This is a genomic window from Devosia sp. XGJD_8 (genome assembly GCF_046614475.1).
GTDB lineage: Bacteria > Pseudomonadota > Alphaproteobacteria > Rhizobiales > Devosiaceae > Devosia.
This window is the reverse complement of record NZ_JBKJHF010000001.1, coordinates 3200568-3242780: the sequence shown is the minus strand read 5'-3', so window position 1 is coordinate 3242780 and position 42213 is coordinate 3200568. Positions and strand designations below refer to the sequence as shown.

At 61.3% G+C, this 42213-nt stretch carries 43 protein-coding genes (1 of these 43 cut by a window edge); 14 read left to right on the top strand and 29 right to left on the bottom strand.

Going from position 1 to position 42213, the window contains the following annotated elements; translation table 11 throughout:
- Window positions 1-87: 87 nt before the first annotated feature.
- The 9 genes from ACLI1C_RS15475 to ACLI1C_RS15435 form a co-directional block, all read right to left on the bottom strand.
- Window positions 88-1176 carry a Gfo/Idh/MocA family protein gene (locus ACLI1C_RS15475; protein ID WP_411398164.1) on the bottom strand — a complete coding sequence of 363 codons (1089 nt, stop codon included), beginning with the start codon at window positions 1174-1176 and terminating at the stop codon, window positions 88-90.
- The gene (locus tag ACLI1C_RS15470; protein ID WP_411398162.1) at window positions 1173-2006 is read right to left on the bottom strand and encodes a carbohydrate ABC transporter permease; all 834 of its coding nucleotides are present in this window, start codon (window positions 2004-2006) and stop codon (window positions 1173-1175) included. Before ACLI1C_RS15470 ends, ACLI1C_RS15475 begins: the two co-directional genes overlap by 4 nt.
- A gap of 10 nt (window positions 2007-2016) precedes the next feature.
- On the bottom strand, window positions 2017-2973 hold the full coding sequence (locus ACLI1C_RS15465) for a carbohydrate ABC transporter permease (RefSeq protein WP_411398160.1): 957 nt from the start codon (window positions 2971-2973) through the stop codon (window positions 2017-2019).
- 57 nt (window positions 2974-3030) lie between these two features.
- The gene (locus ACLI1C_RS15460; protein WP_411398158.1) at window positions 3031-4320 is read right to left on the bottom strand and encodes an ABC transporter substrate-binding protein; all 1290 of its coding nucleotides are present in this window, start codon (window positions 4318-4320) and stop codon (window positions 3031-3033) included.
- 554 nt (window positions 4321-4874) lie between these two features.
- Complete coding sequence (locus ACLI1C_RS15455) at window positions 4875-5540, bottom strand: thermonuclease family protein (protein ID WP_411398157.1); 666 nt, start codon at window positions 5538-5540, stop codon at window positions 4875-4877.
- Window positions 5537-6409: a hypothetical protein gene (locus ACLI1C_RS15450; protein ID WP_411398156.1), complete on the bottom strand. Its 873-nt coding sequence runs from the start codon at window positions 6407-6409 to the stop codon at window positions 5537-5539. The genes ACLI1C_RS15455 and ACLI1C_RS15450 overlap by 4 nt, the downstream gene beginning before the upstream one ends.
- 71 nt (window positions 6410-6480) lie before the next feature.
- Window positions 6481-7584: a hypothetical protein gene (locus ACLI1C_RS15445; RefSeq protein ID WP_411398154.1), complete on the bottom strand. Its 1104-nt coding sequence runs from the start codon at window positions 7582-7584 to the stop codon at window positions 6481-6483.
- On the bottom strand, window positions 7581-8411 hold the full coding sequence (locus tag ACLI1C_RS15440) for a hypothetical protein (protein WP_411398152.1): 831 nt from the start codon (window positions 8409-8411) through the stop codon (window positions 7581-7583). Before ACLI1C_RS15440 ends, ACLI1C_RS15445 begins: the two co-directional genes overlap by 4 nt.
- Window positions 8408-9832: a hypothetical protein gene (locus tag ACLI1C_RS15435; protein WP_411398150.1), complete on the bottom strand. Its 1425-nt coding sequence runs from the start codon at window positions 9830-9832 to the stop codon at window positions 8408-8410. The genes ACLI1C_RS15440 and ACLI1C_RS15435 overlap by 4 nt, the downstream gene beginning before the upstream one ends.
- Here ACLI1C_RS15435 and ACLI1C_RS15430 point away from each other — a divergent pair.
- The 3 genes from ACLI1C_RS15430 to ACLI1C_RS15420 all read left to right on the top strand — a co-directional run bounded on the left by ACLI1C_RS15430 (window position 9820) and on the right by ACLI1C_RS15420 (window position 11347).
- Entirely contained in the window at window positions 9820-10524 is a 705-nt protein-coding gene (locus ACLI1C_RS15430; protein ID WP_411398148.1) for an SH3 domain-containing protein, read from the top strand. The two genes, ACLI1C_RS15435 and ACLI1C_RS15430, sit on opposite strands and share 13 nt — an antisense overlap.
- A 206-nt stretch (window positions 10525-10730) precedes the next feature.
- Window positions 10731-10928, top strand: coding sequence for a hypothetical protein (locus ACLI1C_RS15425; RefSeq protein ID WP_411398146.1), 198 nt, complete (start codon window positions 10731-10733; stop codon window positions 10926-10928).
- A complete protein-coding gene (locus tag ACLI1C_RS15420; RefSeq protein WP_411398145.1) occupies window positions 10925-11347 on the top strand; it encodes a hypothetical protein in 423 nt (140 codons plus the stop codon). Before ACLI1C_RS15425 ends, ACLI1C_RS15420 begins: the two co-directional genes overlap by 4 nt.
- A 331-nt stretch (window positions 11348-11678) precedes the next feature.
- Here ACLI1C_RS15420 and ACLI1C_RS15415 read toward each other — a convergent pair whose 3' ends face one another.
- Window positions 11679-11855 carry a hypothetical protein gene (locus tag ACLI1C_RS15415; protein ID WP_411398143.1) on the bottom strand — a complete coding sequence of 59 codons (177 nt, stop codon included), beginning with the start codon at window positions 11853-11855 and terminating at the stop codon, window positions 11679-11681.
- 65 nt (window positions 11856-11920) lie between these two features.
- Between ACLI1C_RS15415 and ACLI1C_RS15410 the strand changes: the two genes are divergently transcribed.
- Together ACLI1C_RS15410 and ACLI1C_RS15405 are read left to right on the top strand one after the other, a co-directional pair.
- Entirely contained in the window at window positions 11921-12598 is a 678-nt protein-coding gene (locus ACLI1C_RS15410; RefSeq protein ID WP_411398141.1) for a hypothetical protein, read from the top strand.
- A complete protein-coding gene (locus ACLI1C_RS15405; RefSeq protein WP_411398140.1) occupies window positions 12595-13482 on the top strand; it encodes a hypothetical protein in 888 nt (295 codons plus the stop codon). Before ACLI1C_RS15410 ends, ACLI1C_RS15405 begins: the two co-directional genes overlap by 4 nt.
- A gap of 3 nt (window positions 13483-13485) precedes the next feature.
- Here ACLI1C_RS15405 and ACLI1C_RS15400 read toward each other — a convergent pair whose 3' ends face one another.
- Entirely contained in the window at window positions 13486-13683 is a 198-nt protein-coding gene (locus tag ACLI1C_RS15400) for a hypothetical protein (RefSeq protein ID WP_411398138.1), read from the bottom strand.
- Between the two features lie 348 nt (window positions 13684-14031).
- On the opposite strand from ACLI1C_RS15400, the gene ACLI1C_RS15395 reads away from it, so the two are divergent.
- Window positions 14032-14418 carry a hypothetical protein gene (locus tag ACLI1C_RS15395; protein ID WP_411398136.1) on the top strand — a complete coding sequence of 129 codons (387 nt, stop codon included), beginning with the start codon at window positions 14032-14034 and terminating at the stop codon, window positions 14416-14418.
- 58 nt (window positions 14419-14476) lie between these two features.
- On the opposite strand, the gene ACLI1C_RS15390 is transcribed toward ACLI1C_RS15395, so the two are convergent.
- Window positions 14477-15037, bottom strand: coding sequence for a recombinase family protein (locus tag ACLI1C_RS15390; RefSeq protein WP_411398134.1), 561 nt, complete (start codon window positions 15035-15037; stop codon window positions 14477-14479).
- Window positions 15038-15399: 362 nt separating this feature from the next.
- Here ACLI1C_RS15390 and ACLI1C_RS15385 point away from each other — a divergent pair, with 362 nt between their 5' ends.
- Window positions 15400-16113, top strand: coding sequence for a DNA helicase (locus ACLI1C_RS15385; protein WP_411398132.1), 714 nt, complete (start codon window positions 15400-15402; stop codon window positions 16111-16113).
- A 276-nt stretch (window positions 16114-16389) separates the two neighbouring features.
- Here ACLI1C_RS15385 and ACLI1C_RS15380 read toward each other — a convergent pair whose 3' ends face one another.
- The gene (locus ACLI1C_RS15380) at window positions 16390-16701 is read right to left on the bottom strand and encodes a DUF1330 domain-containing protein (protein WP_411398130.1); all 312 of its coding nucleotides are present in this window, start codon (window positions 16699-16701) and stop codon (window positions 16390-16392) included.
- 349 nt (window positions 16702-17050) lie between these two features.
- Between ACLI1C_RS15380 and ACLI1C_RS15375 the strand changes: the two genes are divergently transcribed.
- The gene (locus ACLI1C_RS15375; protein ID WP_411398128.1) at window positions 17051-19105 is read left to right on the top strand and encodes a peptidoglycan-binding domain-containing protein; all 2055 of its coding nucleotides are present in this window, start codon (window positions 17051-17053) and stop codon (window positions 19103-19105) included.
- A gap of 1197 nt (window positions 19106-20302) precedes the next feature.
- On the opposite strand, the gene ACLI1C_RS15370 is transcribed toward ACLI1C_RS15375, so the two are convergent.
- The 8 genes from ACLI1C_RS15370 to ACLI1C_RS15335 all read right to left on the bottom strand — a co-directional run bounded on the left by ACLI1C_RS15370 (window position 20303) and on the right by ACLI1C_RS15335 (window position 25116).
- Window positions 20303-20710 carry a superinfection immunity protein gene (locus tag ACLI1C_RS15370; protein ID WP_411398126.1) on the bottom strand — a complete coding sequence of 136 codons (408 nt, stop codon included), beginning with the start codon at window positions 20708-20710 and terminating at the stop codon, window positions 20303-20305.
- Window positions 20711-20831: 121 nt separating this feature from the next.
- Window positions 20832-21440 (bottom strand): DUF805 domain-containing protein, encoded by a 609-nt coding sequence (locus tag ACLI1C_RS15365; RefSeq protein WP_411398124.1) that lies wholly within the window; start codon window positions 21438-21440, stop codon window positions 20832-20834.
- A 78-nt stretch (window positions 21441-21518) separates the two neighbouring features.
- On the bottom strand, window positions 21519-21860 hold the full coding sequence (locus ACLI1C_RS15360) for a DUF3768 domain-containing protein (protein WP_411398123.1): 342 nt from the start codon (window positions 21858-21860) through the stop codon (window positions 21519-21521).
- A gap of 52 nt (window positions 21861-21912) precedes the next feature.
- Window positions 21913-22542: a hypothetical protein gene (locus tag ACLI1C_RS15355; protein ID WP_411398121.1), complete on the bottom strand. Its 630-nt coding sequence runs from the start codon at window positions 22540-22542 to the stop codon at window positions 21913-21915.
- A 165-nt stretch (window positions 22543-22707) separates the two neighbouring features.
- Complete coding sequence (locus tag ACLI1C_RS15350) at window positions 22708-23178, bottom strand: hypothetical protein (RefSeq protein WP_411398120.1); 471 nt, start codon at window positions 23176-23178, stop codon at window positions 22708-22710.
- A 41-nt stretch (window positions 23179-23219) separates the two neighbouring features.
- Window positions 23220-23780, bottom strand: a complete 561-nt coding sequence (locus tag ACLI1C_RS15345; protein WP_411398119.1) for a hypothetical protein — start codon at window positions 23778-23780, stop codon at window positions 23220-23222.
- 386 nt (window positions 23781-24166) lie between these two features.
- Window positions 24167-24871, bottom strand: coding sequence for a hypothetical protein (locus tag ACLI1C_RS15340; protein ID WP_411398117.1), 705 nt, complete (start codon window positions 24869-24871; stop codon window positions 24167-24169).
- A gap of 44 nt (window positions 24872-24915) precedes the next feature.
- On the bottom strand, window positions 24916-25116 hold the full coding sequence (locus ACLI1C_RS15335; RefSeq protein ID WP_411398115.1) for a helix-turn-helix transcriptional regulator: 201 nt from the start codon (window positions 25114-25116) through the stop codon (window positions 24916-24918).
- A gap of 263 nt (window positions 25117-25379) precedes the next feature.
- On the opposite strand from ACLI1C_RS15335, the gene ACLI1C_RS15330 reads away from it, so the two are divergent.
- On the top strand, window positions 25380-26027 hold the full coding sequence (locus ACLI1C_RS15330; protein WP_411398114.1) for a hypothetical protein: 648 nt from the start codon (window positions 25380-25382) through the stop codon (window positions 26025-26027).
- On the opposite strand, the gene ACLI1C_RS15325 is transcribed toward ACLI1C_RS15330, so the two are convergent.
- On the bottom strand, window positions 26024-27292 hold the full coding sequence (locus ACLI1C_RS15325; RefSeq protein ID WP_411398112.1) for a tyrosine-type recombinase/integrase: 1269 nt from the start codon (window positions 27290-27292) through the stop codon (window positions 26024-26026). The two genes, ACLI1C_RS15330 and ACLI1C_RS15325, sit on opposite strands and share 4 nt — an antisense overlap.
- A 399-nt stretch (window positions 27293-27691) precedes the next feature.
- On the opposite strand from ACLI1C_RS15325, the gene ACLI1C_RS15320 reads away from it, so the two are divergent.
- Entirely contained in the window at window positions 27692-28888 is a 1197-nt protein-coding gene (locus ACLI1C_RS15320; RefSeq protein ID WP_411398110.1) for an acetate/propionate family kinase, read from the top strand.
- Window positions 28885-31242 (top strand): phosphoketolase, encoded by a 2358-nt coding sequence (locus ACLI1C_RS15315; RefSeq protein ID WP_411398109.1) that lies wholly within the window; start codon window positions 28885-28887, stop codon window positions 31240-31242. Before ACLI1C_RS15320 ends, ACLI1C_RS15315 begins: the two co-directional genes overlap by 4 nt.
- Window positions 31243-31245: 3 nt before the next feature.
- On the opposite strand, the gene ACLI1C_RS15310 is transcribed toward ACLI1C_RS15315, so the two are convergent.
- The 3 genes from ACLI1C_RS15310 to araD are packed head-to-tail and all read right to left on the bottom strand — an operon-like array spanning window position 31246 to window position 34628.
- A complete protein-coding gene (locus ACLI1C_RS15310) occupies window positions 31246-31956 on the bottom strand; it encodes a ribonuclease activity regulator RraA (RefSeq protein WP_411398108.1) in 711 nt (236 codons plus the stop codon).
- 19 nt (window positions 31957-31975) lie between these two features.
- Entirely contained in the window at window positions 31976-32875 is a 900-nt protein-coding gene (locus ACLI1C_RS15305) for a dihydrodipicolinate synthase family protein (RefSeq protein ID WP_411398106.1), read from the bottom strand.
- A gap of 10 nt (window positions 32876-32885) precedes the next feature.
- Window positions 32886-34628: an L-arabinonate dehydratase gene (gene araD, locus ACLI1C_RS15300; RefSeq protein ID WP_411398105.1), complete on the bottom strand. Its 1743-nt coding sequence runs from the start codon at window positions 34626-34628 to the stop codon at window positions 32886-32888.
- A gap of 165 nt (window positions 34629-34793) precedes the next feature.
- Between araD and ACLI1C_RS15295 the strand changes: the two genes are divergently transcribed.
- From ACLI1C_RS15295 to ACLI1C_RS15285, 3 genes are all read left to right on the top strand, one after another.
- A complete protein-coding gene (locus ACLI1C_RS15295) occupies window positions 34794-35831 on the top strand; it encodes a LacI family DNA-binding transcriptional regulator (RefSeq protein WP_411398103.1) in 1038 nt (345 codons plus the stop codon).
- Between the two features lie 97 nt (window positions 35832-35928).
- A complete protein-coding gene (locus ACLI1C_RS15290) occupies window positions 35929-36942 on the top strand; it encodes a LacI family DNA-binding transcriptional regulator (RefSeq protein ID WP_411398102.1) in 1014 nt (337 codons plus the stop codon).
- Between the two features lie 84 nt (window positions 36943-37026).
- Window positions 37027-38949 carry a glycoside hydrolase family 127 protein gene (locus ACLI1C_RS15285; protein ID WP_411398100.1) on the top strand — a complete coding sequence of 641 codons (1923 nt, stop codon included), beginning with the start codon at window positions 37027-37029 and terminating at the stop codon, window positions 38947-38949.
- A 51-nt stretch (window positions 38950-39000) separates the two neighbouring features.
- Here the strand turns inward: ACLI1C_RS15285 and ACLI1C_RS15280 are convergent, their stop codons facing one another.
- The 4 genes from ACLI1C_RS15280 to ACLI1C_RS15265 all read right to left on the bottom strand — a co-directional run.
- On the bottom strand, window positions 39001-40062 hold the full coding sequence (locus ACLI1C_RS15280) for an ABC transporter ATP-binding protein (protein ID WP_411398098.1): 1062 nt from the start codon (window positions 40060-40062) through the stop codon (window positions 39001-39003).
- Window positions 40059-40886: a carbohydrate ABC transporter permease gene (locus ACLI1C_RS15275; protein ID WP_411398096.1), complete on the bottom strand. Its 828-nt coding sequence runs from the start codon at window positions 40884-40886 to the stop codon at window positions 40059-40061. Before ACLI1C_RS15275 ends, ACLI1C_RS15280 begins: the two co-directional genes overlap by 4 nt.
- A complete protein-coding gene (locus ACLI1C_RS15270) occupies window positions 40883-41785 on the bottom strand; it encodes a carbohydrate ABC transporter permease (protein ID WP_411398094.1) in 903 nt (300 codons plus the stop codon). Before ACLI1C_RS15270 ends, ACLI1C_RS15275 begins: the two co-directional genes overlap by 4 nt.
- 68 nt (window positions 41786-41853) lie before the next feature.
- Window positions 41854-42213, bottom strand: partial view of an ABC transporter substrate-binding protein gene (locus ACLI1C_RS15265; RefSeq protein WP_411398093.1) — the end only. 864 nt of this gene lie beyond the right edge of the window; 360 of the gene's 1224 nt are visible here — the last part of the coding sequence; the start codon falls outside the window, past its right edge — the gene reads right to left on this strand; the stop codon is at window positions 41854-41856.

The following is a 42213-nucleotide window of genomic DNA, read 5'->3' as shown; positions in this document are numbered from 1 at the left end:
ATCGAGATCGATGCCGTGGATCACCTGGATATCGCCATAGGCCTTGACGATCTGCCGGAGCTGGATGTTGGTCGCCATGGTGATCTCCTAAGTTTGGTAGCGGGCCGGAACCCAGCTGGAATACTTGGCGTGAGATGCCGCAAGCGGCAGCGCAATATCCGTTCCGACTTCCGAGGAATCATAGATCGCCGTTACCAGTTCCAGCGCCTGACGCGCATCAAGGGTGGTGACGGGCAGTGGTCCACCTCTGACGATCGCCTGGTGAAACAACCGCAATTGCGTGGTGTGCCGCGAAGGCACGAACTGCCAGTCCCTGAGCACGTCGGCGATGCGCTCGCCGATCGCAGGTGATTTCGGGATGATCTGCCAATCAGCCTCGCCAGGCCTGTATGGCGCATGATCGCTCTCGATGGTGAGATGCTCGAATGCGAGGCGTATGCGGGTCAACTGGTCTGCGGACCCGAGGGTGGCAGTGAGGGAAACTAGCGCACCACTGGCCATCTTGAGCGAGGCGGAAAGACAGTCTTCCACCTCAATCGGATTTACCCGCGTATCAACACGTCCGAACACCCGCTCCACCGGTCCCATGAGGTAGGTCATCATGTCATGGGGATGGATGGCATGCGCCATCAGCACGCCGCCAAGCTCGGTCGCCCACTTGCCGCGCCACGGTACGGCATAATAATCAGCACCGCGCTTCCAGAAGGTCTCCACCGTCCCGACATAGGGCTTACCCGCCAGTCCCGCATCGAGCACGGCCTTGGCCTGGGCTATGCCGTTGCCATAGCGATATTGAAACACCGGCATCAGCCTTCCCCGAGACTGCGCTTCGGCCGCAATGATGCGGTCGACATCTGCCAGCGATCCGACCAGCGGCTTCTCGCATACGACATGCTTGCCGGCGGCCAGCCCAGCCGAAACCTGCTGCAGGTGCAGGCCGGGAGGCGTGCAGATATCGACGACGTCGATATCCTCCATGGCCAGCAGCGCCTCGAAGGACGTGGTCCGGCGCGGCACGCCGAATTCATCGGCGACCTCGGCCAGTCGTTCCTCGTTGAGATCGCACAGCGCCACAACGTCAAAACAGTCGGCATTGGGCACGTAGCCTTCGACCAGATGCGTCCGCCCGGCCCCGCACCCGACGATGCCGACGCGCAGCTTTTTCGATCCGCTCAACGCTTCATCCCCGTCGTGGCAATGCCTTCGATCAGCAGCCGCTGAAAGGCGAGAAAGAAGATCATCACCGGCAGCAGCGTCAGGATCGACATGGCGAACATGGCGCCCCAATCGCTGTCGCCGGTCGCATCGGTGAAGGCGCGCAGGCCCAGCGTGACGGTGAAATTGCGGATGTCGCTGAGATAGACCAACGGCGCGAAGAAATCGTCCCAGGTCCAGATGAAGGTGAAGATAGCAGCAGTGGCCAGCACGGGCGTCGAGAGCGGCAAGAGAATCTTCCAATAGATGCGCCAGGCCGAACAGCCATCCATGATGGCCGCCTCGTCCAGTTCCTTGGGCAGGCCGCGGAAAAACTGCACCATGAGAAAAATGAAGAAGGCATCGGCTGCCAGGAATTTGGGCACCACCAAAGGTAGGAAGGTGTTCACCCAACCCAGATTGAAGAACATGACATATTGCGGGATCAGCGTGACCTGGCTGGGCAGCATCAGCGTGACCAGCATCAGCGCAAACCAGATATTGCGGCCGGGAAATTCGATACGGGCAAAGGCGAAGGCGGCCAGGGAACAGCTGATCAAATTGCCGATGATGCTGAGCACTGCGACGATCAGCGAATTGGTGAAGAACGTGCCAAAGCTGATCTGCAGCATGGTCCAGCCGCGCACATAGGAGTCAAAGCTCCACGCCGAAGGCCACAGACTGCCCGAACTGAATATTTCGGACTCTGGTCGCACCGAAGCGGAAAACATCCAGGCCAGCGGATAAAGCATGAGGATCGAGGCGGCGATCAGCAGAACATGCAGCGCGCCCTTGACCGTCCACGCACGCATTGAGGTGGTTCTAGTCGTCATAATGCACCCAGAACTTGGCGCTGAAGAAGGAGATGGCGGTGAACGCCGCGATGATCACGAGCAGGATCCAGGCCAATGCCGAAGCATAACCCATGCGGAAGAAGCCGAAGGCTTCCTGATAGAGGTAGAGCGTATAGAATAGTGTCGAATTGATTGGCCCGCCGCTCCCCGCCGAAATGACGAAGGACGGGGTAAAGGACTTGAAGGCGTCGATAGTCTGGATGATCAGGTTGAAAAACAGGACCGGCGTGATCATCGGCACGGTGATCTTGACGAACTGCCGCCATTTGCCCGCGCCGTCTATGCTGGCAGCCTCATAGAGATCGGACGGGATCTGCCGCAAGCCGGCGAGAAAGATGATCATCGGCGCGCCGAATTGCCAAACGCTGAGGATCACGAGGGTCCAGATCGAGTAGTTCGGATTGGAAATCCAGCTCGGCCCGGTAATGCCGAAATTGGCTAGCCCTATATTGATGAGCCCATCGCCCGCGAACAGCTGCCGCCACAGCATGGCTATGGCGACGCTCGCCCCGAGCAGGGAAGGCAGATAGAAGATCGCCCGATAAACCGAGAGCCCTTCAAGACCCTTGTTGAGCGCCACCGCGACAAGCAGTGCCAGCGCCAGCTTGATCGGCACCGAAAGCAGCACGAAAACGAAGGTTACGCGCATCGAGGCCATGAACTTGGGATCGGCCAGCAGGATTCGCGAATAATTGTCCGTGCCGAGCCAGTTCGGCGCCGTCAGCAGGTCGAAATCGGTGAATGACAGATAGAGCGAGACCACCGCGGGCACGACCGTCAGCAGTGTGAAGCCGATGAGCCAGGGAAAGAGGAAGGCGTAGCCGGCAAAGGCGCGACTGCGCGTGGCCTGCGATTGCCACCAGAAGGCATGACTTCGCCGGCCCGCCGGTGACGGCAGGATACCATTCTGGGTGATGTCGGTCATCGCCTGTCCTTTGACTATGGCGCCCGCCTGGCGCGAGGCCGGGCGGGCAGGAGGCGCCTATGCGCGGGCGAGAGCCTCGGCCATGCCGGCATGGAGGTCTGCGGCGCCCTGTTCGGGCGACTTGGCTTCGAAGGCCACTTCTTCGGAAATTGTGCCGAGAACGGTGGTCGCTTCGCCGGCGCCCTGTGGCGGAGCGGGCGGCAAGGGACCGATCAAGGCCGATATCGAGTCCAGATAGGAGACGGCCGCCTGCGAAGAAGCGTCCAGCGATGGCAGGATGGCTTCGCGGGTTTTCGGGTCTTCGGGCGCACCGCGCTCGACGCCGAGAATGGTCATGGCCTCAGGATCGTTGAGGAAGAAGTTGAGAAACTGGCCAGCCAGTTCGGGATTGGCGACTTTCGAGCTCAGGCTGAAATACATCGAAGGCTTGAGATACTGGCCCGGCTGGCCACCTTCGAGAACCGGCAGGCTGACCATGCCGAGCTGATCGGTATTTGCCTTCTGGTAGGCCACCAGCTGGTTGGATTGGGCTATGCCGGAAGCGGCCTTGCCGGTGGTAACGAGGCTGGTGTCCACATTGCCTTGCGACAGCGCCTGGACATCCGCGGGGACGCAGGCGCCCGACTTGCGCATCTCCGACCACATGGTGAACCAGGCAACGGCGTCCTCGACATCAAAGCCGAGCCCGCCTTCCGGCGCGTATTGGGCCTTGCCGCGCTGGCGCAGATAGGTTTCGAACGAAACCTCGTGGCCGCTGGCGTCCTGAGTGCCGTAAAAGCCCGAGCGCGGCGTCTTACTCGTAAGCTCGGCACTCAAAGCTGCGAACTCTTCCCAGGTCGTGCCGATCTGTGGCGCGGCCACGCCCGCCTCGTCCCAAGCCGTCTGGTTGAGGATCAGCCCACCAGTATTGGCGCCCAGGCTGATGCCATAGACCTTGCCGTCGACACGGCCGACGCCGATGCGGTCATCGGGCCAGTTCGACAGATCGATGGTCGAGCCAATCAGCTCGTCAAGCGGCAGCAGCACGCCGCGACCGGCATATTCGAAGATATAGCGGTAATCCATCTGGATGACATCGGGCGGGTTGCCGCCTGCGGTCTGGGTGGCCAACCAGGTCCAGTAATCGCCTCCGCCGGGCAGGCTCTGCCCGTCGATCTCAACGCCCGAATTGGCCGCCTTGAACAGGTCAATGATCTTGTTGGTGCGGTCAGCGCGTTCGGCATTGCCCCACCAGCTCATGCGCAGGCGGTTTTCTTGGGCCCAGGCGCCACGAACGCCGCTCATGCCTGCAATCGCCAGCATTGAGGTTCCGGCGATGAAGTGCCGTCTCGTCAGATTGAAGCTCATAAAGTCCTCCCTTTCGGCTGACATCTGAAATATCAGATATTAGCACAGAGTCAACTCTTGTATGGAAGTTGAGCGCGTAGCCGATTTGCAGCAGACTCGGGGACCGTCGAAGCGCAGCACACGAACAAAGCAATGCCTTTCGGCGAGTGCAGAGCGGAGGACAGGAGGCAGGCCGCGCGCGTTGACGTTAGCCCATTTAGCCGCAACTGCGGCAACGACTCCACGGGTTGTCGGGGAGCTCAGAGCCTAGAATTGTCCGCTATCGCCAGGTTGCATCCAAGAGCTGCCTGTCTGAATCCGGCCCCAATTCGGTCGACAGGGCAGGGGCCTCAAAGCCGGCTAGCCTCATAGCGTCACGTCAGGGCATACCCTGAGGTGACGTAACATGATGACCCCAGATCTCGTCACTTCGTGGTAGATGACCATCAAATGTTACGCTGGCGGCTTGACCCTAAAGCCTGGCGTTACACGCACGGCCAATGGCGCATTTGGGGCCGGTAGCGGACGGTCCGCTCTGGTGGGCTTTTCGGTGAAATCGGACATCTAAGGGCCATTCAATGGCCCCACATCGGCGCTCTCCACCCAGCATCAAGGGCTTCGCGCTCCGAGCAGAACCAGTACTCGCCTTTGTCGATGGAGATCTTGGTCCGCGCGTACCAAGGCGACCACGGAGCGTGGTAGATGTGCCCGTTCTCTGAGATATTGCCCTTGATCGGGCAGCCGTCTGGCGACTCCTGGGTCGCAACCTCCCACTTCGCGGCACGATAATCCCAAGGCGCCTGGTTTGCTGCTTGCCAGATCTGCACGCCTTTGTCGGCCGCGATTTCCTCATCTGCGGCGTAGTCCTCGGAATACCGTCTGAAGGCCCAGGCATAACCTTCCGAAACCATCGCGCGGTTTAGTTCGATACCGCCTACGGTGCAGACAGAAATCACACGGTCGTAGTCGTCCAATCCTCGATCGTCGCAATTTGGTACTGCGTCACCGATGAAGTACTCCAGCCGACGCGTCGCTTCATCGCCGCAACGCCAAGTGCCGCCGCTTGCGTCCCGGCAGGTCTGCCCAGCTTCCGGAGCATCGATGCCATGAAGTCGGAAGGTGGTGCCATCGATGCGAATGGTGTCGCCGTCCACCACCGTCACTTCGGCGGCTCGCACCGCCGTCGACAGGATCAGGATGAACGTCACGATAGCGGATGCGGCGATGAATCCTCGCCTCATTGCCCCTCCACCGCCGGACTGCTCCGGCGCACGCGGAGTTCTATTCGCCTGCGATCGCGTTCGTCGCCGGGACTGAGGCCATCGGAGAGGATGTCGCCAGGCAGTATCAACTGCGCCCCGGACAGCGGCACGATCTTCACCCCCGTGCCGCTGAACGCGCTCTCCAGAACCTTGGCCACCGCGATCGCACGGGCCAGCCCAAGGCCGGCATTGTCGACCGGCTTTAGGTCGCCGATCTCGGCACCACCGTTGAGCGCCGGTATGGCCAGCGTGTCCAACGTGGACCGCTGTGTACTGTTTATCGGCTGCTCGTCAGTGTGACCCACGACCTCGATCACATCGACGTCGTATCGAGCGAGCAGATCCAGCAGTTGCTGAACCGTCTCCGTTTCGAGCCTCGTCCTGAAATCCGTGGACAGCTCCGCACTGCTGGTCACGAACCTGAACTCGTCGCTGCCGAGCGTTATCATGGGTGGCCAGTCGTGGCCCGATGGAGCTGGGATAGCGTTCGTCGTCTGCTCGACACGGGTGACCACCTCGGTCAGCGTCAAGCCACGGTCGACCATGGCTTGGCCGATCTCCTGCGCGATCCTCAGTTCGCGCCAGGTCTCGTCGGGTATCGGCTTGTCAGCAAGGTTCGACGCGGGCAGGATCTCCTGCCATTGCTGGCGCTCGTCGCGCAGTCTCTCCAGCTCCGCGATATCCTTGGCCACGCGCTCCTGCTCTTCCGGCGATGCGGAAACTGCGCCGGCAGCCACCAGCTCGTTCACACGTTGCTCAGCGGCCGCAATCTTCTCCTGTTGCTCTTGGAGCAACGCGCTCGAAACGAGCAAGAGGCAGAACAGTAGAAGTAGCATCATCTCGGCCATGGTCAGGCCGAGGACGACACCACGCCGGTGGCCCCTTTCGCCTTCCAATAGATGTCCCGGCTCCGGGCGCCTCACGGTTGCTGGCCGTCTCGGCTGATGGGGGCTACTAGCGGCTCCACTGCCTCATCCGACCTGGGCGCTTCCCGTCGACCGAACATTCCGAGGAAACCACCTCGCTGCTGAGTGATGAGGCCCTGTAGCTCCTCAATCGAACGGGTCACGCGGGCGAGGTCGGTGGTCGCCGTATTCCGTTGAGCGTTCGACATCGCGACCTCATCCGCGAGGCGGTCGATGCTCTTGATCTGCTCGGTCATCCGCTGGAAGGCTTCGGAGATCGTCGACTGCAGGGCATCTACGGCGGGCTGCATCGTGACCTCGACGACTCTGCCGGGCGTCTGGGACAGGTCGAGCCGAGCCGCGAATGCCTCTGCCGCATTGGCCAGGGTCTCGGTCGCTTGTTCCAGTTTAGAGTTGACCCGATCCAAGGATTTCGATGTGCGGTCGAGCTGGCGCTTGATCTCGGGAGAAGCGAAATCCTCAGATATCTGGGCAGCAGTGCCTTCGACGCCGATCACTGCGGTGGCACGAATTGCGTCCACGGCCTCCGAGGCCGCCTTGCCCATGGAGACCAACTGGATCTTCGTCTCATCGAAGGTCTCCTGGGCCATCTGCTGGCTGCTGCGACGAAAGTGCGCCAGTTCATACTGGATACCATCCAGCTCACGCCGCACCTTCCGGGATGCCTCCGCCAAGTCGAGCCGCGAGGCCGCCTCGAATTCGATGGGATCGCGACGAACCTGATTAAACATGATGCGCAGGATTATACCGGCGATCGTCGAGGCCACGGCCACGCCGAAGTTCCGAATGATGTCATCGACGCCTCCGCTGGTGGAGTATTGGTACAGGGATGTACCGAGGCTCACCAACGTGAAGATGAAGCCCATGTAGTAGAAATTGTCGCCCGTCTGATCGCTGCGCAGCCGAAGCCCGCGAGCCATGACGATCATCGCTGCATAGCCGAGCATCAGCAGCACGGGCACAACGGTCACCACGACGCTGCTGAAACCTGAGGACTTCGCAGCGATGATGAACGCGACGCCCAGACCGGTGAAGATGCCGAAGACCACCGGTGCGGAATTGTCCGCCGCTCGCTCCACTGGTTTGGGACCCCTCATGGCGACACCCCCTGCAGATTGAGCCCGCGCTCGAACGCTCCGCCGTTGTCCCGGATCCAGTTGGCCCAGAACGTCGAGACCTCTGTTCCGTTGAACTCGTTGCCGCGACGCAATAGCCAGACTTCGACACGGGCGCCCGCCAAGTCCGTGCTGTACTCGGCAGCAGCCGGCGAGGCGAGATAGGCGTCGAAGTCCGGCCCGTAGCGGTACATCGAGAATGCGGGAGTATTTTCGAGAAGATCCGAAATGATCACCATGCGATTGGGGATCGACTTCGCCTGCGTGCTGCCTAGCCTTTCCACCGCCATCTGCTGGATGCCCGCCATGATCGGCGACGTGTCAGCCGGCTGGGCATGCAATGCCGCGTCCATGGCTGCCCTCAGTGGGCCGTCGAACCTCTCGTCCCACCGCTTCCGCGCCGCTTCAGGGTTGCCGGTCCAATGGTCCAGGTCCGAACCGTCGCCCGGACTGCAAAGGGAGAAGATAGAGGTCGTCCGCGCATCGCCGGGTTCGAGCGTTCGCAGCTCGAACAGTCCACCCTTGGGAAGCGTATCCGCCATAGCATTCAACTGGTTGAGAATATCGGCCTGCGCGATCGTGCCGACCGGGTCGGTGACGTCGACCAGTACAAGAACCTGTTCGGTCGGACCGGTCTTGGGACACATGGTATCGGCATCGCGCTCGGGGTTCGCCTGGAGAGCTCCCGTATAGAGCCAGCCGAACCCGACGGCGATCGCGACCAGGGCCGCGGCGCCGGCGATGGCCCAGCCCAGGGGGAATGCATCGGACTTGCGCGGGCTACGGCGGCTTCGAGGACGGCGGCTCATGGCTGGTCCGGGACGATGGTGTCGAGCTTGCGGTACTCGGCCAGTGCGTCGTCAAACTGCTTGCCGAGCGAGATGAAGATCGTGTCCACCTCGGACTGCGCCTGCGCGATGCCGGCTTTGAGGTCCGACGAATTCCACTCACCCTCCTTCGAGATCGAAACCGCGACGCGCGGCAACTGGTACGCCTCATTCCATCTCGACGGTACCGGCGTGCTTCGCTTGGCCACGTTCGCATCGCGATAGTCTCGCAGCAGGGCGTTGGCGGCTTTCTCGAGCTGAGCCTGATGGTCGTCGAACAGCGAGATCATCCGAGACCGGTGGCTCACGATCGCATCGTGCTCCACCCTCTGCTTGCCGAGATCTGCCCTCGATGTCGTCAGAAGCTCCTCTCCTTCCTTCCGGATGGCGCCCAACTCCTCGATCGCGACACGACGCATGTCGGCGTACTTGGCGCGCGCCGTCCTCAGCGCCTTGTCCACTCGCTGGTAGCCTGGATACACGTCGTGCATCATCACACCATCTATTACGGCGATGATGGAAAAGAGCACGCCGAGGCCGAACAGCAGCCACGATCGCAGGTCCTCCAGCCCCATCGGTTCGTTCAGCAAACGCTGTATGACCAGTTCACCAGCGCCCTCGGTGATAGCTCCCGACACTTCTCGATAATGGGCCAGAGCGAGATTCAGGCCGATCAGGCAGGCGAAGTAGGCGAGCAACGACAAGAAGCCGAACAGCTTCAGCAGCAAGTTCCGATGGTTCATATATGGAATGGCGAAGATACCGAACATCAATGCCACTCCCACGTTGAGCAGGGCGAAGATCAAAGCCTCCACGATGCCGCCCACGAGACCCAGCTCGCTGCCCTTGCTCAGAAGCTCGCCGTTCGTGAAGAGCTCGACGAGGACCAGCACCACGATCAGGGCCCATTTGAAGAAGCTGGACCGCGGAGTGCCGATCTTGGCCGGCCGGTCCAGCCCGTGTTTCTTCTGGAAGGTTGCGGACCACTTCTCCGCCGCGGTCAGATCGCGGCGCAGTCCATGTAGGTCGTCGACACCCGTCTGGAGCTCCTGCTTCAGGTCGGATAGCCCGCCCATAGCAGCTGACTTTATGTTGGAGAAATGCGCATCGAAGTCCAGGTCAATCAGACGCTGGCGAAAGCCCGCGAGATGGTTTTCGAGGGCTTCATGGGAACGCTTCTGCGCGGCGGCGACGTGTTCGATGATTTCTGCCTCGACGGCGTCGAAAGAAATGCTGTCGGTCGGAGGCTGATTGTCGCCCCCTCTTGATTGGCCACGCTTGGCCAACTGCATCTCCTTAGACAGGCGCTGCGTGTCGATGTCCGGAAAGGTCTCGGCGGTCGGACGATAGGTATGCGCCGGTCGCGATATGAGACCGCGCAGCCGATCCAATGATTGAAACATGGCGCCCCAGCCCTCTTTTCCCTAAGTCGTATCGGGCCAAGGCGCTTAGGCGCAAGAAGGTTCTCACCGAAACCCGCGCCAAACACTCGACTCCCGCCCGATCCGACGCCAAAGTGACTTTGGGGGGACGCATGGCGAAACGACGACAATCCTTTGCGGGTTGGGTCATCATCGGACTGATCGTGCTGGGCATCTCGCAATTCGCGAAAAGCTCTGACGGGTCGGCACCGAGTCCGACGCCGACGCAGATGCGAACGCAGCCGTCGTTGCCGACTACAACGGTCGCCGTTCCCACCCAACACGCCGCTGAGATTCGCTACGTCACCGCAACATCGTTGAACGTGCGTCGCGAGCCGGGCACATCAGCCGAAGTTATCTCATCGTTACCCCAGGGCGCCGGGGTCGACGTTCTCGATCGGCGAAACGGTTGGCTGCTGGTAAGCATCTCGTCGACCCAGTCGGGCTGGGTGTCGGAACAGTACACCGCCTCCAGCAAGCCGCAGCCGCGCTACACGCCGCCTGCACCGATATCCCAGCCGACCCAGAGCGCTGCGGGCCTTTCATGTAGTCCGAGGCGCACATGCAGTCAGATCGGTAGCTGCAGCGTTGCCCAGTGGTATCGACAGAACTGCTCCTGGGGTGGTCGGCTGGATCGAGATAACGATGGCCTGGCGTGCGAGACGCTGTGTTAGTTCGGGACTCCTCCGATCGCAACTGATGACACTCAACCATTTTGGGGCCGAAGGCGGACTGGCGGCTCCTGGTACACTATCGTCAGTAGCGGACTACTCAACTTGCAGAGCTAATGGCTTGTTAACGAGCAAAGCCAAGATTAAATTATAGTTTGTTTAACGAAGGTTAACGGCTAAGATCGACGCATCACTTTGGAGGTGTCAGGATGGCGGACAAGAAAGACAAACAAGAGCGCCAAATCATTTTGGAGCACATGACCGTGGCACACATCGAACGGGCGGTCGTCGAGAAGCAGATGACAACGAACCACCTGAACCGTGCGATTCAGCAGCAATCCAACACACCCCCCAGCTCAGAGCCGAAAGTCACAGCAACAACTACTCCAACAACTGATAAGAAGTGACACAGGCCGACATCGATTGGTGGGCGGCCGCTGTAACCATTGTCGGCGGAGGGATCGCCTTGGTGGCGTTGTGGCTCTCCTGGTGGCAGTTGCGTCTTTCCCGAAAATCTACAGCGGTGGCCGCCGTCATGGCGGTACATGATTCAATCACCCAGGGTTGGAACGCGTGGCTGACCGCCCCCATCCAAAGTGACAAGGATTTTGCGTTCGGCAATTTGGTGAACGTGCTTGAAACGTCGTGCCTCGCGTACCGCGAGGATATGTTTGTTGGCCGGTCTAAGTCGATGCTACAACACTACCTGTCTGCCAACATGGATACGATTGACAAAGCGGGACTGGCCTCGCAGCTTCTGCCGTTATTTCAGAGTGCCAAGACCTTCGAAAATCTTGAGTGGTTTTACAAAAACAAACGCGTCTAGAAAAAGGCCCTGCTGGTGAGGCGGGGCTTTCAGAGACAGTGGCTTTACGTTAACCCAAGCTACTTGCCTTGCGGCGGCAATCAACTGCCACTGGATCGGCAAAGCCCAGTTTTTGTGTTGGTGCTTATTCTGTGGCGGCAAGGGGTGGCCTTTGTTTGCAGCGATCTCGTCTCCGCATTGAGTGCAACGATAAATGCCCGAAATGCTGATGCGAAAACCTGGCGGGAGCTTCTCATCGAAGGCGGCGCCGGTGCTTTGGACAAATTGTCCGGGGTATTTGTAGAGGGCCATGGTCTGGACTCTTTCATTGCCCTGGCGGCCCATCAGCGCACTACGTGTCGCCGAGGGCTGCCGAAAGGTTCCTGAGCGAGTTGACCCTGCCCGTCACCGCGACAAACGGATCGATGTCGCGGACCTCCTCTGCAGCGTCCAGCCCCGTGGCGCGTGGCGCGTATTCGGTTACGGTGCGAAGGTACTGTTCGAATCTGAGGATCGATCGGGCTAGCATGTCGCTGTCAGTATGTTGTTGGTCATCTGCGCCACTGCCTGCGGCAGGGCGGCTTCGTTTTCCGTATGGACCCCGGCCTGATCGAGCAGCGACAGCAGAACAACGTGCGCCCATATCACAGGGGTCTGGTCCTAGACTTCCTGCTGGGCAGGCTTTCCCTCTTCGTCAATGACGTGCTGATCGGGTTGGCGATTCGCTCAACCCCGGTTACCGTCTTCCCGGGCTGGGTTTCGGGGGAATGGATGAAACGAACAATCCTTGGTGTGGCGCTGGCGATGATTTTGCCGGCGCAGTCGTTCGCATTGACGGTGTTATGCGCCGAGAGCGGCTCGACGGGGTTCAACTGGCGCGATGGGAAGTGGGTGAACTCCGACTACGCTCTCGACCAGTATATTGTCCAAGACGTCAGTGAGGATCCTGAGCTGTCAGCCTACTGCGAATCCACTGAACCCACTGCTACGGCAAATGGGGCGTCGTACGCCGAGCGTTGCTTCAACCTTTCTGTTGTCGGCGAGGCGAAATCGTCGTTCTCGACCACTGAGTGCCGGACATTCTACGATGCCACTGGCGTTGCGGTGTCGGTGCGTTGCGGTAATTCGGTCTATCAGACCATCAATTTCGAACCCACAGGGGAGTTCGTGCTTTCACGAACCTTCGGCATCCCCGATTTTCAAGTACCAGCACCAGCGCAGCGCGACTCGCTGGTCCTGTCTGTCGGCAAGTGCTCGGTGATCGCGCCATGAGCTTGCTCGACGACATCATCAAAGCCATCACCGAGAGCGACGAGAAGACTTCGTCCATCCTCCGCAAGTGCCTGGTGCTGTCCTACAAGCTCAAAAACGACAGCCTGAAGTCATGGGTGTCGAAGGAGTTGAACGGGTACGAATATGAAGACCCCGAGATGCCCGACTACCGGAAGTGCGCGGCACCTGCCAAGGGCTTCTTCATCGGCGGGTTTGGTCGGAGCATCAATGATCAGCCCATACCCTCAGCCGTGCTCAAGGAGGAGCATCGCCACTGGGCCGAGCGCGCCAGGCTACCGCAGCCGATCGTCGCCTATGAGGATGTAGCGGGCGGCGAGAACCGCATCATCCCATGGCCGGCAAACCTAGTCCTTCAGTACCAGAGCAGCTTCTTCGACGGCGACCTTGCGTTGAACCGCGCCTGGCAGGAGATCCCGGGATCCGTCATGCTCGGGATCGTCGATACCGTGCGGACGCGCCTGCTGACGTTCGTGCTCGAGCTCAAGGAGCAGACTGTCGATGAGGACGTCGAGGTAGAGGCCCTGGCGCCGTCCACGGTGCAGACGCTGGTGCAAATGACGGTGATCGGCGGCACAAATGTCTTCGGCAACGTCGAGCAGTTCGCAGCCACCACCGTACAAGCGGGCGACATCGCCAGCCTCCGCGGCACACTGGCAGCCCTGGGCGTCGACCACCAGGAACTAGAAGCATTGGAAGCCGATATAGCCGCCGACAAGGCCGAGGGGCCGAAAAGCGTGGGCAAGCGCACGCTCGAGTGGATTGGGCGCAATGCCAATGCCGCCGGCAAGGGTGCAGTCAAGATTGGCGCCGATGTTGCCACGGCCGTCATGACCGAGGCCATCAAGCGCTACATGGGGCTCTAGGTCTTAGACCTGCTGTCCCGGCCGGCAGTTCCATGATCGCTGCTGTCCTTCTTTGAGCTGGTCGGCCGTGAGCTCTTTGGCCACTTCATCGTGCAGTTTGACGGCTTTGCTGTCTGTGCCAAGAACGGTGGTCGACTCGCCATGGGCGAAGTCATCGGGCACGTGATTGGTGCGGCCGCCAAGAGTATTATCCGCGACCAATCTGCCTCGATCCGTAGGGACGGCAGCTTTTGGGAATGCGCCTAGGGGTTCGGGATGACTGAAATGGGGCGCAAACCGGACCTGCTAGTGAACTCGTCAGCCACTTGTGGACAGCCTTGCACCTCATCGAAAAAAGTAGAATACTGAACTCAGTCGCGCGGTAGTTGGTAATCTGCGCAACAGGGGTAGCCTAGCGGCGCAGCAATATGCCGCTAATGCTCGCAGTGCGAGCTCTTCAGGACAATGTCGCCGCCAAGCGATTCTGAATGCTGCAGCTCCGATCTTTCACCAATTGTATGGTGACGGGTCGTGCTGCGTGCGCACCGTCACCTAATTAAGGAGACGACGATGCGTGATGTTGTTCATGCGGCGAAAAACGGCCAGTTAAGAATGGTCGACCCTGTTGAATTTCTATGGGAGTTGCAATGGGATCGGACGGGCTGCCAGCCCGGTACGCCTGGATGGCAGCTCAACAAGTTCCAATGTGATACGGTCCCGTGGCACCGAAGTCGTTTGGTGATCCTCTTGGACATCGAGCCCAATGGCAAGGGGATCAGGTTTGAATCCGCCGAGGGCGAAGGAAGGTTCTGGTCCACGCCCGGATTTTTGAAGCGTAACGGCTTTTCCTTTGATTTTGCTCACGAAGACTACACCCTAGAAGCTTTGGGTTCTTGGTTTTGGCCAACCACTGACGGGGATTGGGATAAGGTATTTTCGAAGGCGAAAATTCGCTAGCTAGCCTGAGCGCCAGGTGCTGTCCCGCAGTTAGGACAGCACCTTTTGCTGTCGGGACCTACAATTCAGCGGGTGAGCGTTCGGCCAGGACGCGGTACACCTGCATGCGCGAGCAGCCCACTTGCCTAGCGATGTACGACGGGCCAACCCCTTCATCCCATAACTGACGAATGAGGTCACGGTCCAGTCGGCGCTTGCCGCCCTGGTAACGGCCCTGCGCTTTCGCCTGCTGGATGCCTTCCCGCTGGCGTTCCTTGATGAAGCGCCGCTCCATCTGAGCCACCATACCCAGCACGGTCAAAACGATATGGCCCATCTCTCCTCGAGTAGAGACGTGCGGATCAAGCACCGTGACGAAAGCTTTCCGTTGCTCGCACTCATGGATGAGATTGAGAACGTCTCGAGTGTCGCGCCCCAGTCGGTCCAGACGCGCGACGACTAGTTCATCGCCAGGCCGTAAGAACTGGATCACGGTTTCCAGCTCGACGCGACCCTGGCGACTGCCACCTGATATCTTCTCTGATCGCACGATCTCGCAACCCTCGGCCTTGAGTTTGGCGATCTGTATTTCCAGGTCTTGGTCGGTGCTGCTAACGCGGGCGTAGCCAATTCGGGCCATGTGTCACCTCAAGGTTTACGCTTGAGGGTCGCACGTCACAAATAGTCGATGTCAACCCAGAGGTGACGCAGGTCTCGGCGGTCGCGTGACGTCACTTTGCGGTACGCCCTGATGTTACCGGCTGCGCTACCATCGATTGAAAGTGGTTAGACTGGCAGCTCACGACCCCATGTGAGACATCCCAGCGCTTAGAATTCTTCTCCAAAAGCGGACATGGTGCTATTGTCTGATTCTGGTGTTGTCCACGCCGCCCCCCTCCGCTGGGAAAGTAAATATCATACAGGGCGAGTAATGAACCCAGCCATTGTCCGGGCAAAAGCAAAAGGAGGGATTGCTGATAACGCTCGCATTGGAAGGGTACTATGAAGCTCTCAGCACCAATCTTTCATCTCAAACGCACGGCAAAGCAGCTCGCCCGTAGCCAGGGAGTTGATCTCAGTGATGCGCTTGATCGCGTTGCTGTTGCAGAAGGTTTTAGTAGTTGGAGCCTGCTTGCAGCGAAGTATGCGTCAAGTTCGTCTGCGGCCAAGCTATATGCTGGTCTGAAACATGGCGACGTGATGCTTATCGGAGCACGTCCAGGGCAAGGAAAGACCCTGCTTGCCTTGGAAATTGTGGCCGAGGCCATGAAGGACGGCAAACAGGGTATGTTTTTCACGCTCGAGTATACCGAAGCGGAAGTCCAGGCGCGTTTCGCGTTGATAGGCTTCGAGGCCGAACAATTTGGAGACGCTTTCAAACTCGACTGTTCGGACGATATCTGTGCGGACTACATCATTGCGAAGGCCGAGTCAGCTAGGCCTGGAACAGTGGTCGCGGTCGACTATTTGCAGTTGATGGATCAGAAGCGAACACACCCGCACCTATCCGAACAGATGTCAGCTCTAAGGTCCTTCGCGGATGACCGAGGATTGGTGTTTCTCATGATCTCTCAGATCGCTCGCACGTATGATCCTGTCGCGAAGCTCGTTCCCGATCTAACGGACGTCAGACTGCCCAATCCCGTCGACATGGCGGTGTTCACCAGAACGCATTTTATTGGCGATCATTCGTTGGCATCCGAAGCGGCTCATTAGTCCGCTGGCCCTGCCGCAGGCCAATGCGGCCTGCGGTTCTTATGTCGGCATTTGTGGGTAGCTCCCCAAAACCCGCTGGTCCGCATCCCACCCCATTTCTCCCACCGACTGCGGCTAAGCGGACTGGCAGGTTCGGGAAATCGAAAAGGCGGCATGACTGGCTGCATGGAGCGCGTTGGTGGGGGGCGGCCTCCGACCCGTTCTCGAAGTTGCCAGGATCAGAGCGAACCGACCGCTTCAAGAACACCAATGCCCCACTCTCAGGTCAAAGCGGCATTAGCGGGCACCCGCAGGTTGAGGTCCATCATAGCCGGGGGCGATTACAAAGTCCGTGACCGACAGCCCATCGCGAATAGACTTCGCAGAGGAGTATTCGGGGGAGTTGTAACACTCGCCAGCGGCCTGAGCTGATGGGAACTCAACCATTACTAACCGCGAACGCGCGCCTCCCTCGACTGCCTTGTGGTCCATGCCTCGAACGAGAAAACGCCCGCCGAACTTCCCAATTGGCGCTGCGTTGGCTGTCATGTAGGCCTTGTAGGCCTCTGGATCATTCACATCGACCTGCACAATCCAATAGCTTTTCATGGTGCGACCCTCCCAAGGTTGCGCGCGCAATTATTATTCCTGATCCGGTGCCAAAGCCATAGCTCCCCCCGCAAACTAAAGCCGGGCACGAGGAGGTTCAGGGGTTATAGCGGTGAACAAAAACCCGGTTGACCGAACGCTGCCACTGGTCCGTAGCGCGGCAAACTATCAGTTGTATCGCACCCAGTGCTTGGGGATCCTGCCATCCGCGCAACTTTTCGGATAAGCGGCGGAGTTGCTCGCTCCGACTAAATCTGGGCTGATCCCAACCCAGTTAAGTGTTCTGCTGCCCAACGGTTGATTGAATACAACAAACCGGCTCTATTACTTTCAAAATATGGGGGAAAGCATGCACCGGACTTTTGTCGTTGCCTTGGGCGTTCTGTTGCTGCCCGTTATGCCAGCTGCAGCAGACAACTTCGAGTTCACTGTCGCTGGTGAGCCGGGCCTGACTTTGAACGTTGTCGGCTATGATTCAACTGGGCGACAAATGTTCGAGGCCACCACAAGCAAGCCGGAACAGCGGGACGGTAAGGATATCTATATCGTTCGAGTCGACGAGAAGATCCTCAACAGCGCCCCCCTCTCTCGCTGGTGCGTCGAGGACCTAGGTGGAACTTGGTCGCTACTTGCCGACAAAGACGGCGCAACCGGTCTTTGCGACGACGATCCGAGCGAGACCCGGGGCAGCTATGGCTTCAAAGCTACGTCGGTACTTGGCGCGGCCGAACAGCCAGATGATGGCATATTGCCAGGGATGAGCGTCGCAGAGGCTTCGGCCTGTGTGCAAGAAAAGCTCAACCTGCTGGGCTTTGACGCCGGTTCAGTCGATGGCCAGATGGGCCGCCGTACATTCGACGCCGCCATAGCGTTCGCCACCGCGCAAGATGGCGACGCGTATCCCGAACTCAGCAATGAAACAGCAGCACAGTGGTGCGCGACCATGCTGGCAGCAATCGAAGGTGACGTGGCGAGGGGACCATCGGACGATCTGGCCCGCTATCGCTTTGGCCCCGACATTGAGGGCGCCATAGCGCGGGATACGCGCGCTGGCATCGCTGCAGTCGACGAATATTTCCGGAAGGTGTTCGGTGCCGCGCTGACGGCGCCAGGGACGATCTACGTCTCCTCTGACGCAGACTGGTTAGCCGACGCCTATGTCGCTCATCTCAAGGCGGGCCAGGGAATCAGAGGCGGCAAGGTCGAGTGGTTCTCGGGATGTCACGGAGGCGAAGCCGGTTACGGCTTCATGTTCATGTGTGCGAAGGCCGATGTGTTCAGCGGCGACTGGTTCGGTGCAGGGGTCCCCGCCCAGCGGAGCTTTGCTCTGGCGCACGAGTACTTCCACATGCTCCAGTACGAACGGGCTGTCGGCAGCCTGGCTGGCTGCTGCAGCGGGGTCAACACGCTGGAAATGCTGGGTCCGCAATGGCTAGTAGAGGGTGCGGCTGAATACATCGCTTTCCGCATGTTGGGTGACAACGGTGCGATGGATCTTCAGCGCGAAGTCGACTGGCATACACAAAAGGCGGGGGAAGTATCTACGCCCCTTGTGAAGATGGAGACGCGTGAGGGCTACTACGCCGAGGAACGAGCGTCATCGTCAGGCATGATTGCCGCGCACCTCCTCGCTGAGAGTTCCGGGCTTGCATCTTTGGCACAGTTCTACGACGAAATCGGCGCCGGCAAGGATTGGGAGGTGGCATTCCAAGACGCCTTTGGCCTCACGCCGGCGGAATTTTATGCCTCATACGATAGGCAGTTGGGCAAGTCCCCGAACTTGGCGCAAGGAAGTGATGGCGCACTGGTGGACAGCTCGGCAAAGTGCGTGCAGGCCGCCTTGAATGAACTTGGTTTTGATGCAGGGTCCGTCGACGGGAAACCAGGCGCCCAGACGCAGGCAGCGCTTGATGACTACAGCGCCGCCCACCCCGGCCAAGCAAGAATGCCAAGGGTCGACAACGCTATCGCTCAGAACTCTTGGTGCCTCTATTTGAGCGCTAATCACGACCTCACGGAGGAGGTGAAGACCATGGCCGACGAGCTTGCAGGCAAGGCTCGCTTCCAGGTCGCCCTGAACATCGATCCTGACGCACCATTTAGCGTCACCTTCGTAGATGAGGCGACGCGCCAAAATGTCTACCAGTTCGCTACGCCGGTCGAGTACCTGACCTCGTCCGAACGTTTTGTCGGCGCGAACTACAGTGACATCAGGGACGCAGAAACTATCTGCGTCGTTATGATGGAGGGTTGGGAGGTGATCGGCCAGGATGGCAAAATCTATCCCTTGAGTTGCACCCGACTGGCTTTCGAAATGTTCTCTACCGTCGAGCCACACACCGGAAGGATTCCTGAGCTGACGATCAATGTGCGCGCGCCGAGTAAGGGGAACGGGCTCCAGTGAAAGCAAAGACAGTCTGCCTAACTTGAGGTAGGCAGGCTGGAGACCACCCTCATTGGAGCAGACAAATTGCGCTAAGCAACATCTATAGGCACGTGAGAGCACGGCAACCAGCGCGATGGCTGCAAAAAGCGTCTCATCTCCAACTCCACTTTGCGAGCTGGGAAGTTGGCCTGGCGCTGGACATCGGGAACCAGTCCATAGACCGGCTACCTCCCGAAACTCGGTTGGTGGGATTGGTGATCGTCGCGTCCATTCGCGGCCAGGCTTGCCTCTGTTTGCGACGCCGCTGAAAATGCCACTGCCCTTTTTCGTCTCAAGCCCTCAACGCGACGGAACGATAATCAGGAACAGCGCTGCGACAAATAAGGCGCAGAACAGCTGTGCAAAGTGATTTCGGCGTTCTGCCGGCGGTGAGGTGACCGCGAGGAAAGCGAATCCAAGGACTGAAACGGTGATAATGGCGTAAACTGCTGGGATTGCTATGACTTCCGACTGGGTCGAAGGAAGCTCTTGGGCAATGAAAGACTGAGGTTCCTCCAACCACAAGGGTTGAAAATGTTCCTCGGCTGCCCCTTCACTTGCTCAGATCAAGAGCCGCATAGCATGCCGTTCCCCCTATCTCGGGGTGCGTTGGCCGGAAGGTTGGACGTCCCACTGAACAAAATGTAGAACTCCGCCATCCCGTCGCAAGGGCTCGACAGAAATAAAGCCGCTCCGCCAATCGAGGAACGTCCGCTGTTCTGTCCGACGATCCAGAAGCGGACTGTCAGCAACCCACTCCATTTCGGCCCTCCGCGGGTCATTCATAATCGGCGCTACACGAGCGTCGCAGACCACCATGTGCCATGTTCTAGCCGGCGCGGGCGCGTGTTTGCTTGACCGTAGGGTCATACAGGTACTTGTCAGAGAGCTCGTCACTTAGGCGATCAGCGACGGCTTGCATCGCCCCCACGGGACCTATCCCCGCGCCACTCGCACGCCGTATTCTGATCACGGGCAACGGAGGCGATCAATGACGAGCGAGCCGAGGAATAGATCTGCGCACTATCTGAAATGGGCTGGCTGCGGCGATTGCGGCGACGGCAGGTGCGGCCTACTGGGCTGGTGAGGCGCCTGGCGTGACGTTGGTGGTGGCGGGCTTGATCAGTGCTCTTGTGCACATCGCGGCGGTTTGGATCGTCCGACAGTCGTAGGGCCTTATGAAAAACGAGCCAGCACAGACTTCCGCATGCTCGCATATTCCTCGGCGTCGAGAATGCCCTGATCGGCCAGTTGCTTCAGTCGTGCCAACCGCTCAATAGTATCCACTGCGGTCGTCCCCGCAAAATGGACCGCTGTTGGTTCAAGCTTCACACCGACGAGGTCATTGACGAAGATGTTGAGGCCGCTTTCGCCGCCGTTGTTCCCGGTCGGGCTTTTGTGCACGGCCTGCAACGCCCAAACCAGCGCACCGAACCAGCCGATGATGGTACCGCCGAAAGCAAGGCAGAGCACCGCTATCGCCCATCGGTTTGGGTGCTGACGCCGGAAGGCGATGTAGGCTGGAATGAACAAGATGATCAGGCCGACCACGATCAAGACTGACGACAATGCCAGCTGGAGCAACAGGGACCCCATCATATCTGGGTGTCAGCGCTCTGCGCGAACGCCGGTGTCGAGGTCAGCAAGGTTGGGAAGGCGGCAACCCAACCTTGCTGACGGCGCAGCCGTTGCGGCCTGCCCCTAATCAATTGGCAACTCGTGCCAGCAGGTTCGCCTTCATGCTGGCAAACTCTGCATCGTCAATGGCCCCTGAGGCCCTCAGGGCCGCAAGCCGCTCAAGCCGTTCGATTACCGCCCCCTCATCGCTGCTGAGGCCGCTTACGGGGCGGACAGGGGGCATGGGGCTCGACTGGGGGGCAGGCTGCCGGGCATGCCGTTCAAACGCCGCCATATCGACCTGCCTGTAGCTATCTCGATGGAAAGCTGGATTGGTATCAGCACCGGCCACAGGCTGCCCGTACTGGTTAGGTCCCGGCCACGGCGCGCGGCAGCTGCAGCACAATGCCAGCACCACCACGGCCCCGATGATCGGCACCAAGCTGATCAGTGACCACCACCCACTCCGCCCGGTGTCATGCAGCCGTCGGGCGGTCACTGCCCAAACCGGGATGACGTGGGCGAGGCCGATCAGCGTGGTGAAAACATTGGCTTGAGGGTTGCCAGCGGCGACGTCAAGGAACGCGCCCACGACCAGGGACACGAAGAGCATCAGCATAAAAAGCCAAAACTGTCGTGGCGTTGATCGCCCTGAAAAGTCGGCGTAGCGCCGCATGCCGTCGAAGTAAGCGTTCAAGTTCGATTCCCTGTGCATCTAAAAACACGTCACGTGTCGTCGTTCATTTTTCGACTTTGGCGGTCAAATGACCCGTCCTTAGTATTCCCCGGCCAGCATGATTGTGAGCACGCGTCGGGTGGCCACCGGGTCGGCAGGGTCAGTGCTGAGCGTTGCCATCGTCTGGTCGTAGTAGTCGATCTTCCACATGATGCGGTGCTCGCCGACCTGGACCACGGCACAATCGTGTTCGCCGTAAGGGTCATTGTCAGGGGTGAAGTCCACGAACTGTCGCACCGCCGCGAGCACCTGCTCGCGCTCATCCGCCCGGAGCGCAGCCACACCGGCGGTCATTACAACCGCGCCGCCGATGCCGGTGGTCCGTAGGGTGTCATTCAACTGGCAAGTGCCGGCCGAAGTATCTGGGTCAGCCTCGATCATAGCTGGCGCTCCTTTGAAGGTGCGGGCCGGTCATTGACCGGCCCGCAAAGCCTCAGGCCGTGACAGGGCGGGACGGGTGCATCAGGGCAAGCTCGGTGATCGGTCGAACGAGCGAAGGCTGGTCGTAATCGCGCCAGCGCAGGTTGACCAGATGACCCTCAATGTTCGTCACGACCGCCGCCCACCAGCCTTCCTCGGGTGACTCATTGGCGAGCACCACGCTGCCGACCACGATGCCGGACCAGTCGGTTGGCATGGTCAGTGGCGCGGGCTTGCCGCCGGGGTTGGCAGCTGGGGCCTTGCTGTCGCCAGCGCCGCCCTCAGCCTCACTAGGGGCGTCCTCCTGTTTGACCAACCGCAGGGGCCGAACCTGGTCCTTGAGGGGAACGTGAGCGATCAACTGGTCGTACAACGCGCCCTTTACGAAGGGGACAAATGCCCGGCCCGAACTGAAGATCTTCCCGGCGGGCAGCCGGTAGGCAAGGGCTCGCTGCTCATCGGTTATAATTGGCAAAACCATCATGCCCATCGCGGCGGCAGCCGCTCTGGCCTGTAGGATCTGATCGGCTGTGAAAACCGACGCATGTGCTTTGGCTGCGTCGTCTCGACCAAGAACAATGATGCTTGGCATTTCAGTGGCGGGCTCGAGGTCGAGGGCAGGGTGGGCGTTCAATTTAGGCATTTCATGTCTCCACAAAGCAGAATGCCCAAGGGGTGAGCCTTGGGCATTCGATGACGCAGCAACAACGCCGCGACCATGTAATAATATTACATTACAAATCAGTCGTCTAGTCGGTCATTGTTCTTTTTGGTTCAGTAGAATTGGCACGCGCTGAAGGTGAGCATCTCAAATTTGTAAGTCAAATATTGAGCCAGCTGTCTCAGCTATTTTCACGTCGACATCTACGTCCAGCAGCTTGGCGAGCTCAGGCGTCATCTGTATGCGAAGCTTACCCTTTCGTGTCCTCGTCACCAGCCAATGATCCCGACCAACAGCATCTATCAGCATGAGTATAGCCTGAGAGTGGCTGACGACGCTCTCAGACATTTCAATCGGCATCAATTCCTCCAGAAAGCGCAGGTGAGCCATGGAAATTGGCGCTGGTGAGAACCGCTCCGACAAAGTGTCAAGGGCAGCATTTCTTATGAGGCGCCATGTTTCTTCAGACTCTGGCTCACCGTCGGAATCGAGCAGGGTTGCAATCGTCGAAGCCAAATAGGCGGCATGGAAATTGTCGACCTTGATCGGCTCAGAGACGGTCCAGGCAAACCTATCCAAAAAGGCGATGAGTTTATAAACGTCGGAGATGTAGTGCATTCTTGTTTCCTCGTTCAGGCGAAGGAGCTCGCACCCACCCTTTACCCACGACCTCCATGCCCATAATTGGTGCCCGCGGTCGCCTCCTGAGACCCCCTGCGGGTGTGGATTTCACTACGAGTGCGGGGCAGCACGAGCACGTCGTCGCTGGTGGCGCGTCCCCGCCCCAGCGACTTCAGCGCATAGTCGAAAGCGTTCTCCGGCGTTTCGTAGACGCGCTGCACGTAGATCCGGGCGATGGCATGACCTGGGCCGGAGTAGCGGGTCTTGTTCTGGTCTAGCCAGAGATTGAAAGGTAGGTCTAGCCGAGTATTAGGTGGGCTGAGCGCCGGGATATGCATGTGCGCCCCGTTGTTCACCCTTGCGTCGGCCAAAGTCGTCTTCAGGAGCTTCTGAACCGGGAAATCGGGGCACGTGATCCAGAGAGGGAGGCTAAGTAGAGGCATTTCTTTAGGGCGGCGGAACATCCGTTGGACTACAATCGAATAGAGGTCCTCGACGGCACGGTCCATGTTGCGTGCGACTGCAGCCGATGATCCTGTTAGCGGGTTGAACATGACCGTGATCACGTACGGCTCGAAGCCGAGTTCGATCCGGTCCATGCACATCTGAACGTATGCGGCGTGTACGACATGCTGGTGTTGGGTGGGCATAGCTTTGCTCCAGCTGCCCGATGATGAGCAGCGTTATCTCGAGGTTGAAGTGGCCAGTGGTTCGGCTAGTGGTGATGGTTCCTGACTAGGCAGGGCAGTTGTGTTTGTCTGGTGCGGTCAGGTTGACCGGTTTGAACGATGTTCAGGTACACCACGCCCATATGCCGGGCTCGGATCGAGTTCCGGCATTGAACGTCTGATGAGGCAGGGGTGCTTGGCGGAGGCACATCCACATGGCCAGTACCGACTGCAAATACTAATTGGCTTTACCGACAAAGGCCCGATGCCGCGCCACCGTCAGCGCCGCGGCCTAGTCGCATTGGCAAACGTCTCGTCTAGCCGGACTTTTTCGGCTTTACCTTGAGCGCCTTCACTTCGAAGGAGCACCCGCCGCCGGCAAGCACCTTGGTGATGATCGCGTACGTTTCGCCAACTTTGAGATTGGGCAGGCCCTCCAGGAAGTTCAACTGGGTGGCCTTCCCGTCGACGGTCTCTGCACGACGCGCGGACGCGTCCTTGGGTGGTGTGGACTGCTGGGGCGGGTTGCTCGACCTGGGAGTAGTAATAGTACGAGCAGGCTTGCCGGGGGATGTCTTCGTAGCATTGGGGCCGGCCCGGCGCAGTTGTTCGGCGCGGCGGCCGCAGATTGCTCGTATGGTCGCCTCCCCTTTCACCATGTCCTCTACGATCTTCGAGTTGCTGCGTCCTTCGTATTCGAGCTGCTGCAATGCCCGCCAATAGTCACTTGTGCGCTTGGTGGCACGGTTTGCTCGACCGAAATATATCTGTAGCGCGAACTTGGGAGCAGCCTCCTGTTCGTCCATTTTCGGGCGACGCCTAGGGTGCTCCTTCCAAAGCGGATGACTGAGAAACTCTGCCCAGGTCGCAGGCGAGGCGGTCCGCAGCGAGAAGCCCCTCTGAACGGCGTCGATCAACGCGTCTCGGCTAAACTCAACAGCAGCCTCATCTACAAGACTCGCAAAATCCCATAGAGACACGACCGACTCGATGACGCCCATGTCTGCCGTATCGTTGGACAATGGATTCTTCCGCGCTGCGGAACTATCAGACTTTGACGGAGCCATTACTTCACCTCACTGGTGCTACGAACGAGGTGGTCCTCTTCCCATGCCTCGATATCGGAAAGGCGGTAGCGGACCGTCCGGCCAAGTTTGACAAACGGAATACCGCCCCCCTTCATCCGGTCAGCCTGAAGAGTTTTGATAGAGCGCTGCTGCCGGTCGGCAAGCTGGGTCTCGGTCAGAAAAATCGCATTGGTGCTCACTTTGAGCTCCTTTCTGCGAAGCGGAAATCGCTAAGCGAAGATCCTTTACCGACGCCAAACGAGCGTCCTCATCGCGGTACTTGCACCAAAAAACCGTTGCAAACACACGATAAATCCGAACATCCGTTAAACGGATGGTAAACGCGCGTTGGACCTTCTAAGCCCAAGGGAAGCCACGCGTCGAGTGCGAGCGATCCGTTTAACGGACTATTGGAACGTCGCCGAATGCGGTACTCTTCGGCGAATATCGGGGAAGACGGGCTTTGGCTTCGCTAAAGAAAAAACGTAAAGCTGATGCGGCAGCGTTTCTGGCCGCCCGCCACTATTACGCAGTGATCCCGGACATCGAAGAACGCATCAAACAGCTCACGGAACGCGTCTGGACTCCCGCGCGCGATGACCAGAAGATCGAACTTATCGCCATCGCCTATGCGATGCTGCTGCTCTATCGAAGGGATGCGACCATGATCGCAGGTCTAACGAAGCCCGGCAGACGAGGTGTAGATCGATCTGACCCGGCGCGCGTATTCGTCGAAGCCCTGTACTTCGATGAGATCAGCGAAAGCGTGCCGCGCACTAAGCTGTTAAGTCGCTGGACGATGGCGGTTCGCTACCTGGATGAGAAAAAAATGAAACCTTCGGAGGTCGAGGCGTTGGCTGCCGTCAGGGGGGAGGGAATTGATAAGTGGTCAAAGGCCCATGCCAAGCAGCGCCAGGCCGACCGTTTACTCAAGTCCGGGTCGGCGACGGTGAGGACAAAATCAGCGCTGGTAACGATCAAGATCGGGGACGACGCGACGCAGAAGTGGAAAGTGGCAGACGCTAGTCATCTGGCAGCGATCATCGTCAAGCTGAAGACCGTTGGTGAGGTGATCCCCCTTCAAGCTCCAACACCGTCAAAGCCCGGCTAGTCTTCAGCTTTGGTGGATGCCTTCGCCATTGCAGCCATGGCTTCGCCGGTTTGTTCCCCGTAGGCGCGTAGGGCCTCGACTGCATGGTCGGCGTACCGAAGTGTAGTCTGAGTGGATTTATGCCCGAGCAAGGCACCCACCTGCGCCAGCGATAGACCGCCCATGACCGACCAGGATGCAAAAGTGTGGCGCAGAGTATGAAGGGTTGCCGATGCGTCAATCTCTGCAGCGGCGCGTATCTGATGCCAAGGCCGCTGCAAGGATAATGGCGATCCCTCCTTCGCACCTTCATATAACAGCTTGTCCGGCGCTCCGCGCTCAAGTGCGGACAATGCCAAAACAACCTGGGTACCGTAGGGGATCACCCTGGATCCGGTCTTGCTATCGGCCAGCCGAAAGCAGTTTTTGCCTTCGTCCACGTCACGCCACCTCAGGGTCATCACCTCGCTATAGCGCATACCGGTGTAGAGCAAGACGCGAATGGCCGCCGTCGCCTTGCTGCTCACGACCTGGGCCTGATCAGCGACGTCGAGTTGAGTGATCAATCTGCCGACCTCGGCTTCATCAAGGAAACGATCCTTGCGATGTTCCTTATATTTTCGGATGCTGGTGGCGGGGTTGTCGTCTCGCAGGCCCCATTCTTGCGCGCAGCCGAACATCTTAGATGCCAGCGCGACGACGCGGTTGGCGATACCTTCGCCCCCTCGGACGATGCGCCGGCCGCGAGGTTTCGCCTTCAACTCGCGCGCAGTTTTGCCCTCTCGAACAGCCACCTTCATGCGATCGATGTCCTGTCGCGTGACATCTCTGACGCGCATTGATCCCATGATCGGGATTACGTGGTTGTCCAGGTTTGCCCGATCCGTTTGGACGCTCCGGGGTTTTTTATGGGGCACGGCATATTCAGCGAGATACCGAGTTGCCAGCTCCGCCACTGTCCCTGAGGCCCTATCATTCTGACGCTTCTGACTAACATCCTCTCCGGCAGCTGCCTTTGCCAGCCATTGGCGAGCGATCTGGCGGGCCTGGTCCACAGTGAGGGGGCCGTGATCTCCAACTTTGGGGCGGCGTTGTTGGCCACTGGACGTTCGGTAGTACACAAAGTAGATGCGTTTCCCCGCTGGCGTGACCTTGACGCCGAAGCCAGGAACTTCTGTGTCCCAAAGTATGACGTCAGGCGCTTTTTTGGGTTTGCCAGTTTCGTCAATAGGCGGAGTGGCAGGGGTGATCGCCTCGACGACCTTCTTCGTTAATTTGACGCGCATATTGGACAGTCGTTTAACCGGCTAGGTAGCAAACTAGGTAGCAGTGTAGCGGGTATTTGGTCGCAATGCGAGGGAAGTGACAGGAATGGGAGAATTCAAAAGCCTAGCAAATCCAGGGCCGTGTGGTACTATGTAGTAGTCGATAGGGCTCACGCACGCGAGGGTGCTGCGGAATCATAATCCGTGTGTCCCCAGTTCAAATCTGGGCTTCGCTACCATTTCAAACCCCCGGGAAACCGGGGGTTTTTTGTTTTCTGGCCCCTGTCCTATGGGATGCGACGCGGCGGCTGCGCGGGGTGCCTTTGCCTGTTGCGGCGGGAGACTATCGGGGAGACACTGCCAAGTTGGGGCACCAGACGGCGGCGACGCGCCGGCGGAGTTCATTCCGGGGAGCAGTGCATGGCCGATGGGAATGGCGGTTTCGTCCTCACGCTCAATGGCGGTTCGTCGAGCCTGAAATTCGCGCTCTATGCGGCCGGACAGGCGGCGCCGGACATGCGCGGGCAGTTTGACCGGCTGGGCCGCGCCGGTACCACATTCCGGGTGCGGCGGGCGGAGGGGCGGCAGGAGGAATTGCCTGTCGAGGCCAAGGATCATGCGGGCGCGCTCGCCTATCTGTTCGACTGGCTCGACACGACGATGGCGCATGCCCGGCTCGTCGCAATTGGCCATCGCATCGTCCATGGCGGGCCGCGATACCGCAGCCATAGTGTGGTGGATGATGCGCTGGTCGAGGAACTTGGGCGCATCGTGGACTATGCACCCGAACACCTGCCGGCCGAGATCGCGATGCTGGAATTCTGTCGCGAGCGGCATCCGGGCGTGCTCCAGGTCGCCTGCTTCGACACCGCGTTTCACCGCGACATGCCGGCCGTTGCGCGGCTCTTGCCGCTGCCGCGGCGCTTTGCCGGGGTGGAGCGCTATGGCTTTCACGGTCTCTCCTACAGTTTCCTGCTGCAGGAACTGGAACGCTCATTCGGCCAGGACGCGGCCCGGGGCAGGCTGATCCTGGCGCATCTGGGCAATGGGGCCAGCCTTGCGGCGGTGCATGGGGGACGGAGTGTAGATACGTCCATGTCGTTCACGCCGGCCGCGGGCATTCCGATGGGGACGCGGACCGGCGATATCGATCCTGGCCTCGTTCGCTACCTGGCCAAGACCGAGGGGATGGATGCGGAGGCATTCGACCGCATGGTCAACCATGAGTCGGGCCTGCTCGGGGTTTCCGGGACAAGTTCGGACCTGCGCGAACTGCTGGCTGCGGAGGGGAGCGATCATCGTGCGGCCGAGGCGGTGGACCTGTTCTGCTACCGCGTCAGGCAGGCGATAGGCGGGTTCGCGGCGGTGCTGGGCGGGGTCGACCGGCTCGTCTTCACCGGCGGGATCGGGGAAAATGCGCCGGTGATCCGCGAACGGGTCTGTGCCGGGCTGGAATTTCTCGGAATTGCGCTCGATCAAGGTTTCAACGCGCAAGGCCGTGCAATCATCTCCAAGCCTTCCAGCGCGGTGCCTGTCCATGTGATGGCAACGGACGAGGAGGCGATCATCGCCGAAGCCGTCACTGCCCATCTGCAGCAGGAGAACCTTGCGTTATGACGCCCCTCAATCCCGAGCTTCTGAGCAGGATCGACGCCTATTGGCGCGCCGCCAACTACCTGTCCGTCGGGCAGATTTACCTGCGGGACAATCCACTGCTGCGCGAGAAACTGACGCTGGCGCATGTCAAGCCGCGGCTGCTCGGGCACTGGGGCACGACGCCCGGGCTCAACTTCATCTATGTGCATCTCAATCGCATCATCCGGGAGCTGGATCTCAATGCGATCTATGTCACCGGACCGGGGCATGGCGGCCCGGGCCTGGTGGCCAATACCTATCTCGAGGGAACCTACAGCGAATTCTACCCCGAAGTCAGTCAAGACCTGGCGGGCCTCAAGCGGCTGTTCACCCAGTTCTCCTGGCCGGGCGGCATACCCAGCCATGTGGCTGCCGAAGTTCCCGGTTCGATCAACGAGGGGGGTGAGCTGGGCTATTGCCTGATGCATGCCTATGGCGCCGCGTTCGATAATCCGGACCTGGTGGTCGCCTGCGTGGTGGGCGACGGGGAGGCCGAGACGGGGGCGCTGGCGACGAGCTGGCACTCCAACAAGTTCCTCAACCCGGCGCGCGACGGCGCGGTGCTGCCGATCCTGCACCTCAACGGCTACAAGATTGCCAGCCCGACCATCCTGTCGCGGATCAGCCATGAAGAAATCGAGGCGCTGTTTCGCGGCTATGGCTATGCGCCCCATTTCGTCGAGGGCAGCGACCCCGAGGAGATGCACCAGAAGATGGCGGCGACGCTCGATGTCGTCATGGCCGACATTCGGGCGATCCAGGCGGAGGCGCGCGCCAATGGCTTTTCCCGCCGGCCGGCCTGGCCGATGATCGTGCTCCGCTCGCCCAAGGGCTGGACGGGGCCCGCCGAGGTGGATGGCAAACCGACCGAGGGGTCCTGGCGGTCACACCAGGTGCCGCTGGCCAAGCTCGCCGAGGATCCGAGCCATCTCGCGGTGCTCGAAACCTGGCTGCGCAGCTACCGGCCGGAGGAGCTGTTCGACGAGGGCGGCCGGCTCGTTGCCGAACTGGCCGACCTGCCGCCGCGCGGAACGCGCCGCATGGGCGCCAACCCGCATGCCAATGGCGGCCTGCTGCTCAAGGACCTCAAGCTGCCGGACTTTCGCGACTATGCCGTTGACGTGCCGGCGCCGGGGGCGGTGGTGGGCGAGGCAACGCGCCATGCCGGGCAATTCCTGCGCGATGTCCTGCGGCTCAATGACGATGCTCAGAATTTCCGCGTCTTCGGACCCGACGAAACCGAGTCAAACCGGCTGGGAGCGGTGTTCGAGGCCACGGATCGCGTGTTCACGGGGGAACTGATCGCCAGCGACAGCCAGATATCGCCCAATGGACGGGTCATGGAGGTGCTGAGCGAGCATCTCTGCCAGGGCTGGCTCGAGGGCTACCTGCTGACCGGCCGGCACGGGTTTTTCTCGTGCTACGAAGCCTTTATCCACATCGTGGATTCGATGTTCAACCAGCATGCCAAATGGCTCAACGTCTCGCGCGAGATACCCTGGCGCAAGCCGATCGCCTCGCTCACCTATCTGCTGACGTCCCATGTCTGGCGGCAGGACCACAATGGCTTCAGCCATCAGGATCCCGGCTTCATCGATCACGTGATGAACAAGAAGGCGGATATCGTCCGGGTCTATCTGCCGCCGGACGCCAATACCCTGCTTTCGGTGGTCGATCATTGCCTGCGCAGCCGCGACTACATCAATGTGATCGTGGCGGGCAAGCAGCCGGCGCCGCAATGGCTGGATCGCGACGCCGCAGTGCAGCACTGCACGGACGGTGTCGGGGTGTGGGACTGGGCCTCGACCTGCGGCGAGGCGGAGCCTGATGCCGTGATCGCCGCGGCCGGCGATGTGCCCACGATGGAAGCGCTGGCGGCGACCATGCTGCTGCGGGAGCATTTTCCCGAGCTGAAGCTGCGCTTCGTCAACGTGGTCGACCTCATGACCCTGCAGGCGCCCAGCCAGCACCCGCATGGCATCGACGATGCATCATTCGACGCCATGTTTTCCAAGGCGGCGCCGGTGGTCTTTGCCTATCACGGCTATCCGGCGCTGATTCACCGGCTGACCTATCGGCGCACCAACCACCAGAACTTCCACGTGCACGGCTTCCAGGAAGAGGGGACCACCACGACGCCCTTCGACATGGCTGTGCTGAACCAGATCGACCGCTTTCACCTGGCGCGGGCCGTGGTCGATCGCGTGCCGGGGCTGGGGGCCCGGCGGGCCGAATTCTCGGCCTGGGTCGAGGCGAAGCTGGCGGCACATAACAGCTACATTCGCGAAAATGGGGAGGATATGCCGGAGGTCCGCGGCTGGGCGTGGCGGTCGTAGGGTCTAGCGACCCTTGCGGGCGCGCCAGTCCGCAAAGGCCAGGGCGTGCTCTTCCCTGGTGCCGGGGTAGAGGCCGATGATCGGCACGCCGGCCTTGACCTGTTCGACCACGAAATCCTCATAGACCGTCATTTCGACGGCCTCGCCGGCGACTTCGGCGGCGATATGCTGGGGAATGACGATGACGCAGTCGGCGTCGCCAACGATGATGTCCCCGGGAAAGACCGCGACATCACCGCAGGCCACGGGGATGTTGAGGTCGAGCGCCTCATGCAGGGTGAGATTGGTGGGGCTCGAGGGGCGGTTGTGATAGGCGGGGATATCGAGATCGCCAATGGTCGACGCGTCGCGGAAGCCGCCATCGGTGACCACGCCGGCGACGCCACGCACCATCAGGCGGGTGACCAGGATATCGCCGGCGGAAGCGGCGCGCGGGTCCTTGCGGCTATCCATGACCAGCACATGGCCAGCGGGGCAGGTTTCGACGGCCACGCGCTGCGGATGCGCCGGATTGCGGAATTCGGACAGCTGATTGCGGTCCTCGCGCGCCGGGATATAGCGCAGGGTGAAGGCCGGGCCGACCATGTTGCGCCCCTTCGGCCTGATCGGGCGAACATCCTGGATGACCTGGTTGCGCAGGCCGCGCTTGAACAAGGCGGTCGCCAGGGTGGCGACCGAGACCTGCATCAGCTTCTGGCGGGTGGTTTCGTCCACGGCGGTCTCCTTGTGCGCCTCAGGTGAGGGCGTTGTCGGCGATGAAGGCGTCGAGCTTGGCCTGTTGCGGGGTGGTGAGCGGCCAGGCGGAGGGTGGCCGCGTGGGGCCACAATCGCGGCCCAGGGCCAGCAGGGCGGCCTTGACGCCGGTCACGTTGGTGCCGTTCATTTCCTCGGCCCGGATGTCCTCGAAGGCCTTCATGCCGGCGATCAGGCGATTGGCACCGGCATAGTCGCCGGCCTCGAGGGCGGCGTGGATCGCCACCGAGCGCTCCGGCCAGACATTGATCAGGCCGGAGGTGAAGCCGCGGGCGCCCACGGCATAGAAGCTCGGCGCCCAGATTTCGGCCAGGCCGCCGACCCAGACAATGGAGGGGTCGCAGGCGGCCTTGGCCTCGGCCAGTTTCATCGGATTGGGCGTGGCCCATTTGACGCCCTTGACGCCGGGCACGGCGCAGAGGTCGGCAATGGCGCGGGTGCCGATAGTGTCGTTGCGCAGATAGATCATCATCGGCAGGCCGCCCGAGGCATCGGCCACAGCTTGGAGATAGGCGACGATGCCGCGCGGGGAGACGAAGGGATCGGGCGGCTGGTGCACCATGAGGGCGGTGGCACCGGCCCCGGCCGATTCCCGCGCCAGCTGGCAGGCGTCGCGAATGCCTCGACCGACGCCCGCCAGGACGGGGGCGCGACCGGCCACGAGGTCCACGACGGCGCTGACCATGGTGCAGGCTTCCTCGGTGGTCAGGGCGTAGAACTCGCCGGTATTGCCGTTGACCACCGGCATGTGGAGGCCGGCGGCGAGGGCGCGGTCGAGGATCGGGGCGAGGCGCGCCGGGGCGACGTCGCCATCTCCGTCATAGGGGGTCACCAGGATTCCGGAGATGCCGGTCAGCGCCTGGTCCAGCGTTTGCGTCATGGATATCGCCTCAGTAAATGTCAGGTTCGCCAGCAGGGCGGCCGAAGTCGCGCTCGAGGAAATCGAAGTCGCAGCCCTTGTCGGCCTGGGTCACGTGGCGCGAATACATCCAGCCCCAGCCGCGCTCGTAATGGGGTGGCGGTGGCGTCCATGCGGCACGGCGGCGCTCGATCTCGTCGGCCTCGACGAGCATGTCGAGGCGGCGATTGGGCAGATCCAGCTGCACGATATCGCCAGTGCGCAGCAGCGCGAGAGGCCCGCCAATGTAGGATTCGGGCGCCACATGCAGCACGCAGGCGCCGTAGGAGGTGCCGGACATGCGGGCATCGGAAATCCGCAGCATGTCGCGATGGCCCTGCTTGATCAGGGCCTTGGGGATCGGGAGCATGCCCCATTCGGGAAAGCCGGGACCGCCCTGCGGGCCGGCATTGCGCAGCACCAGGACATGATCGGGCGTGATGGCGAGTTTTTCGTCATCGATGGCCTTCTTCATCTCCGGATAGCTGTCGAAGACCAGTGCGGGTCCCTGGTGGTTGTGGAAGCGGGCGTCGCAGGCGGCCGGCTTGATGACGGCGCCGTCGGGGCAGAGATTGCCGCGCAGCACGGCGAGCGAGCCTTCGTGATAGACCGGGTTGGATAGCGGGCGGATGACATCGTCATTGTGGACCTGCGCGTCCTTGATGCCCTCGCCCAACGTCTGTCCGGTCACGGTGAGGCAGGAGGTGTCCAGGCGATCGGCGATCTGTTTCATGAGGCCCAGCAGGCCGCCGGCATAGTAGAAATCCTCCATCAGATAGTCCTTGCCCGAGGGGCGGACATTGGCGAGGAGGGGGGTGACGCGGCCGAGGGCGTCGAGGTCATCGAGGGTCAGATCCACCCCGGCGCGGCGCGCCATGGCGATCAGGTGGACCACGGCATTGGTCGAGCAGCCGGTGGCCATGGCGACGATGGCGGCGTTGCGGATCGAAGCATCCGTGACGATGCGGTCGGGCGTCAAATCCTCCCAGACCATGTCGACGATGCGGCGGCCGCAGGCGGCGGACATGCGCATGTGGCTGGAATCGACGGCCGGAATGGAGGAGGCGCCGGGCAGGGTCAGCCCCATGGCGTCGGTGATGGCGGTCATGGTCGAGGCCGTGCCCATGGTCATGCAGACGCCGGCCGAGCGGGCAATGCCGCTCTGCAGCCCGCGCCACTGCTCGTCGGACACGTTGCCGGCGCGGCGCTCATCCCAGTATTTCCAGGCATCGGAGCCCGAGCCGAGGGTGGTGCCGGCATAGTGGCCGCGCAACATGGGGCCAGCGGGCAGGTAGATCATCGGCACGCCGGCGGTTATGCCGCCCATGACCAGCCCCGGCGTGGTCTTGTCGCAGCCACCCATCAGCACGACGCCATCGAGAGGGTGGGAGCGGATCATCTCTTCCACTTCCATGGCCAGCATGTTGCGATAGAGCATGGAGGTGGGTTTGGTGAAGCTCTCGTCCACTGACAAGGCCGGCATGGCGAGGGCGAAGCCCCCGGCCTGCGCGACGCCGCGCTTGACGTCCTGCAGGCGCTCGGGGAAATGCCCATGGCAGGCATTGATCTCGGACCAGGTGGTCAGAATGCCGATCACCGGCTTTCCGGCGTAGTCAGCCTCGTCATAACCCAGCTGGGCCAGGCGGGAGCGATGGCCGAAGGTGCGCAGGTCGTCCGGCGCAAACCAGCGTGCGGAACGGAGGTCATCGGGGGATTTGCGCCTGGTCGTGGTCATGGAGCGCCTCGGGTTGGTGAAGCTATGTATGCGCTAACATTTGGGCCTGTCAACGCGGGCGCACAGTTCTTCATGTGGTAAAGTACAAGGCTTGTTGACGAAGCGGCGGCAGCCAGCGAAGGATGCTGGATACGCATTCATGGATGCAGGGAGCATGATCGAGGCATGAAGAGCCGCGCCAGAAAGCCGGGGGACGGTCGTCGCGCTGCGGGCGGCAATGTCACCATGGCCGATATCGGTCGCCTGGCCGGGGTGTCGCAGGTGACGGTGTCGCGGGCGCTGTCGGCTCCGGCGAAGGTATCGCCGGAGACGCTCGAACGCATTCGGGACGCGATCAGGGTGACCGGGTTTGTGCCCAATGCGGTGGCCGGGGCGCTGGCATCGAACAAGAGCCGGCTGATCTCGGCCCTGGTCCCCTCGGTCACCAACATTGTCTATGCCAGCATGCTGCATGCCTTCTCCAACATCATGCTGGGGCATGGCTATCAGCTGATGCTCTCCGAAACCGGCTTCGACCCGGAGCGGGAGGAGGCGGCTATCAGTGCGCATCTGTCGAGGCGTCCTGACGCCCTGCTGCTCACCGGGATCCATCACAGCGCGGGTGCGCGGCGCATGCTGCTGGCAGCGGGGATTCCCGTGGTGGAGGTCTGGGACATCACCGAGACACCCATCGACTGCTGCGTCGGCTTCTCGCATGGCGCAGCAGGCGTGGCGGCAGCCGAGTTCGCGCATGCCGCCGGCTATCGGCAAGCCGTGACCGTTACGGCGGGGGACGAACGGGCGATCCGCCGGCGCAATGCCTTTGTCGACCGCTTCCGCCAGCTCAGCGGCGGTGACGTCATGGGGGTCGACTTTGACAGTACGGCTACGCTGGGGGCAGGGCGCCAGGCGCTGGTCGACCTACTGGACCGCGGCATGCCGCGCGGCTGCCTCGTCTTCTGCAGCTCCGACCAGTTTGCCCAGGGCATACTGGTGGAGGCGCGTGCAAGGGGTCTCTCGGTGCCCGGCGACCTAGCGGTGATCGGGTTTGGTGACCAGGAATTTGCCGCTCATCTCGATCCTGCATTGACCAGCATCCGGGTGGACCGCGACGTGCTGGGGCGCGTCGCGGCCAATGCATTGCTGGCCCGGTTCGAACGCCGCGCCGATGTCGAAGCGGTGCATGATGTGGGCTTCGAGATCATCCGGCGCGCCTCGGCCTGAACTTGTGACGGCATTATTGCCGCCTGCGGCCGCGGTATTGACGTCGAATGAGAAAAGGTTTTACCTAATTGAGAAAACCTTTTCTCTTGGATGAGTAGTGACCGTTCTCAACCCCAGCCGGATCCGCATCTACGACGTGGCGACGGCCGCGGGCGTCAGCATTGCGACGGCGTCCAAGGCGCTGAACGATACGGGGCGCATGACGGGAGAGACCCGCGAGCGCGTCAAGCGCGTGGCCGCGGAAATGGGCTTCCGACCCAATGCCATGGCGCGGGCGCTGATCAGCCAGCGCAGCTTCACCGTGGGCCTTTTGACCAACGACACCTATGGCCGCTTTACGCTGCCATTGATGGCGGGGGTGTCCGAAGCGCTGGTCGACCAGGGCGTGTCGGTCTTCCTCTGCACCATCGAGGACGATCCGGCGCTGGCCAAGGTGCATGTCGATGCCATGCTCGACAAGCAGGTGGATGGCATCATCGCCTCGGGCAGGCGAATTGACGGGCGGCTGCCGGTCGATCTGTCCAACCTGCCGATCCCGGTGGTCTATGCCTTCAGCAGTGGGCCCGACGATGCGGTGACGCTGGTTTCGGACGATGCGCAGGGCTCGCGGGAGGCGGTGCGCTGGCTGGTCGGGCTGGGGCGTCGCCGGGTGGCTCATGTCACGGGCCCTGAGAGCTTCGCCTCGGTGCGCGAGCGCGCCGAGGCCTATCGCGCGGTCGTGGGCGGCGGCGGAGAGGTGCTGTACGGCGACTGGTCGGAGGCCTGGGGACGCGAAGCGGTCGACACGCTATGGAGCGGTCCGGACGCGGCGCCCGATGCGGTGTTCTGCGGCAATGACCAGATTGCCCGCGGGGTGGTCGATGCCCTGCGCGAGCGCGGCCTGCGCGTGCCCGAAGATGTCTCGGTGGTTGGTTTCGACAATTGGGAGATCGTCGCCGCGGCCACGCGTCCGCCACTCACCACGGTGGACATGAATCTCAAACAACTGGGCCGGGAGGCCGGTCGCCTGATCCTGGCGCTGGCGGGTGGACAAGCTGTCGAGCCCGGAATCCGCAAGCTGCCCTGCCAGCTGGTGGTGCGACAATCCTGCGGGGGCATTGCTCCCCGATAATGCAGCCGGGCCGATGGAGGATCGGCCCGCGATTGCGACGCTATGCCTCGGCCGATGCGGCCTTTCAACCTGGGACCAAATCCAATGGCGACTCTGCAAAACCGTCAATTCCGTCCGCTGCCTGTGCCGTCCGTCACTATTGGTGGCTATTGGGGCGCGTGGCAGGACGCCGTGTGCGACCATACGGCGGCGACGCTGCTCGACCGTTGTGTCGAGGCGCGCATGCTCGAACAGATCAATCCGGACGTGCCCAGCCCGGGCATCGTGATCCCCATCATCCACTGGCTGGGTACGCCGCAGATGTTCTGGGACAGCGACATCGGCAAGTCGATCGAGACCATAGCCTATTCGCTCTACCGCAAGCCCAATCCGGCGCTCGAGGCGCGGGCCGACGCGATCATCGACATGTATGAGAAGCTGCAGGACCCCGATGGCTATCTCAGCTCCTTCTTCCAGCGCATCAAGCCGGAATGGAAGTGGACCAATCTGCGCGATTTCCATGAGCTCTATTGCGCCGGCCACATGATGGAAGGCGCGGTGGCCTATTACCAGGCGACCGGCAAGCGCAAATTCCTCGATGTCATGTGCCGCATGGCGGACTATCTGGTGAAGCGGTTCGGGCGTGGCCCGGGCCAGGTGCGCGGCTATTGCGGGCATGAAGAGGTGGAGCTGGCGCTGGTCAAGCTGGCCCGGGTGACGGGAAGGCAGGACTATCTGGACCTGGCCAAGTTCTTTGTCGACGAGCGGGGCCAGGAGCCGAATTTCTTCATCGAGGAAGCGATCGCGCAGGGGCGTGACCCCAAGGGCGTGCAGAAGAAAACACTTGAATACAACCAGTCGCACCTGCCGGTGCGCGAGCAGACCAAGGTGGTCGGCCATGCGGTGCGGGCCATGTATCTCTATTCCGCCATGGCCGATGTCGCGACCGAATATCACGACGACAGCCTGACCCAGGCGCTCGAGACGCTGTGGGCGGACCTGACGCAGAAGCAGATGTATATTACCGGCGGTATCGGCCCGGCAGAGTCCAATGAGGGCTTCACCGACTATTACGATCTGCCCAATGACACGGCCTATGCCGAAACCTGCGCTTCGGTGGGCCTGGTCTTCTGGGCATCGCGCATGCTGGGCCGCGGGCCGAACCGGCGCTATGCCGACACGATGGAACAGGCGCTGTACAACGGCGCCATTACCGGGCTGTCGACCGACGGCAAGACCTTTTTCTACGACAATCCGCTCGAAAGCACCGGCAACCACCACCGCTGGACCTGGCATGCCTGTCCGTGCTGCCCGCCCAATATTGCGCGGCTGGTGACGTCGCTGGGGTCCTATGCCTATGCGGTGGCCGATGATGAAATCGCCGTGCACCTCTATTGCGCGAGCCAAGCGCGGGTGGAGCTGGCGAATGGGGCCAAATTCACGCTGACCCAGGACACGGACTATCCGTGGTCAGGCGATATCAGGGTGACGGTCAATCCTGTCGTTCCGGCGCGCTTTGCGGTGTCGCTGCGCATTCCGGGCTGGGCGCGGGGCGCGACGTTGGCCGTCAACGGCCAGCCTGTGGCGCTGGAAGACCTGACGAAGGATGGCTATGCCCGGATCGAGCGGGAGTGGCATGCTGGCGACCTGCTGGCGCTGACCCTGCCGCTGGAGCCGCGGGCGCTGCGCGCCCATCCGTCGGTGCGGCAGGATGCGGGGCGCGTCGCCATCATGCGCGGGCCGCTGGTCTATTGCCTCGAAGGCGTCGACAATGGCGGAGCGCTGAACTCAATCCTGCTCAGCAATGGCCTGGGCAAGGCGCAGACGGCGGTGATTCCCGACCTGCGCGGCGCCATCGCCATCGACGTGCCGGTCTTGCGCGAGCGGGCGGAAAGCTGGGGCGATGCGCTCTATGCCGAGAAGGCTCCCGACACCGCCCCCGATACGGCCCGCCTTGTGCCCTATCACCTGTGGGACAACCGGGCGCCGGGCGAGATGCTGGTCTGGCTCCGCCAGCGCGGGGAATAGGCCGCCCATATGCGGCCCCTCGCCTCAGGCGAGGGGCCGCCGTGCCTTCGATCAGAGGCGCAGGCCGGTCTCGGGGTCGAAGACGTGGACATGGATTTCGGGGATGGCCAGCGAAACGCGGTCGCCCGCGGCGATGGATGTGCGGTCGGCCTGGACCAGGGTGATGAGATCATCGGCCGATGAAATGAAGGTCGTGGACCCTGTCGACTCGATGGCGCCGACGGTGATCTGGAACGTGCCCTGGTGCTCGACGACGCGCAGATGTTCGGGCCGCAGGCCGACCACGATGGACCGACCTGGCTCAAGGCGGGAGGGCAGAGGCACCGTGCCGCCATCGGTGTTTTGAAGCACGGCCGTGCGCCCATCCTCGGCGACCACGGCATCGATGAAATTCATTGCCGGCGAGCCGATGAATCCGGCCACGAAACGACTCACCGGGCGGTCGTAGAGTTCGAGTGGCGCGCCCTGCTGCTCGATGCAGCCATCCCGCATCACCACGACATGGTCGGCCATGGTCATGGCCTCGACCTGGTCATGCGTCACATAGACCGAGGTGGCACCCAGCCGATCGTGCAGGGCGCGGATCTCCTTGCGCATGTGCACGCGCAGCGCGGCGTCGAGATTGGACAGCGGCTCGTCGAAGAGGAAGGCCTTGGGATTGCGGATGATGGCGCGGCCCATGGCGACGCGCTGACGTTGCCCGCCCGACAGTTCGCGCGGGTAGCGGTGCAGCAGGGCCGAGAGGCCGGTGGTCGCTGCCACCTCCGCGGCCCGGGCCTTGGCCTCGGGCTTGCGGACGCCGTGCAGGCGCAAGGAATAGGTGAGGTTTTCCTCCACCGTCATATGCGGATAGAGCGCGTAGCTCTGGAACACCATGGCGACGTCGCGCTTGCGCGGCGGCACGCCGGTCATCGTCTCGCCGGCGATCCTGAGCGAGCCCGAGGTTATGCTTTCGAGCCCGGCAATGGAGCGCAGCAGCGTCGATTTTCCGCAGCCCGAGGGGCCGACCAGGGCCACGAAGCTGCCCTTCTCGATGGCGAGGCTGACGCCCTTGAGGGCGTGGAATATGCCATAGTGCTTGTCGATATTGTTCAGTTCGATCTGGACAGTCACTTGAGGGCTCCCGAGGTGAGGCCGGAGACGATACGGCGCTGCAGAAGGACGAAGACGGCCAGGATCGGCGTCACATAGATCGCCGAATAGGCCATGATGGCGTTCCAGTCGGACGAGTTGGGTCCAAGGAAGCCCGAAAGCCCGACGCTGGCCGGCTGCAGGTTCTTTTCCTGGATGATCGACTTGGAATAGATGAATTCGCCAAACGCACTCATGAAGGTGAGGATGGCACAGACCAGGATGCCGTTGCGCGCCAGCGGCAGCACGATCGAGAAGAATGCACCCACCCGCGAATTGCCGTCGACGAGCGCGGCCTCTTCCAACTCGCGCGGCACGCTCATGAATGTTGCCCGCACCAGCACCACGAAGAACGGCATCGCCTTGGCCGCTGCCGCCAGCACCACCGCCGTGCGCGGATAGTTCAGCAACCCGACCTGGTTGAAACCAACAAAGAGCGGCGTGATCATCACTGAGGCCGGCAGCACCTGCAGCATCAGGATCAGGAATAGTCCGACATCGACCCAGACGCTGCGATAGCGCGCCAGCACATAGGCGCAGCCTGTGCCCAGGATCACCGTGATGGCGGTGACTCCGGAGGCGATGACCACCGAGTTCCAGAGGAATGTCGACATGGTCCGCCCGAACCAAACCTGAGGATAGATGCTGGTATCGGGCGCGAGGGGCCAGAAGGTCGGCGGATTGAAGTAGATTTCCGAGGCCGACTTGAGGCTCGTGACATACATCCAGTAGAGCGGAAACAGGTAGAGTGCCGCCAGGGTCAGCGCCAGCGCCAGCAGCAGCCATGGAGTATAGGGCCGGGTCATCCGCGCACCTCATGACGCGTCGAACGGACGTAGATCACCGAGGCGAACAGCACGAGCAGGAACATCATCACCGAAATCGTTGCGCCCTTGGCAAAGTCGTAAAGCTGGAAACTCATCTGCCACGACCAGTAGCCCGCCACGCTGGATGTATTGGCCGGGCCGCCCTCAGTAATGGCTGGAAAGAGGTCGAACTGCTGCAGCGTGCCGATCAGCCCCAGCGACAGCACGGCGCCAATCGTGGACCGCATCATCGGCAGCGTGATCGTCCAGAAGCGCTGGAAGGCGTTGGCGCCATCGAGTTCTGCCGCCTCGTAGAGGTCGCGCGGAATGGCGGCCAGGCCCACGGCCAGCAGCAGCATGTTGAACGCCGTGCCCAGCCAGATATTGGCGATCACGACCGCCCAGATGGAGTAGTTCGGGTCCGATTTCCAGAACACTGTTTCCTGGATAATCCCGAGCGACTTGAGGATGGTATTGAGCACGCCGAAATCGCCCGCCAGGATCCAGCTCCAGATCGCGCCCACCACCAGCCCCGGCATGACCCACGACACCAGGAACAGGCCGCGAATGGTCGCGGCGCCTGGAAATTTCTGCGCGAAGAACAGGGCCAGGCTGAAGCCGATCACGAACTGCCCGGCCATTGAGGCAAATACGAAGATCAGCGTATTCCTGGCCACGAGCCAGAATTCGGGCTGCCGCACTACGTCGACGTAATTGGTGAAGCCCGCCCATGGCCGGATCAGCGTGCCCAGGGTGAACATGTCCACCTGCTGGAAGCTCATCAGCACGTTATAGAGCAGCGGCAGACCTGCCAGCGCCAGCAGGAACAGCAGGGCCGCACCCACCAGGACCAGGTCGAACCCGACGCCATCGCGCAGGCTGTTGAAGAACCGGGACATCACCCCTCCGCAGAAAAGTCGATATGACCGGCCGGATTGCTCCGACCGGCCCAGTCAGGGAGGAAGTGTCAGCCCACAATGCCCGAGATGGTGGCCTGCGCCTGGTCGAGCGCGTCCTTGGCCGACATCTGGCCGGTCATTGCCGCCTGGAAGGCATCGTAGATCGCCTTGGAGATCTTCTGCCATTCAGGGTGCGGACCGCGCGGCTGGGCGTATTGCAGCTGCTCCTGGAACACCTTGAGCGCCGCGTCGGTGCGGGCATCCCCGGTAGCCGGCAGCGGAACGTCGCTGCGCGGCGGAATGTTGGAGAATTCGGGGAAGAGGCGATCGCTCTGCGAAGCGAAGTACTCGATGACTTTGAAGGCTTCGTCGGGGTGCTGCGAGTTGGCGAAGATACCCAGGTTGAAGTCGCCCATGGCCGATGAGCG

What these genes read in the sequence shown, in the direction of transcription:
- ACLI1C_RS15470 (WP_411398162.1), bottom strand. Translation starts at nt 2,006, where the DNA reads ATGCGTGCGTGGACGGTCAAGGGCGCGCTGCATGTTCTGCTGATCGCC.
- ACLI1C_RS15465 (WP_411398160.1), bottom strand. Translation starts at nt 2,973, where the DNA reads ATGACCGACATCACCCAGAATGGTATCCTGCCGTCACCGGCGGGCCGG.
- ACLI1C_RS15460 (WP_411398158.1), bottom strand. Translation starts at nt 4,320, where the DNA reads ATGAGCTTCAATCTGACGAGACGGCACTTCATCGCCGGAACCTCAATG.
- ACLI1C_RS15455 (WP_411398157.1), bottom strand. Translation starts at nt 5,540, where the DNA reads ATGAGGCGAGGATTCATCGCCGCATCCGCTATCGTGACGTTCATCCTG.
- ACLI1C_RS15450 (WP_411398156.1), bottom strand. Translation starts at nt 6,409, where the DNA reads ATGGCCGAGATGATGCTACTTCTACTGTTCTGCCTCTTGCTCGTTTCG.
- ACLI1C_RS15445 (WP_411398154.1), bottom strand. Translation starts at nt 7,584, where the DNA reads ATGAGGGGTCCCAAACCAGTGGAGCGAGCGGCGGACAATTCCGCACCG.
- ACLI1C_RS15440 (WP_411398152.1), bottom strand. Translation starts at nt 8,411, where the DNA reads ATGAGCCGCCGTCCTCGAAGCCGCCGTAGCCCGCGCAAGTCCGATGCA.
- ACLI1C_RS15430 (WP_411398148.1), top strand. Translation starts at nt 9,820, where the DNA reads ATGATTGAAACATGGCGCCCCAGCCCTCTTTTCCCTAAGTCGTATCGG.
- ACLI1C_RS15435 (WP_411398150.1), bottom strand. Translation starts at nt 9,832, where the DNA reads ATGTTTCAATCATTGGATCGGCTGCGCGGTCTCATATCGCGACCGGCG.
- ACLI1C_RS15425 (WP_411398146.1), top strand. Translation starts at nt 10,731, where the DNA reads ATGGCGGACAAGAAAGACAAACAAGAGCGCCAAATCATTTTGGAGCAC.
- ACLI1C_RS15415 (WP_411398143.1), bottom strand. Translation starts at nt 11,855, where the DNA reads ATGCTAGCCCGATCGATCCTCAGATTCGAACAGTACCTTCGCACCGTA.
- ACLI1C_RS15410 (WP_411398141.1), top strand. Translation starts at nt 11,921, where the DNA reads ATGGACCCCGGCCTGATCGAGCAGCGACAGCAGAACAACGTGCGCCCA.
- ACLI1C_RS15405 (WP_411398140.1), top strand. Translation starts at nt 12,595, where the DNA reads ATGAGCTTGCTCGACGACATCATCAAAGCCATCACCGAGAGCGACGAG.
- ACLI1C_RS15395 (WP_411398136.1), top strand. Translation starts at nt 14,032, where the DNA reads ATGCGTGATGTTGTTCATGCGGCGAAAAACGGCCAGTTAAGAATGGTC.
- ACLI1C_RS15390 (WP_411398134.1), bottom strand. Translation starts at nt 15,037, where the DNA reads ATGGCCCGAATTGGCTACGCCCGCGTTAGCAGCACCGACCAAGACCTG.
- ACLI1C_RS15385 (WP_411398132.1), top strand. Translation starts at nt 15,400, where the DNA reads ATGAAGCTCTCAGCACCAATCTTTCATCTCAAACGCACGGCAAAGCAG.
- ACLI1C_RS15380 (WP_411398130.1), bottom strand. Translation starts at nt 16,701, where the DNA reads ATGAAAAGCTATTGGATTGTGCAGGTCGATGTGAATGATCCAGAGGCC.
- ACLI1C_RS15375 (WP_411398128.1), top strand. Translation starts at nt 17,051, where the DNA reads ATGCACCGGACTTTTGTCGTTGCCTTGGGCGTTCTGTTGCTGCCCGTT.
- ACLI1C_RS15360 (WP_411398123.1), bottom strand. Translation starts at nt 21,860, where the DNA reads ATGATCGAGGCTGACCCAGATACTTCGGCCGGCACTTGCCAGTTGAAT.
- ACLI1C_RS15355 (WP_411398121.1), bottom strand. Translation starts at nt 22,542, where the DNA reads ATGCCTAAATTGAACGCCCACCCTGCCCTCGACCTCGAGCCCGCCACT.
- ACLI1C_RS15350 (WP_411398120.1), bottom strand. Translation starts at nt 23,178, where the DNA reads ATGCACTACATCTCCGACGTTTATAAACTCATCGCCTTTTTGGATAGG.
- ACLI1C_RS15345 (WP_411398119.1), bottom strand. Translation starts at nt 23,780, where the DNA reads ATGGACCGGATCGAACTCGGCTTCGAGCCGTACGTGATCACGGTCATG.
- ACLI1C_RS15325 (WP_411398112.1), bottom strand. Translation starts at nt 27,292, where the DNA reads ATGCGCGTCAAATTAACGAAGAAGGTCGTCGAGGCGATCACCCCTGCC.
- ACLI1C_RS15320 (WP_411398110.1), top strand. Translation starts at nt 27,692, where the DNA reads ATGGCCGATGGGAATGGCGGTTTCGTCCTCACGCTCAATGGCGGTTCG.
- ACLI1C_RS15315 (WP_411398109.1), top strand. Translation starts at nt 28,885, where the DNA reads ATGACGCCCCTCAATCCCGAGCTTCTGAGCAGGATCGACGCCTATTGG.
- ACLI1C_RS15305 (WP_411398106.1), bottom strand. Translation starts at nt 32,875, where the DNA reads ATGACGCAAACGCTGGACCAGGCGCTGACCGGCATCTCCGGAATCCTG.
- araD (WP_411398105.1), bottom strand. Translation starts at nt 34,628, where the DNA reads ATGACCACGACCAGGCGCAAATCCCCCGATGACCTCCGTTCCGCACGC.
- ACLI1C_RS15295 (WP_411398103.1), top strand. Translation starts at nt 34,794, where the DNA reads ATGAAGAGCCGCGCCAGAAAGCCGGGGGACGGTCGTCGCGCTGCGGGC.
- ACLI1C_RS15285 (WP_411398100.1), top strand. Translation starts at nt 37,027, where the DNA reads ATGGCGACTCTGCAAAACCGTCAATTCCGTCCGCTGCCTGTGCCGTCC.
- ACLI1C_RS15275 (WP_411398096.1), bottom strand. Translation starts at nt 40,886, where the DNA reads ATGACCCGGCCCTATACTCCATGGCTGCTGCTGGCGCTGGCGCTGACC.
- ACLI1C_RS15270 (WP_411398094.1), bottom strand. Translation starts at nt 41,785, where the DNA reads ATGTCCCGGTTCTTCAACAGCCTGCGCGATGGCGTCGGGTTCGACCTG.